The 55317-nt window shown below is 72.3% G+C and carries 58 protein-coding genes and 1 riboswitch (2 of these 59 cut by a window edge); of the genes, 25 read left to right on the top strand and 33 right to left on the bottom strand.

Going from position 1 to position 55317, the window contains the following annotated elements:
* On the top strand, positions 1-110 hold the 3' portion of the coding sequence (locus tag ACQP1S_RS14855) for a hypothetical protein (RefSeq protein WP_141723008.1). 448 nt of this gene lie to the left of the window's left edge; the window shows 110 of its 558 coding nt (coding positions 449-558); the start codon falls outside the window, past its left edge; it ends in the stop codon at positions 108-110.
* Positions 111-173: 63 nt separating this feature from the next.
* Here the strand turns inward: ACQP1S_RS14855 and ACQP1S_RS14850 are convergent, their stop codons facing one another.
* Complete coding sequence (locus ACQP1S_RS14850; RefSeq protein WP_432907119.1) at positions 174-806, bottom strand: SGNH/GDSL hydrolase family protein; 633 nt, start codon at positions 804-806, stop codon at positions 174-176.
* Positions 807-1098: 292 nt separating this feature from the next.
* On the opposite strand from ACQP1S_RS14850, the gene ACQP1S_RS14845 reads away from it, so the two are divergent.
* On the top strand, positions 1099-1830 hold the full coding sequence (locus ACQP1S_RS14845; protein WP_432907118.1) for a GAF and ANTAR domain-containing protein: 732 nt from the start codon (positions 1099-1101) through the stop codon (positions 1828-1830).
* A 10-nt stretch (positions 1831-1840) separates the two neighbouring features.
* On the opposite strand, the gene ACQP1S_RS14840 is transcribed toward ACQP1S_RS14845, so the two are convergent.
* The 3 genes from ACQP1S_RS14840 to ACQP1S_RS14830 all read right to left on the bottom strand — a co-directional run bounded on the left by ACQP1S_RS14840 (position 1841) and on the right by ACQP1S_RS14830 (position 4245).
* The gene (locus tag ACQP1S_RS14840; protein WP_432907117.1) at positions 1841-2551 is read right to left on the bottom strand and encodes a GAF and ANTAR domain-containing protein; all 711 of its coding nucleotides are present in this window, start codon (positions 2549-2551) and stop codon (positions 1841-1843) included.
* A gap of 198 nt (positions 2552-2749) precedes the next feature.
* A complete protein-coding gene (locus ACQP1S_RS14835; RefSeq protein WP_432907115.1) occupies positions 2750-3286 on the bottom strand; it encodes an RNA 2'-phosphotransferase in 537 nt (178 codons plus the stop codon).
* Between the two features lie 110 nt (positions 3287-3396).
* On the bottom strand, positions 3397-4245 hold the full coding sequence (locus tag ACQP1S_RS14830) for an SDR family oxidoreductase (RefSeq protein WP_432907113.1): 849 nt from the start codon (positions 4243-4245) through the stop codon (positions 3397-3399).
* A 119-nt stretch (positions 4246-4364) separates the two neighbouring features.
* Between ACQP1S_RS14830 and ACQP1S_RS14825 the strand changes: the two genes are divergently transcribed.
* The 4 genes from ACQP1S_RS14825 (at position 4365) to ACQP1S_RS14810 (ending at position 7713) form a co-directional block, all read left to right on the top strand.
* Positions 4365-4772 carry a winged helix-turn-helix transcriptional regulator gene (locus ACQP1S_RS14825; protein WP_432907111.1) on the top strand — a complete coding sequence of 136 codons (408 nt, stop codon included), beginning with the start codon at positions 4365-4367 and terminating at the stop codon, positions 4770-4772.
* Between the two features lie 67 nt (positions 4773-4839).
* Positions 4840-4951, top strand: a riboswitch (SAM riboswitch).
* A 277-nt stretch (positions 4952-5228) separates the two neighbouring features.
* Entirely contained in the window at positions 5229-6128 is a 900-nt protein-coding gene (locus ACQP1S_RS14820; RefSeq protein WP_432907109.1) for an ABC transporter substrate-binding protein, read from the top strand.
* Positions 6129-6169: 41 nt separating this feature from the next.
* A complete protein-coding gene (locus tag ACQP1S_RS14815) occupies positions 6170-6967 on the top strand; it encodes an amino acid ABC transporter permease (protein WP_091239757.1) in 798 nt (265 codons plus the stop codon).
* Positions 6964-7713 carry an amino acid ABC transporter ATP-binding protein gene (locus ACQP1S_RS14810; RefSeq protein ID WP_432907106.1) on the top strand — a complete coding sequence of 250 codons (750 nt, stop codon included), beginning with the start codon at positions 6964-6966 and terminating at the stop codon, positions 7711-7713. The genes ACQP1S_RS14815 and ACQP1S_RS14810 overlap by 4 nt, the downstream gene beginning before the upstream one ends.
* Positions 7714-7793: 80 nt before the next feature.
* On the opposite strand, the gene tatC is transcribed toward ACQP1S_RS14810, so the two are convergent.
* The 5 genes from tatC to ACQP1S_RS14785 form a co-directional block, all read right to left on the bottom strand.
* Positions 7794-8747, bottom strand: coding sequence for a twin-arginine translocase subunit TatC (gene tatC, locus ACQP1S_RS14805; RefSeq protein WP_432907104.1), 954 nt, complete (start codon positions 8745-8747; stop codon positions 7794-7796).
* 18 nt (positions 8748-8765) lie between these two features.
* Positions 8766-9101 (bottom strand): Sec-independent protein translocase subunit TatA, encoded by a 336-nt coding sequence (tatA, locus tag ACQP1S_RS14800; RefSeq protein ID WP_091239746.1) that lies wholly within the window; start codon positions 9099-9101, stop codon positions 8766-8768.
* Positions 9102-9313: 212 nt separating this feature from the next.
* Positions 9314-9562: a hypothetical protein gene (locus ACQP1S_RS14795; protein WP_432907102.1), complete on the bottom strand. Its 249-nt coding sequence runs from the start codon at positions 9560-9562 to the stop codon at positions 9314-9316.
* A gap of 10 nt (positions 9563-9572) precedes the next feature.
* Entirely contained in the window at positions 9573-10583 is a 1011-nt protein-coding gene (locus tag ACQP1S_RS14790) for a helix-turn-helix transcriptional regulator (protein ID WP_363673236.1), read from the bottom strand.
* Positions 10580-11578 carry a helix-turn-helix transcriptional regulator gene (locus ACQP1S_RS14785; protein WP_091239736.1) on the bottom strand — a complete coding sequence of 333 codons (999 nt, stop codon included), beginning with the start codon at positions 11576-11578 and terminating at the stop codon, positions 10580-10582. Before ACQP1S_RS14785 ends, ACQP1S_RS14790 begins: the two co-directional genes overlap by 4 nt.
* A 229-nt stretch (positions 11579-11807) precedes the next feature.
* Here ACQP1S_RS14785 and ACQP1S_RS14780 point away from each other — a divergent pair, with 229 nt between their 5' ends.
* Both ACQP1S_RS14780 and ACQP1S_RS14775 read left to right on the top strand, forming a co-directional pair.
* Positions 11808-12935: a cation diffusion facilitator family transporter gene (locus tag ACQP1S_RS14780; RefSeq protein ID WP_432907099.1), complete on the top strand. Its 1128-nt coding sequence runs from the start codon at positions 11808-11810 to the stop codon at positions 12933-12935.
* Between the two features lie 51 nt (positions 12936-12986).
* Positions 12987-14072: a DUF3866 family protein gene (locus tag ACQP1S_RS14775; RefSeq protein ID WP_432907097.1), complete on the top strand. Its 1086-nt coding sequence runs from the start codon at positions 12987-12989 to the stop codon at positions 14070-14072.
* Between the two features lie 52 nt (positions 14073-14124).
* Here ACQP1S_RS14775 and ACQP1S_RS14770 read toward each other — a convergent pair whose 3' ends face one another.
* From ACQP1S_RS14770 to rfbA, 5 genes are all read right to left on the bottom strand, one after another.
* Positions 14125-14667 (bottom strand): carboxymuconolactone decarboxylase family protein, encoded by a 543-nt coding sequence (locus ACQP1S_RS14770; protein WP_091240868.1) that lies wholly within the window; start codon positions 14665-14667, stop codon positions 14125-14127.
* A 203-nt stretch (positions 14668-14870) separates the two neighbouring features.
* Complete coding sequence (locus tag ACQP1S_RS14765) at positions 14871-15068, bottom strand: hypothetical protein (protein ID WP_357890247.1); 198 nt, start codon at positions 15066-15068, stop codon at positions 14871-14873.
* Between the two features lie 58 nt (positions 15069-15126).
* On the bottom strand, positions 15127-16485 hold the full coding sequence (gene pafA / locus ACQP1S_RS14760; protein ID WP_432907094.1) for a Pup--protein ligase: 1359 nt from the start codon (positions 16483-16485) through the stop codon (positions 15127-15129).
* Between the two features lie 68 nt (positions 16486-16553).
* On the bottom strand, positions 16554-17177 hold the full coding sequence (gene rfbC, locus ACQP1S_RS14755) for a dTDP-4-dehydrorhamnose 3,5-epimerase (RefSeq protein ID WP_432907092.1): 624 nt from the start codon (positions 17175-17177) through the stop codon (positions 16554-16556).
* Positions 17174-18091 carry a glucose-1-phosphate thymidylyltransferase RfbA gene (gene rfbA / locus ACQP1S_RS14750; protein ID WP_432907090.1) on the bottom strand — a complete coding sequence of 306 codons (918 nt, stop codon included), beginning with the start codon at positions 18089-18091 and terminating at the stop codon, positions 17174-17176. Before rfbA ends, rfbC begins: the two co-directional genes overlap by 4 nt.
* 88 nt (positions 18092-18179) lie before the next feature.
* Between rfbA and rfbB the strand changes: the two genes are divergently transcribed.
* The 6 genes from rfbB to ACQP1S_RS14720 are packed head-to-tail and all read left to right on the top strand — an operon-like array spanning position 18180 to position 23502.
* Complete coding sequence (gene rfbB / locus ACQP1S_RS14745) at positions 18180-19181, top strand: dTDP-glucose 4,6-dehydratase (protein WP_432907088.1); 1002 nt, start codon at positions 18180-18182, stop codon at positions 19179-19181.
* Positions 19178-20065: a dTDP-4-dehydrorhamnose reductase gene (gene rfbD / locus ACQP1S_RS14740; protein ID WP_432907086.1), complete on the top strand. Its 888-nt coding sequence runs from the start codon at positions 19178-19180 to the stop codon at positions 20063-20065. The genes rfbB and rfbD overlap by 4 nt, the downstream gene beginning before the upstream one ends.
* Positions 20062-20469 carry a DUF2304 domain-containing protein gene (locus ACQP1S_RS14735; protein ID WP_357890266.1) on the top strand — a complete coding sequence of 136 codons (408 nt, stop codon included), beginning with the start codon at positions 20062-20064 and terminating at the stop codon, positions 20467-20469. The genes rfbD and ACQP1S_RS14735 overlap by 4 nt, the downstream gene beginning before the upstream one ends.
* Complete coding sequence (locus ACQP1S_RS14730) at positions 20462-21163, top strand: glycosyltransferase family 2 protein (RefSeq protein ID WP_091239707.1); 702 nt, start codon at positions 20462-20464, stop codon at positions 21161-21163. The genes ACQP1S_RS14735 and ACQP1S_RS14730 overlap by 8 nt, the downstream gene beginning before the upstream one ends.
* On the top strand, positions 21163-22473 hold the full coding sequence (locus tag ACQP1S_RS14725; RefSeq protein WP_432907083.1) for a polysaccharide biosynthesis protein: 1311 nt from the start codon (positions 21163-21165) through the stop codon (positions 22471-22473). Before ACQP1S_RS14730 ends, ACQP1S_RS14725 begins: the two co-directional genes overlap by 1 nt.
* Entirely contained in the window at positions 22474-23502 is a 1029-nt protein-coding gene (locus tag ACQP1S_RS14720; RefSeq protein ID WP_432907081.1) for a glycosyltransferase family 2 protein, read from the top strand.
* 345 nt (positions 23503-23847) lie between these two features.
* Here ACQP1S_RS14720 and prcA read toward each other — a convergent pair whose 3' ends face one another.
* From prcA to arc, 7 genes are all read right to left on the bottom strand, one after another.
* Positions 23848-24681 (bottom strand): proteasome subunit alpha, encoded by an 834-nt coding sequence (prcA, locus tag ACQP1S_RS14715; RefSeq protein WP_432907079.1) that lies wholly within the window; start codon positions 24679-24681, stop codon positions 23848-23850.
* A 61-nt stretch (positions 24682-24742) separates the two neighbouring features.
* Positions 24743-25582 (bottom strand): proteasome subunit beta, encoded by an 840-nt coding sequence (gene prcB, locus ACQP1S_RS14710; RefSeq protein ID WP_176738840.1) that lies wholly within the window; start codon positions 25580-25582, stop codon positions 24743-24745.
* The gene (locus tag ACQP1S_RS14705) at positions 25501-26187 is read right to left on the bottom strand and encodes an endonuclease VII domain-containing protein (protein ID WP_432907077.1); all 687 of its coding nucleotides are present in this window, start codon (positions 26185-26187) and stop codon (positions 25501-25503) included. The genes prcB and ACQP1S_RS14705 overlap by 82 nt, the downstream gene beginning before the upstream one ends.
* Before the next feature lie 22 nt (positions 26188-26209).
* Positions 26210-26422, bottom strand: a complete 213-nt coding sequence (locus ACQP1S_RS14700; protein WP_328346538.1) for a ubiquitin-like protein Pup — start codon at positions 26420-26422, stop codon at positions 26210-26212.
* A gap of 109 nt (positions 26423-26531) precedes the next feature.
* Complete coding sequence (gene dop, locus ACQP1S_RS14695) at positions 26532-28049, bottom strand: depupylase/deamidase Dop (RefSeq protein ID WP_091239687.1); 1518 nt, start codon at positions 28047-28049, stop codon at positions 26532-26534.
* Positions 28050-28107: 58 nt separating this feature from the next.
* Positions 28108-30177, bottom strand: coding sequence for a hypothetical protein (locus ACQP1S_RS14690; RefSeq protein WP_432907075.1), 2070 nt, complete (start codon positions 30175-30177; stop codon positions 28108-28110).
* Between the two features lie 151 nt (positions 30178-30328).
* Positions 30329-32110, bottom strand: coding sequence for a proteasome ATPase (gene arc, locus ACQP1S_RS14685; protein WP_091239684.1), 1782 nt, complete (start codon positions 32108-32110; stop codon positions 30329-30331).
* Between the two features lie 177 nt (positions 32111-32287).
* On the opposite strand from arc, the gene ACQP1S_RS14680 reads away from it, so the two are divergent.
* A complete protein-coding gene (locus ACQP1S_RS14680) occupies positions 32288-32584 on the top strand; it encodes a ferredoxin (protein WP_091239680.1) in 297 nt (98 codons plus the stop codon).
* A 266-nt stretch (positions 32585-32850) separates the two neighbouring features.
* On the opposite strand, the gene ACQP1S_RS14675 is transcribed toward ACQP1S_RS14680, so the two are convergent.
* The 3 genes from ACQP1S_RS14675 to ACQP1S_RS14665 all read right to left on the bottom strand — a co-directional run bounded on the left by ACQP1S_RS14675 (position 32851) and on the right by ACQP1S_RS14665 (position 35675).
* Positions 32851-33423, bottom strand: a complete 573-nt coding sequence (locus ACQP1S_RS14675) for a hypothetical protein (RefSeq protein ID WP_091239677.1) — start codon at positions 33421-33423, stop codon at positions 32851-32853.
* Positions 33424-33504: 81 nt separating this feature from the next.
* The gene (locus tag ACQP1S_RS14670; RefSeq protein ID WP_432908039.1) at positions 33505-34446 is read right to left on the bottom strand and encodes a tRNA (adenine-N1)-methyltransferase; all 942 of its coding nucleotides are present in this window, start codon (positions 34444-34446) and stop codon (positions 33505-33507) included.
* A 74-nt stretch (positions 34447-34520) separates the two neighbouring features.
* A complete protein-coding gene (locus ACQP1S_RS14665; protein ID WP_432907073.1) occupies positions 34521-35675 on the bottom strand; it encodes a site-2 protease family protein in 1155 nt (384 codons plus the stop codon).
* An 82-nt stretch (positions 35676-35757) separates the two neighbouring features.
* Between ACQP1S_RS14665 and ACQP1S_RS14660 the strand changes: the two genes are divergently transcribed.
* The 5 genes from ACQP1S_RS14660 (at position 35758) to ACQP1S_RS14640 (ending at position 42393) form a co-directional block, all read left to right on the top strand.
* Positions 35758-36669 (top strand): RecB family exonuclease, encoded by a 912-nt coding sequence (locus ACQP1S_RS14660; protein WP_432907071.1) that lies wholly within the window; start codon positions 35758-35760, stop codon positions 36667-36669.
* A gap of 107 nt (positions 36670-36776) precedes the next feature.
* Positions 36777-37970 carry a sensor histidine kinase gene (locus tag ACQP1S_RS14655; RefSeq protein ID WP_432907070.1) on the top strand — a complete coding sequence of 398 codons (1194 nt, stop codon included), beginning with the start codon at positions 36777-36779 and terminating at the stop codon, positions 37968-37970.
* A 149-nt stretch (positions 37971-38119) separates the two neighbouring features.
* Positions 38120-38725: a response regulator transcription factor gene (locus tag ACQP1S_RS14650; RefSeq protein ID WP_245722344.1), complete on the top strand. Its 606-nt coding sequence runs from the start codon at positions 38120-38122 to the stop codon at positions 38723-38725.
* A 348-nt stretch (positions 38726-39073) separates the two neighbouring features.
* Positions 39074-39841: an ABC transporter ATP-binding protein gene (locus ACQP1S_RS14645; RefSeq protein WP_091239666.1), complete on the top strand. Its 768-nt coding sequence runs from the start codon at positions 39074-39076 to the stop codon at positions 39839-39841.
* The gene (locus tag ACQP1S_RS14640; protein ID WP_432907069.1) at positions 39841-42393 is read left to right on the top strand and encodes an ABC transporter permease; all 2553 of its coding nucleotides are present in this window, start codon (positions 39841-39843) and stop codon (positions 42391-42393) included. The genes ACQP1S_RS14645 and ACQP1S_RS14640 overlap by 1 nt, the downstream gene beginning before the upstream one ends.
* 102 nt (positions 42394-42495) lie before the next feature.
* Here the strand turns inward: ACQP1S_RS14640 and ACQP1S_RS14635 are convergent, their stop codons facing one another.
* Positions 42496-43143, bottom strand: coding sequence for an HAD family hydrolase (locus ACQP1S_RS14635; protein ID WP_432907067.1), 648 nt, complete (start codon positions 43141-43143; stop codon positions 42496-42498).
* A gap of 118 nt (positions 43144-43261) precedes the next feature.
* Positions 43262-44029 carry a neutral zinc metallopeptidase gene (locus ACQP1S_RS14630; protein WP_432907065.1) on the bottom strand — a complete coding sequence of 256 codons (768 nt, stop codon included), beginning with the start codon at positions 44027-44029 and terminating at the stop codon, positions 43262-43264.
* A gap of 468 nt (positions 44030-44497) precedes the next feature.
* Here ACQP1S_RS14630 and ACQP1S_RS14625 point away from each other — a divergent pair, with 468 nt between their 5' ends.
* The 5 genes from ACQP1S_RS14625 to ACQP1S_RS14605 all read left to right on the top strand — a co-directional run bounded on the left by ACQP1S_RS14625 (position 44498) and on the right by ACQP1S_RS14605 (position 49390).
* Positions 44498-44899 carry a YciI family protein gene (locus ACQP1S_RS14625; protein ID WP_091239655.1) on the top strand — a complete coding sequence of 134 codons (402 nt, stop codon included), beginning with the start codon at positions 44498-44500 and terminating at the stop codon, positions 44897-44899.
* Positions 44900-44909: 10 nt separating this feature from the next.
* Complete coding sequence (locus ACQP1S_RS14620; protein WP_432907063.1) at positions 44910-46172, top strand: RNA polymerase sigma factor; 1263 nt, start codon at positions 44910-44912, stop codon at positions 46170-46172.
* Between the two features lie 77 nt (positions 46173-46249).
* A complete protein-coding gene (locus tag ACQP1S_RS14615) occupies positions 46250-47386 on the top strand; it encodes a M20 family metallopeptidase (protein WP_432907061.1) in 1137 nt (378 codons plus the stop codon).
* 74 nt (positions 47387-47460) lie between these two features.
* The gene (locus ACQP1S_RS14610) at positions 47461-48612 is read left to right on the top strand and encodes a carboxylate-amine ligase (protein WP_091239644.1); all 1152 of its coding nucleotides are present in this window, start codon (positions 47461-47463) and stop codon (positions 48610-48612) included.
* Positions 48613-48790: 178 nt separating this feature from the next.
* On the top strand, positions 48791-49390 hold the full coding sequence (locus ACQP1S_RS14605; protein WP_432908035.1) for a nitroreductase family protein: 600 nt from the start codon (positions 48791-48793) through the stop codon (positions 49388-49390).
* Here the strand turns inward: ACQP1S_RS14605 and ACQP1S_RS14600 are convergent.
* The 7 genes from ACQP1S_RS14600 to ACQP1S_RS14570 form a co-directional block, all read right to left on the bottom strand.
* On the bottom strand, positions 49374-50918 hold the full coding sequence (locus ACQP1S_RS14600) for an NAD(P)-binding domain-containing protein (RefSeq protein ID WP_432907060.1): 1545 nt from the start codon (positions 50916-50918) through the stop codon (positions 49374-49376). The genes ACQP1S_RS14605 and ACQP1S_RS14600 overlap by 17 nt on opposite strands.
* 193 nt (positions 50919-51111) lie before the next feature.
* Positions 51112-51249, bottom strand: a complete 138-nt coding sequence (locus tag ACQP1S_RS14595) for a hypothetical protein (RefSeq protein WP_176738838.1) — start codon at positions 51247-51249, stop codon at positions 51112-51114.
* Between the two features lie 251 nt (positions 51250-51500).
* Positions 51501-51698: a DUF397 domain-containing protein gene (locus tag ACQP1S_RS14590; RefSeq protein ID WP_432907058.1), complete on the bottom strand. Its 198-nt coding sequence runs from the start codon at positions 51696-51698 to the stop codon at positions 51501-51503.
* A complete protein-coding gene (locus ACQP1S_RS14585; RefSeq protein WP_432907057.1) occupies positions 51695-52237 on the bottom strand; it encodes a DUF5753 domain-containing protein in 543 nt (180 codons plus the stop codon). Before ACQP1S_RS14585 ends, ACQP1S_RS14590 begins: the two co-directional genes overlap by 4 nt.
* A gap of 111 nt (positions 52238-52348) precedes the next feature.
* A complete protein-coding gene (locus ACQP1S_RS14580) occupies positions 52349-52546 on the bottom strand; it encodes a DUF397 domain-containing protein (RefSeq protein ID WP_432907055.1) in 198 nt (65 codons plus the stop codon).
* Positions 52543-53442: a helix-turn-helix domain-containing protein gene (locus tag ACQP1S_RS14575; RefSeq protein ID WP_432907053.1), complete on the bottom strand. Its 900-nt coding sequence runs from the start codon at positions 53440-53442 to the stop codon at positions 52543-52545. Before ACQP1S_RS14575 ends, ACQP1S_RS14580 begins: the two co-directional genes overlap by 4 nt.
* A gap of 423 nt (positions 53443-53865) precedes the next feature.
* Positions 53866-55317 carry the 3' portion of an LLM class flavin-dependent oxidoreductase gene (locus ACQP1S_RS14570; protein WP_432907051.1) on the bottom strand. Its footprint extends 255 nt past the window's final position, so the window shows 1452 of its 1707 coding nt (coding positions 256-1707); its start codon lies beyond the right edge, outside the window; it ends in the stop codon at positions 53866-53868.

Here is a 55317-nt window from a genome sequence, read left to right as displayed (position 1 = left end):
CCGACCAGCAGGGCAACCGGTGGCGACGCCGGGGCGGGACGGAACCCGAGCTGGACCTGGGCGTCGAGCCGTCCCGCCGCCGGCTGCGGCTGCCCTGGCGGCGTGGCTGAGCGGCCGGTGGGCTGACCGCGACAGCGGGCCCGGAGGCGGGCCCGGGTCCCGCCCGGCAGGGGTCAGGTGGCCGGGGTGACCGCCGCCAGCCACTGCTGGGCCAGCACCGCGTGACCGGCCGGGGTCAGGTGCACCCCGTCGTCGGTCCACACCCGGTCGTCGACCTCGGGGTGGTGGAACACCGTGTCCACCGCGACCAACGTCGCGTCGAACTCGGCGGCCAGCTTGCGCACCACGTCGACCTTCGGGTCCAGGTCCTCGCGCCAGCGTCGCTGGAGGTCGTCGACCGGGATGAGGAACGGTTCCATCAGCACCAGCCGGACGTCGGGCAGCGCCTCCCGGGTGGTGGCCAGCAGATGCCGGTAGTCGGTGGCGAACTCCTCCACCGTGGTGACCTCGCCGCTGCTGTAGCGCCGCCAGGTGTCGTTGATCCCGATCAGCACCGACACGACCTGCGGGGCCAGCGCCAGGCAGTCGTCCGCCCAGCGGGCCCGCAGGTCGCGTACCCGGTCACCGCCGACGCCCCGGTTGCGGAAGGTCACCCGGTGGCCCGGATGCCGCGCGGTGAACCAGGCGGCGGCCATCATCGCCCAGCCCGCCCCCAGGTCGGCCTCGTCGGCGCGGTCCCGTCCGGCGTCGGTGATGCTGTCGCCGATGAACAGCACTCGGCCACCGCGCGATATCTCCACCGTCATCCGTCCGCTCCCCTGTCGTCGTCGGACGCCATCATCCCCCGGTGTTCGGCCCGGACACCACCCGGAAACCGACGGGGTGATGGTGTCTGTCGCATGTCGTCGCCGACCGACCCGCTACAGTGATGGTCGCATTCGGCGTCCCACGAGATGTCGCGAGCGAGCGTCAAGCAGCGGCGCGGTCCCCGGTCCGTCCCGACGGAGCTTCACCTGCGGCTCAACGGCACGGACCGATCGTCACGCGCCGCCGGCTCCGTCGGTGGGTACGCGCCGGTTCGCAAGGACGACAGACGCCATGCCGCAGTCACCGCTCGACCTCACCGAGGCTGTCCTCCGGTTGGGTTCCATCCGTCACGACGAGATGGACCTCGACGCGGTCCTGAGCCGGATCACCGAGGTCGCCCGGGACAGCATCCCGGGCGCGGCAGAGGTCTCGGTGACCCTGGTGCACGGCACCGAGGCGAGCACTGCGGCCCACACCGGTGACCTCGCGCGCCAACTCGACCAGTGGCAGTACGAACAGGGTCGCGGCCCGTGCCTGGACGCGGCCACCACCGGCACCATGCTGATCGTGACGGACATGCCCGAGGAGCGGCGCTGGCCGGAGTGGGCAACCCGGGCCCACGCCGTGGGGGTGCGTTCGTCGATGTCGATCGGCCTGCCGATCCAGGAGGCGGTGGTCGGCGCGCTCAACCTCTACGCCACCCGCCCGGACGCCTTCGGCCAGGTGGCCGAGCCGGCCCGGACGCTCGCCGGACACGCCGCGGTCGCCCTGGCCAACGCCCACCTGTACGACAGCACCGCCACGCTGGCCGGGCAGATGCAGGAGGCGATGCGCAACCGGGCCGTGATCGAGCAGGCCAAGGGCATCATCATGGGCCAACGCCGGTGCACCGCCGACGAGGCCTTCGCGATGCTGGCCCGGGTCTCCCAGAACTCCAACCGCAAGCTGCGGGACGTGGCGGAAGCCCTGGTGCAGCAGGTCGTCCGACCGGTGCCCGGTCAACCCACCACCGCCGACCGCTGAGACACGGGGTTCAGCGGCTGCCGGCGGTGGCCCGGCCGACGAGGGCGGCGGCGACGTCCCGCAGCCTGCGGTGGGTGTCCTGGGAGAGCCGGGCGAGAATGCCGAAGGCCTCGTCGGCCGTACACCGGCGTTGGCCCATGATGATGCCCTTGGCCTGCTCGATCACGGCCCGGTTCTCCATCGCCGCCCGCATCTGCTCGGCCAGTGCGGCGGTGCCGGCGTAGAGATGGGCGTTGGCCAGGGCCACTGCGGCGTACGCGGCGAAGGTCTGGGCCAGCTCGACCGTTTCGGCGTCGAAGGCGCGCGGGGTGGTCCCGTAGAGGTTGAGCGCGCCGACCACCGCCTCCTGGATCGGCAGGCCGCTGGCGAGCGTGCTGCCGACACCCGCGTCGACGGCCCGGGCGGCCCAAGCCGGCCAGCGTTCCTCGGTGGCGGTGTCGGGCACGACGAGGGTGTCGCCGGTGATGGCGGCGTCCAGGCACGGCCCGTGACCCTGCCGGTACTGCCACTCGTCGAGCAGCAGCGCGACGTCGCCGGTGACGGCGACGCTCTGCGGAACGCCGCCGCGCAGCAGGGTCACCGACACCTCGGACACCCCCCGCAGGCTGTGTTGGGCCAGGTCGGCGATCAGCTGCAACACCTCGTCCACGCCGACCTCGTCGAGCCGGACCCGGCCGAGTTCGGCCAGCGCGTCGTGCGGCTTCAGCGGAAGTGCTGCCATCGCGCGGCTCCTTCCCGGCGGGCGTCCCTCCGGCTGCCGGGCGGGGGACGCGGGATGGCGTCAACGGTGTCGCCCTCGACCTCGGCGGTGGGTCGGCACTCCATCCGCTCGCAGGGCCGCCCCGAGTGGCACGACAACCGCACCATACCCGCCGCCGGCGCCCACCGCCCGGCGCCGCGACCGCCGACACCGGGTGGATCAGGTCAGATAGGCCGGTGGCACCGCGTCGGTGAGCCACACGCCGTTGGCGCTGCGATAGAAGGCGTGCCCGTCGCGGGCCATCGCCGCCGCGTCGACGATCAGCACCACCACCGCGCCACCCCGGCGGGCCCCGACCCGCCGGGCGGTCGCCATATCCGGCGACAGGTGCACGTGGTGCCGGCCGCCCCGGTGCAGCCCGGTGGCCCGGATCGAGTCGAGCGCGGCGGCCCCGGTGCCGTGGAAGAGCCGGGGCGGCGGCGCTTCGGCGACCAACCCCAGGTCGACCGGGTACGAGTGGCCCTGGTTGGCCCTGATCCGCTCGACCCCGTCGGCGTCCCGGGTCACCGCGAAGCGCTGTTTGTCGTTGCCGGTGACCACGACGTCGAGGTCGGCCCGGTCGATCCGCAGGGCTGCCAGCAGGTCGACCACGGACACCCAGCCGCCCGGGTCGGGGGTGAGGCCGAACCGGGCGGGCTGGTGGCGCAGGGCGAGCGAGATCCGCTTGCTGACCCGCACCAGCGTCTGATGATCCATGTCGAGCATTGTCGGGTGGGTGGCGGCGATGCTCCACCGGTTATCCCGCGCGGCCCGCCCCGGGTGTCGCCGGGGCGGGCCGGTCGGAGCCGGGAGGCGGGCGGGTCGGGTCAGCGGGCGGCGCGGATCGCCTCGGCGAGGCTGGTGGGGCGGCGACCGAGCAGCTTCTCCAGGTCCTCCACGGGCACGTACAGCGCGCCCTGGGCGATGCCCCGGTCGGCGTCGGCCAGGGTGGCGGCGTACGGCTCGGGCAGCCCGGCCGAGACGAGCAGGTCGGTGTACGCCGGCACCGGCAGGTCGGTGTAGCGGACGTCCTGTCCACTCTGCCGGGACACCTCGGCGGCCAACTCGGCCATGGTGAACGCCTCGCCGCCCAGCTCGTAGGCCCGACCGGCGTGTCCCTCGGTGGTGAGCACCTCGGCGGCGGCCTCGGCGTAGTCGGCCCGGGTCGCGGCGCTGACCCGGCCGTCACCGGCCGATCCGGCGACCCCGTGGGCCAGGTAGCCGGCGAGTTGGCCGGTGTAGTTCTCCAGGTACCAGCTGTTGCGCAGCAGCACGTACGGCAGGCCCGAAGCGCGCAGCTCCTCCTCGGTGGCCCGGTGCTCGGCGGCGAGCAGCAGGTCGGAGGTGTCGGCGTGGGCGATGCTGGTGTAGACGACCAGCCCGACGCCGGCCTCGCGGGCGGCCTCGATCACGTGGTGGTGCTGGGGCACCCGCTGGCCGACCTCGCTGCCGGAGACGAACATCAGCTGCTCGGCGTCGGCGAACGCGGACCGCAGCGAGTCGGGATCGGCGTAGTCGGCCGGCCGGACCTCGACCCCCCGGTCGGCGAGGTCGGCGAGTCGGCTGGTGTCCCGCCCCAGCGCCACGATCTTCCCGGCGGGTACGCCCCGGCGCAGCAGAGACTCGACGATCAGGCGGCCCAGGTGGCCGGTGGCTCCGGTGACGACGACAGACATGGCGCTCTCCTTCGGGTGGCTACTTCAGTCGTACTGGCAAACATCCAGGTGAACCGCAATACTTCCCATCGGAGAGTAGGCACCTTAAGGTTTGTGACGCACTGATGGAGAGTAACGGGATGCGACCCGACCCGTTCCAGCGCAACTGCGGCAGCCGGCAGGTCATCGACCGGATCGGCGACCGGTGGAGCGTGCTGGTCGTGCTGACCCTCGCCGACGGTGACCGGCGCTACGGCGAGTTGGCCGAACACATCGACGGGATCAGCCAGAAGATGCTCACCCAGACCCTGCGCGGACTGGAGCGCGACGGCCTGGTCACCCGGACGGTGCACGCCAGCGTGCCGCCCCGGGTCGACTACGCCCTCACCGACCTGGGCCGCAGCCTGCTCGACCTGGTCTCCGGCCTGGAGTCCTGGGCCACCACCCACCTGGCCGAGGTGCAGGCGGCCCGGGTCCGCTACGACGCCGACCTCCCCCGTCGATCGCCCACCGGCACCGCGCGTCCCACCCGCCCCAGCCGGCGGTAAGGAGCGGACGTGAGGGCTGTCATAACGGGTGGACGAGCGCCCGGTCCCGGCTGCTAGCCTTCGGGCAGGTCATGAGCGCCAGCGTCAAGCCCCGGCTCGCTGGCCGGCAACCCTCCGCCACGGTGGGGTGCTCCGGGTGAGGACCCGGCACCGGTGGACCACCGGTGCAAGCGTGGCCTGGTTTCCCCAGGTCAACTCCGACTCCGGGAGAACCCATGTCTGCCCCCGCACCCGCCCCGCCCACCGACGGCGTCGCCCCCGGGTCCCGGGCCGGCGTGCGGACCTGCGGCGTCCGGCTGGTCAGACGGCGACACGTCGACCTGATGCGGGTCCACAGCGACTCCTGTCGCCCCCGGTAGTCGACCCCCTCCTCCCGTACCACCTCAGCGGCGTGCCCGGCGGGCACCCCGTCGGCGACGCGCGCCCGCCGTCGCCCGATCAACCCTGGAGACACCCGTGCGATTCCTTCCTGCCCTGCCCACGACCCGGCGGCCCCGACCCGCGCTGACCAGGGCCGCCGCGCTCGGCGTCACCGCCCTGCTCGCCGTCACCGGGCTGACCGCCTGCGGCGGCGAGTCCGCCGACCCGGCCGACAATCCGTACGACCTGCTCCAGCCGGGTGTGCTGCGCGCCGGCACGCTCACCGACGCACCACCGAACGTCTATCTCAAGGACGGCGCGTTCACCGGCTTCGACAACGACCTGCTCGTCGCGGCCGCCGGCAAGGTGGGGCTGAAGGTCGAGTTCGTCGGCACCGACTTCTCGGCGCTGCTCTCGCAGGTCAACAACCGCAAGTTCGACATCGGCAGCTCCTCGATCACCGTCACCGAGGCCCGGAAGAAGACCGTCGACTTCGGCAACGGCTACGACTTCGGCTACTTCGGCCTCGACGTGCCGGCCGGCTCCCCACTCACCGGCTTCGACCAGCTCGGCGGCAAGCGGGTGGTGGTCGTACAGGGCACCGTGCAGGACGACTACGCCACCGGAAAGAGCCTCGATCCGGTGCGGGTGCCCGACTACAACGGGGCGATCAACCAGCTCAAGGCCGGCACGGCCGACGCCTGGATCGCCCCCGCCGAGATCGGCGAGAAGTCGGCCGCCGACAGCAACGGCAAGATCACGGTGGCGGCCAAGGAGTTGAGCCCGGCCCCCACCGCGTACGCCTTCGCCAAGGGCAACGACGCGCTGCGCGAGGCGCTGAACAAGGGCCTCGACGAGGTCATCGCCGACGGCACCTGGACCCGGCTCCAGCAGCAGTACTACCCGGGTCGCCCGATCCCGGCCGGCTTCACGCCCGGCGGCGGCACCGTCGCCGCCCCGGGCGCGGCGACGCCGTCCGGGTCGGCCACCTCCTGACGGTACGACCAGACCAGCGAGCGGGGCGGTAGGAGAACTCGATGGATCCGTTGAGCACCCTGTGGGAGACCTTCTTCGACTGGGAATCCATGCGTGCGGCGCTGCCCGAGATGCTGACCGTCGGGCTGCCCAACACGCTGATCCTGGCGGTCTCCGCCGCCCTGCTCGGCTCGGTGCTCGGCATGGCGCTGGCCGTGGCGGGCATCTCCCGTACCCGATGGTTGCGCTGGCCGGCCCGGGTCTACACCGACGTCTTCCGGGGGCTGCCGGCCGCCGCCACCATCCTGCTGATCGGCGTCGGCCTGGCACCGCTCGGAATGCAGGTCTGGGGCCCCAACCCCTACCCGCTGGGCATCCTGGCGCTGTCGCTGATCGCCGCCGCGTACATCGGGGAGATCTTCCGTTCCGGTATCCAGAGCGTGGAGGCGGCGCAACTGGAGGGGGCCCGGGCGCTGGGCTTCTCCTGGGGTGAGGCGATGCGCCTGGTCATCGTCCCCCAGGGCGTACGCCGGGTGCTGCCGGCCTGGGTCAACCAGCTGATCGCCCTGATCAAGGACTCCAGCCTGGTCTACTTCCTCGGCCTGTTGGCCAGCCAGCGGGAACTGTTCCGGATCGGTCAGGACTACGCGGCCAACACCGGCAACCAGTCGGCGCTGCTGCTGGCCGGCCTGTGCTACCTGGTGCTGACCGTGCCGCTGACCCACGCCGTCAACGCCATCGACCGCCGGCTGCGCCAGGGCCGGACGGTCACCATCGACCCCGACGACGACGGCGGGCTGGCCCTGGCCGGCGAAACCGCCCTACCGCAACCGCGTTCCCCCCGGGAGGATCCCCGATGACCGCCGGCACCGCGACCACCAGCCCGGTCAGCCTCGCCGTCCGCGACGTACACCTGGCCTTCGGGGCGAACCGGGTGCTGCGCGGCGTCGACCTGGACGTCGCCCGGGGCGCGACGGCCTGCGTCATCGGCCCGTCCGGCTCCGGCAAGTCCACCCTGCTGCGCACCGTCAACCGGCTGATCGAGCCGGACGCCGGTGACGTCCTGCTCGACGGGCGCAGTGTGCTGCGCGACGACCCGGACGCCCTGCGGCAGCGGGTCGGCATGGTGTTCCAGCAGTTCAACCTGTTCCCGCACATGACCGTGCTGCGCAACATCACCCTGGCGCTGCGCCGGCTCAAGAAGCTGCCCGAGGACGAGGCGGTCGCGCTGGCCCGGACGCAGTTGGCGCTGGTCGGCCTCGCCGCCAAGGCCGACTCGCGACCCGCCCACCTCTCCGGCGGGCAGCAGCAGCGGGTCGCCATCGCCCGGGCGTTGGCCCTGCAACCAGAGGTGATGCTCTTCGACGAGGCCACCTCGGCGCTCGACCCGGAGCTGGTCAAGGGGGTCCTCGGGGTGATGGCCGAGCTGTCCGCCGGGGGCATGACGATGGTGGTGGTCACCCACGAGATGGGCTTCGCCCGCTCGGTCGCCGACACCGTCGCGTTCATGGACCACGGGGTGGTGCTGGAGGCCGGCGCGCCGGAGGCGGTCTTCGAGACGCCGCAGCACCCCCGGCTACGCAGGTTCCTGTCCCAGGTGCTCTGACCGCCCTGACCGGGGCGGGACGGACGACGCCGCTCCCGGCAGGGCGGGAGCGGCGTCGGGTGGTGCGGAGTCCCGGACGATCAGGTCATGTCGTCGAAACGGCGGTCGATCGGTCTGGGCGGGGCCACCGGCTCGGAGACACCCACCGGCTCGGACAACTCCAGCTCCGGGGTGGCCACCACCGGGTCGTCGTCCAGCTCCAGCGGCGACACCTCGTCGTCACTCAACCCCGCGTAGGACGCTTTGCGCCGGCCCTTGCGCCGGTCGTTGATGAAGGCCACCCCGACCGCGGCGAAGTAGAGCGCGGAGAGGCAGAGCGCCAGCGCGGTCATCCCGAACGGGTCGGGAGTGGGCGTCACCACGGCGGAGAAGGCGAAGAACACGAAGATCGCCACCCGCCACCAGCTCAGCAGCTTGCGGGCACTGGCCAGCCCGACGAAGTTGAGCATCAGCACCAGCAGCGGGAACTCGAACGCCACCCCGAACAGCAGGATCAGGTTGGTGATGAACGAGATGTAGCGGGTGATGTCCAGCGTGGTGGTGATGTCCCCGCCGCCGGAGACGTTGAGCAGGAACTCCAGGCCCTTGGAGGTGACGAAGTAGGCCAGCACCGCGCCGGCGGCGAACAGCGGCGCAGCGAGCGCGGTGAAGATGTACGCGTAGCGCCGCTCGTGCCGGTGCAGGCCGGGGGCGATGAACGCCCAGACCTGATAGAGCCAGACCGGGGCGGCGGCGATCAGGCCGACCCAGAGCCCCACCTTCAGTTGGAGCAGGAACAGGTCGGCCGGGCCCAGCTGGACGAAGTTGCAGGTGCCGTTGGCCAGTCGGGCCTTGGGCAGGTCGCAGTAGGGCTGCTGGAGCAGGTGCAGCACCGGGCCGGCCAGCCAGATGCCCAACCCGAACCCCACCACGATCGCCAGCGAGGCGCGGAACAGTCTGTTCCGCAGCTCGCGGACATGCTCCATCAGGCTCATGGAACCGTCGGCGGCCCGTTCGAAGGTGCTGGGGCCGCGCTTACGGAGTGCGAAGGCCACGGTGATCGGGCCCTTCGATCAGTTGTCGCGGACGCGCTGCACCGGGTCGACCGGCGGGGCGACCGGCTGCTGCGGAGCCTGCTGCGGGGCGTACTGCGGCTGGGCCTGCTGCTGCGGCGCGTACGGCTGCTGCTGCACGGGCTGCTGCTGGGGCGGCAGCGGCTGGTAGCCGGACTGCGCGTCGGCCTTCTCGGCCAGGTCGCGGTCGTCGTCGGCCAGGCTCTTGGTCTCCGCCTTGATGATCCGCAACGAACGGCCGAGCGAGCGGGCCGCGTCGGGGAGCCGCTTCGCGCCGAAGAGCAGGATCAGCACGACCACGAGTACGGCGATGTGCCACGGCTTGAGGGCACCCATGGGAAGCTCCAGTCGCTCTGTGTCGAAGGGTGGTTGCCGCCCATCGTACGTGCGTGACGGGCTGTTGCCACCCGCCGGGCCACCGCTGATGCGGCCCGGCCGGTGAAGTCTTGACCACCGCTGAGTGTCCCGTCAACCACCTGTACGGGTGCAGAGCTGCGTGAACGGACGCCGGGCGGGCAGCGGACGCGCGGCCCACCGACCGGTGTCGATCACTTCCCGCGCTTGGCCTTGATCAGTTCCAGCCGTTGCTGGGTCGTCTCGCTCTGCCGCTGGAGCGCCTCGGCCCGTTCCTGCAACGCCTCGGCGCTGTGTCGCAGCGCCTCCGCGTCGGCCTGGCGACGCTGCAACGCCACCGCCGCGCGACGCAACCGGGGCAGCCGCACCAGCACCGGACGGACCGCCAGGGCCAACACGACCAGCGCGAACAGCAGCACCGCGAGAACGATCCACTTCACCACGGCGGTCAGCCTACCGGGCGGTCACCGGGCCCGCCGGACCGGCCGAGAGCACCGGGGTGGCGTACGCCTCCAGTGCGGCGGTGGCCTGGGCACGCACCTGGGCGGCCAACTCGACCGGGGCGACCACCGTGACGTCCGGGCCCAGTCCGAGCACGAAGCGGCGGGCCCAGCCGAGATCGGTCACCCGCAGCGACACCACCCACCGGTCGCCGTCGACCTCGACCCGCTCACACGGGTAGTACTCGGTGATCCACCGCTCCCCCCGGCCGATCCGCAACGTGATCAGCGGCAGGTCCGGGGAGGGACGGAACACCCCCTGGCGCAGGTCGTGCGGTCGGGCCTGCGGCGGCACCACGGCCGGTTCGTCCAGCTCGACCACCGCGTCGATCCGGTCGGCCCGGAACAACCGGACCGCCTCGGCGCGGCGGCACCACGCCTCGACGTACGCCCGGCCGTCGACCATCAGCATCCGCAGCGGGTCGATGGTGCGCTCGGTGCTCTCGTCCCGGGCGGCGGTGTAGTAGGTGATCCGCAGCGCCCGCCGCCGCTCCACCGCGGCCCGCAACTCCTGCACCCGCCGACCCTCGCCGGGCAGCCGGACGGCCACCGGCGCGCCGACCAGGTCACCGGCCGCGTTCTCGATCTTGGCCAGGGCCCGCTCGACGGCGTCCCGGTTGGCCACGCCCGGCGTCTCGGCGAGCATTCGCAACGCCACCACCAGGGCCAACGCCTCATCCGGGGTGAGCCGCAGCGGCCGGTCGATGCCGGCGTCGTAGGTGATGGTCACCCGATCGCCGTCGAAGGCCATGTCGATCAGGTCACCCGGGCCGTAGCCGGGCAGGCCGCAGACCCAGAGCAGCTCCAGGTCCTCGCGCAGCTGCCGCTCGGTGACGCCCAGGTCACCGGCGGCCTCGGCGACCTCGATGCCCGGTCGGGCCAGCAGATAGGGCACCAGGTTCAGCAGCCGGGCCAGCCGGTCGGCGGAGGTGCGGGAGCCGCTGCGGGCGGCGGGGCGGGTCATCGGGCACCCCCGGCCACGGCCAGCTCGTCGTGCCGGGCGGCGATCTCCTTGAGCCGTTGGATCACCGCGTCGCGTACCTCGGGTGGGTCCAGGACCCGGACGTCCGGGCCGTAGCCGACGAGCTGACCGGCCAGCGACTCCGGATCGGCGTACGGCAGCACCAGGCGGTCGCCGTCCGGACCGGGCACGCTCTGGATCGCCCACCGGCGCAGGCCGGCGGCCCGACCGGGGGTGGCCAGCACGGTGGCCCGGCCGGTCCGCTCGACCGGCCCGGACCAGGTGGCCACGTGCGAGATCAGGTCGAGTCCGGGGGGTGGTTCGTAGCCGCCCGGCGCACCGGTGACCCGGACCGTGCCGACCACCCGGGAGAGCCGGAAGCAGCGGGTCGCCGCCCGGTCCCGGTCGTGGCCGACGACGTACCAGCGGCCCCGCCAGCAGACCACGCCCCACGGCTGCAACCGGCGTCGGGTCGGCGCGTCCCGGTCCGGCACCCGGTAGTCGAAGGTGACCTCGCGGCGGTCCCGGGCGGCGGCGGTGAGCGGGGCGAACGACGGGTCGACGGTGACCATCGGCTCCAACCCCAGGGTGGCCTGCGGATCGACGTCCACCCCCGCCGCGCGCAGCTTGGCCAGCCCTGAGGAGGCGGCGGCGGCCAGCCCGGCGTGCTGCCAGAGCCGGGCGGCGATGCCCACCGCCGCGGCCTCGTCCGGCGCGAGCGGAATGTCGGGCAGGGCGTACTCACGGTGCGCGATCCGGTAGCCGGGCTCGGCGTCGAAGACGCTGGCCGTTCCGGTCTCCAGCGGCACGCCCAGCTCGCGCAACTCCGCCTTGTCCCGCTCGAACTTGCGCTGGAACGCCTCGTGTTCCTTGGCGTCGTCCGGATCGTGCTCATAGCCGGGCACGGTCGCGGCGATCTGCGCGGCGGTCAGGAACCGTCGGGTGGACAGCAGACAGATCACCAGGTTGACCAGGCGTTCGGTACGACTCCGCGACACGGGTGAACGCTAGCAGCCCGGCCCCGAAACCCGTGCACCCACACCGCAGCGCAATGCCACCCGCCCCCACCCCCCTGAACACGATCCCCCACCGCCGCCCCACCCTTCTGCGGTGATCAAGAGGCTTGCGTCATCCGTAGAGATCAACTTGGCGTAAAGCTCTTGATCAACGGGGCATACCCGCCAGCCTCTCCGGGCGGAGGCGGGCCCGCGGATTTACCGTGACCGCATGTCGGAAGCCGCAGTCAAAAACGAGAGCGTCGGCACCGTCGTGGTGGCGGGAGCGGCCAACCTCGCCATCGCGGTGGCCAAACTGGTCGCCGGAATCGTCTCCGGTTCGGCGGCGATGCTCTCCGAGGCCGCCCACTCGGTGGCCGACACCACCACCGAGGTGCTGCTCTTTCTGGCGCTGCGTCGGGGCGCCCGGCCCGCCGACGTCCGGCACCCCTTCGGGTACGGCAAGGAGAGCTACGTCTGGGCGTTCATCGCCGCGCTGTTCACCTTCGTGGCGGGGGCCGGCTTCGCCATCACCCACGGCGTGACCACCATCCTCGTCCACGAACACAGCGGCAACTACCTGATCTCGTACGTCGTGCTGGCGATCTCCTTCGCCATCGAGTCGGTGTCCCTGGCCCGCGCGGTACGCCAGGTGCGCAGCGAGTCCCGCCGCTGGCGGACCACCCCCCGCCGGTTCCTGCGGCTGACCGCCGACACCACCGTCAAGGCGGTGTTCCTGGAGGACAGCGCCGCCCTGATCGGTCTGCTCATCGCCGGCGTCGGCCTGGGCCTGTCCGAGTGGACCGGCGACGAACTGTGGGACGGCCTCGCCTCGATCCTGATCGGCCTGCTGCTGCTCGTCGTCGCCGCCATCCTGGCCAGGAGCAACCTCTCGCTCCTGGTCGGCCGGGCGGTGCCCGAGCGCCTGCACCAGGAGATCGAGCGGGAGCTGGCCGCCCTGCCGACGGTCGACCGGATCGACACCCTGCTGACCATGCAGCTCGGCCCGGACGACATCCTGGTCGCCGCCAAGGTCGACTTCCGGGACGAGGCGACCGGGGGCGACATCGAGGCCGACGCCGACGAGGCCGAACGCCGGCTCACCGCCCGCTACCCGGAGATCGGGTACGTCTTCCTCGACCCCACCCGGTCGCTGCCCAGCGCCGCCGGCCGACGTGCCCGGCGTACCCAGGAGGAGTCGGGGCCGGTGGCCGACGCCCGGATCAGCAGGGAGCGACCCGGTGCGACGCCCACCATCCCGCCTGACCCGGAACGATCTGGCCCGCAACGGCCCGACCCGGCCGCCGACGCCGGCCCCGGCAGCGGGCCGCCCGACCCGGGGGCGGACGGGCGGGGTTGAGCGACGGCCCCGCACGCGGTCGCCCGGCCGGCCGGCGATAGCGTGCCGGGCATGGTGCGATGGCGGTCCGGGACGGTCACGGCGGTGCGACGACGGTGGGCCGGCGCGGTGGAGATCGATGTCGCCCTGCCCGACGGGGCCACCATGCGCGCCCTGGCCTACCCGGAGCTGGTGGGCGACCCCGAGCCCGGCGACCGGGTGCTGCTCAACGCCGGCGCGCTGCTGATGGGCCTCGGCACCGGCGGGTACGCCCTGGTGGTCGCCCTGCCCGACCGGCTGCCCGCCGACCCGCCGCAGTCCGGGGACACCCGCGACGCCGGTCACCTGGTCAAGGCCCGCTACACCCCACTCCAGCCGATCATGCTGGGCGTCGACGAGGAGGCGTCGCCGCACCACGCGCTGCTCGCCACCGTCGACAGCCTGGACGGGATGCCGGTGGTCACCGCCGACCTGCACTCCGCCCTGCCGGCGATCCTCGCCGGCATCCACGCCGACGCCCCGCAGACCCGGGTGGCCTACCTGCTCACCGACGGCGGCGCCCTGCCGGCCTGGTTCTCCCGCACCCTCGACGGGCTGCGGGACGCGCTGGTCGGCACGGTCAGCGTCGGTCAGGCGTTCGGCGGGGACCTGGAGGCGGCCACCCTGCACACCGGCCTGCTGGCCGCCCGGCACGTGCTCCGCGCCGACGTGGCGATCGTCGCGCAGGGCCCCGGCAACCTGGGTACCGGCACCCGGTGGGGGTTCTCCGGCGTCGCCGTCGGCGAGGCGGTCAACGCGGTGGCCGTGCTGGGCGGCCGCCCGGTCGGTTCGCTGCGGATCTCCGACGCCGACGCCCGCCCCCGGCACCAGGGCGTGTCCCACCACAGCCTCACCGCGTACGGCCGGGTGGCGCTGGCCCCGGCGGAGCTGGTGGTGCCGGACGGCCTCGCGGCGGAACTGGCGGCCCGGGTGGATGCCGCGCTGGCCCCGCTGGCCGCCCGGCACACCCTGGTCCGGGTCGACACCGACGGCCTGGACGCCGCGCTGCGCGCCCTGCCGGTGGGACTGTCCACGATGGGCCGTGGCCTGGACGCCGACCACGCCTACTTCCTCGCGGCGGCCGCCGCCGGACGGCACGCCGCCGCCCTGGTCGGCTGACGGCTACCGCCCGGCGGCCGGTCGGCCCGCTGCCGGCAGACGTGTCGGCAGGTCAGGCCGTGTAGCCGTGCGCCACGATCCGCGCGGCGGTCGCCTCGTAACCCTCCCCCTCGGGGGCGAAGGTGCCCAGGCCGTCGACGTACCGGTTGAACATGCAGAACGCGGCGGCGATCAGCACCGTGTCGTGAATCTCCAGGTCGGTGCCGCCCTCGGCGCGGGCCGCCTCGACCAGCTCGGTGGTGACCTGCCGGCCACCGGCCTGCACCGCCGCCGCGATCCGCAGCAGGGCGCGCAGCTTCGCGCTGATCGGCGCGGTGTCCGGGTCGGCCCGCACCTGGTCGACCAGGGTCATCCCGGTGGGCAGCTGGGCGGCGGCGAAGGCCGAGTGGGAAGCGCAGCAGAACCGGCACTCGTTGAGCCCGGAGACGTAGGCGGCGATCAGCTCCCGCTCCCCCGGCGTCAGGGTCGGGTGCGGGGCCCGCAACAACACCTCGGCCAGCGCGTTCAGCGGCTTCGCGGTCTCCGGCCGGTAGCGCATCGGCCCGGTGATCCCCGGGAAAGCCTTCTCGTCGAGACCCAGATCGATGTGCGCCACCGGCACCCCTGTCGTCGTCGGCCGCCCGACGGGCCGCCGTCGCACCAGGGTGCCAGTTCCGGCCGACCGGCTCATCTTCTGGCTTGCGCAACCGGATCAGCCGCCGACCGGCGCGGCCCGGGCAAGAGCCGCCGACCGGCGCGGCCCGGGCAAGAGCCGCCGACCGGCGCGGCCCGGCGGGTAAGGGCGCGGCCGGGAAGGACTCAGCCGACCAGGAGGATCAACGCGAGCCAGCCCACCACGATGACGACCAGCGCGACGGTCAGCACCCAGGTCGGCACGGTGTACTCGCCCCGACGGTTGCGGGCGACCTCGTCGCGGATCTTCGCCCGGCGGCGGTCGATCCAGTTGAGCCGCTCGGTGTCACCGCGCTCGCGGTCGGCAGGTTCGGAAGTGTTCATCGCCCCGCCAGCGTACCGGTGGGGTCGGCGGCCGGTGCCGGCCGCCGACCCCACCGGGTCACATGCTGGCGATCAACCGCTCCACCCGCTCGTCGTACGCCCGGAACGGGTCCTTGCAGAGCACGGTGCGCTGCGCCTGGTCGTTGAGCTTCAGGTGCACCCAGTCGACGGTGAAGTCCCGCCGCTTCTCCTGGGCGTGCCGGATGAACTCGCCGCGCAGCCGGGCCCGGGTGGTCTGCGGCGGCGTCTCCTTGGCCTCGAAGATCTCCGGGTCGGTGGCCACCCGGTCCACCTGGCCGCGCCGCTCCAACAGCCCGTACAGCCCTCGACCCCGGCGCAGGTCGTGGTAGGCCAGGTCCATCTGCGCCACCCGGGGGTGCGACAGCGGCAGGTCGTGCTTGCGCTGGTAACGCTCGATCAACCGGAGCTTGCTCACCCAGTCGATCTCCCGGGCCACCAGGTCGAGGTTGCCGTCCTCCACCGCGTTCAGCACCCGGCCCCACAGCTCCACCACCCGCTTGGCGGTCTGGTCGCCGCCCCGGCGCTCCACGAACTCGGTGGCCCGCGCCAGGTACTCCTGCTGGATCTCCAGGGCGCTGACCTCCTTGCCGGAGGCGAGCCGCACCTTGCGCCGGCCGGTGATGTCGTGTGACACCTCCCGGATGGCCCGGATCGGGTTCTCCAACGACAGGTCGCGCATCACCACGCCGGCCTCGATCATCCGCAGCACGATGTCGGCCGAGCCGACCTTGAGCAGCGTGGTGACCTCGTTCATGTTGGAGTCACCGACGATGACGTGCAGCCGCCGGTAGCGCTCGGCGTCCGCGTGCGGCTCGTCGCGGGTGTTGATGATCGGCCGGCTGCGGGTGGTCGCCGAGGAGACGCCCTCCCAGATGTGCTCGGCCCGCTGGGACAGGCAGTAGACCGCCCCGCGCGGGGTCTGCAACACCTTGCCCGCCCCGCAGATCAGTTGCCGGGTGACCAGGAACGGAATGAGCACGTCGGCCAGTCGGCCGAACTCACCGTGCCGGGACACCAGGTAGTTCTCGTGGCAGCCGTACGAGTTGCCGGCCGAGTCGGTGTTGTTCTTGAACAGGTAGATCTCACCCGCGATGCCCTCGTCGTGCAGCCGCTTCTCCGCATCGACGAGCAGGCCCTCCAGGATCCGTTCGCCGGCCCGGTCGTGAGCGACCAGGTCGGTGACCGAGTCGCACTCCGGAGTGGCGTACTCCGGGTGCGACCCGACGTCCAGGTAGAGCCGGGCCCCGTTGCGCAGGAACACGTTGCTCGACCGTCCCCAGGACACCACCCGGCGGAACAGATACCGGGCGACCTCGTCAGGGGACAGCCGCCGCTGCCCGCGGTAGGTACAGGTGACGCCGTACTCGGTCTCGAGGCCGAAGATTCGCCGCTCCATGATGTGACACTAGCCGCCCGGAGGGTCGGTTCGTCACTGTCACAGCACAGGTAGTGTGGTCCGGTCGCTCAAATCCCGTCCGAGTACGACATTCCGTCCGGCCCCAGCCCGGCCACGAAGGCCCGGCAGGAGGCGTAGTCCGGCAGCAGTCCCGCCGCACGGGCCTGCGCGAACGTCGGCGCCGCCGCGTCCCGGGACGACAACTGCGGCACCTCGGCCGGCCACTCGATGCCCAACTCCGGATCGAGCGGGTGCACGGCGTGTTCCCCGGTCGGGTTGTAGGTGGTCGAGCAGAGGTAGCTCAGGGTCGCGTCGTCGCTCAACGCGCAGAAGCCGTGCCCCAGCCCTTCCGCCAGATAGACCGCCCGCCGGTCGGTGTCGTCCAGCCGGACGCCCTCCCAACGGCCGAAGGTCGGCGAACCGGTCCGCAGGTCCACCACCACGTCGAGCACCGCGCCGCGGACGCAGGTGACGTACTTGGCCTGGCCGGGCGGGACGTCGGCGAAGTGGATGCCCCGCACCACGCCCCGGCCGGAGATCGACAGGTTGGCCTGCGCCAGCCGCAGCGGGTGGCCCACCGCCTCGGCGAGCTGGTCGAACCGGTACCACTCCATGAACAGGCCGCGCGGGTCACCGTGCTGCTGCGGGGTGACCTCCCAGGCGCCCTCGATGCTCAGCGGGCGAATCTTCACCGCACCCCCTCCGTTGACGACTGTGCCGCGCGCAGCACCGCCTCGTCCTGCTTGTCGGCCAGCAGGCCCAGCAGGTAGTCACCGTAACCGCTCTTGGTCAGCGGCTCGGCCAGCGCGCGGAGCTGGGCGTCGTCGAGCAGGCCGGCCCGCCAGCAGACCTCCTCGACGCAGCCGATCTTCATCCCCTGCCGCTCCTCGATCACCCGGACGAACTCGCCGGCCTGCATCATCGAGGTGAAGGTGCCGGTGTCCAGCCAGGCGGTGCCCCGGTCCAGCACGGTCACCGACAGCTCCCCGGCCCGCCGGTACGCCTCGTTGACCGCGGTGATCTCCAACTCGCCCCGGGCGCTCGGGGTGAGGTTGCCGGCGATCTCGACCACCCGGTTGTCGTAGAAGTACAGGCCGGGCACCGCATAGCGGGACTTCGGCCGGGCCGGCTTCTCCTCGATCGACAGCACCCGGCCGTCGGCGTCGAAGTCGACCACCCCGTACGCCTCCGGGTTGGCCACCGGGTACGCGAAGACCCGCCCGCCGACCAGGTCGCCGTTGTCGGCCAACTGCCGGCCGAGGCCGACGCCGTGGAAGATGTTGTCACCCAGCACCAGCGCCACCGAGTCGTCGCCGATGAAGTCCGCACCGAGGACGAACGCCTGCGCGATGCCCTCCGGCCGGGCCTGCGCGACGTACTCCAGCTGCAGCCCCCATTGGCTGCCGTCGCCGAGCAGCCGCTGGAACTGGCTCTGGTCCTCCGGCGTGGTGATCACGAGGATCTCCCGCACCCCGGACATCACCAGCGTCGACAGCGGGTAGTAGACCATCGGCTTGTCGAAGATCGGCATCAGCTGCTTGGACACCGCACGGGTGATCGGCCACAGCCGGGACCCGGTGCCACCAGCGAGAAGGATTCCACGCACCGGGGGAGCCTACCGGGACCGGCGCGAACCGGACACCGGGGTCACGGTCCCCGGGCCGGCGGGCCGATGCGCGTACACTTCCGTCCCCGTGAGGATTCTCGTCACCGGCGGAGCCGGATTCATCGGGTCGGAGTACGTACGGATGCTGCTGGGTGTGCCCGGCGGCGACGCTTCCGGCGTGCCCGCGGTCGAACCCGCCACGGTGACCGTGCTGGACAAGCTGACCTACTCCGGCAACCTGGACAATCTCGCCCCGGTGCGCGAGGACCCCCGGCTCCGGTTCGTCCGGGGCGACATCTGCGACCCGGCGACGGTCGACGAGGTCGTCGCCGACCAGGACGTGATCGTGCACTTCGCCGCCGAGTCGCACGTCGACCGGTCGATCGCCGGCGCCGCCCCGTTCGTCACCACCAACGTGCTCGGCACCCAGACCCTGCTGGACGCCGCGCTGCGCCACGGCACCGGCCGGTTCGTGCACGTCTCCACCGACGAGGTGTACGGCTCGATCGACTCCGGCTCCTGGACGGAGGGCTGGCCGCTCGCCCCGAACTCGCCGTACTCGGCCTCGAAGGCCGGCTCCGACCTGCTGGCGCTGGCCTACCACCGGACCCACGGCATGGACGTGGTGGTCACCCGCTGCTCCAACAACTACGGGCCGTACCAGTTCCCGGAGAAGGTCGTCCCGCTGTTCGTCACCAACCTGCTCGACGGTGGCACCGTGCCGCTCTACGGCGACGGCGGCAACGTCCGGGACTGGCTGCACGTGCACGACCACTGCCGGGGCATCGCGATGGTGGCGCACGCCGGCCGCGCCGGTGAGGTCTACCACATCGGCGGCGGCACCGAGCTGAGCAACAAGGAGCTGACCGGCCGGCTGCTGCAGGCGTGCGACGCCGGCTGGGACCGGGTCGTCCCGGTCACCGACCGCAAGGGCCACGACCGCCGCTACTCGCTGGACATCAGCAAGATCAACAGCGAGCTGGGGTACGCCCCGAGCATCGGCCTCGACCGGGGCCTGGCCCAGACCGTCGCCTGGTACCGGGACAACCGGGCCTGGTGGGAGCCGCTGAAGACGGCGCCGGCCGCATGACCCGGGTACTCGTCACCGGCGCGGGCGGCATGCTCGGCCGGGACCTGCTCGCCGTGCTGGCCGCCCGGAGCGACCTCAAGGTGACCGCCGCCACCCGCACCGACCTCGACATCACCGACGCCGAGGCGGTCCGGGCCGCCGTCGCCGGGCACGACGTGGTGCTCAACGCCGCCGCGTGGACCGACGTCGACGGCGCCGAACGCGACGAGGCGGCGGCGACCGCGATCAACGGCGACGGGGTGGCCCACCTGGCCCGCGCCTGTGCCGGGCACGGCGCGCGGCTGCTGCACGTCTCCACCGACTACGTCTTCGCCGGTGACGCGGACACCCCGTACGCCGAGGACGCCCCCACCGACCCGATCAACGCGTACGGCCGCAGCAAGCTCGCCGGGGAGCGGGCCGTGGCCCGGTTCCTCCCCGAAACCGGCTACCTGGTGCGGACCGCCTGGCTCTACGGGGCACACGGCCGCAACTTCGTCACCACCATGATCGGCCTGGCCGCCACCCGCGAGCACCTCGACGTGGTCGACGACCAGCAGGGCCAACCCACCTGGTCGTACGCGCTGGCCACCCGGCTGGTGGCGCTCGCCGACGCGGCCCTGGCCGGACGGGCCCCCGCCGGGATCTACCACGGCACCTGCACCGGCCGGACCACCTGGTACGGCCTGGCCCGGGCCGCCTTCACCCTGGCCGGACTCGACCCCGACCGGGTCCGACCCACCACCAGTGACCGGTTTCCGCGTCCTGCCACGCGACCGGCGTACAGTGTGCTAGGGCACGACCGGTGGGCCGAGGCCGGCCTGCCCCCGCTGCCGGACTGGCGCGACGCGCTGTCCGACGCCTTCGACTCCCCCACTGCACCCGCCCCGTGGAAGGTCGCATGAAGCTCACCCTCGTCACCGGTCTGACCGGCCTGATCCTGCTCGCCACCATCGTCGAGCTGCTGCGCCGTCGGCAGCTCCGCGAGAAGTACGGCATGCTCTGGCTCGGCGTCCTGGTCATCGTGATCCCGTTGTCGCTGTTCCCCCGGCTGCTCGACAACGTGGCCGGCTTCTTCGGCGTGGTCTCCGGCGTCAGCCTCGTGCTCTTCCTCGGCATCGTCTTCCTGCTGCTGGTCTGCGTGCACCTGAGCTGGGAGGTCAGCGCCCTGGAAGAGGAGACCCGGACCCTGGCCGAGGACTTCGCCCTGCTCCGCGCCCAGATCGACGCGGAGCGCACCGCCCGCCTCACCGAAGCCGCCCGGACCACCGCAGCCGGCCGAGACGAACTGGTGTCCCACGATGGTTAACGGCAAGCGCGTCCTGATCATCATCCCGGCCCTCAACGAGTCCGGGTCGATCGCCGACGTGGTCGGCGAGGTGCGTGGTGAACTGCCCGGCGTCGACGTGCTGGTGGTCGACGACGGCTCCACCGACCGCACCGCCGCGGTGGCCGCCGCCGCCGGCGCCCGGGTGGCGAAGCTGCCGTACAACCTCGGGGTGGGCGGGGCGATGCGGCTCGGCTACCGGTACGCCCGCGACAACGACTACGACGTGGCGATCCAGATCGACGCCGACGGCCAGCACGACCCGCGCTACGTGCCCAAGCTGGTCGACCTGCTCGACGACAACGACCTGGTCATCGGTGCCCGGTTCGCCGGCGAGGGCGACTACTCCGTACGCGGTCCCCGGCGCTGGGCGATGGTCATGCTGTCCGGGGTGCTCTCCCGGGTCGCCAAGACCAAACTGACCGACACCACCTCCGGTTTCCGGGCCGCCAACCGGCGGGTCATCGAGATGTTCGCCCGCTGGTACCCGGCGGAGTACCTCGGCGACACGGTGGAGACGCTGGTGCACACCGCCCGGCGCGGCTACCGGATCCGTCAGGTGCCGGTGGCCATGCGCAAGCGGATGGCCGGCACCCCCAGCCACTCCCCCGCCAAGGCGATGATCTACCTGGGCCGGGCCTTCGCGGTGCTCACCCTGGCGCTCATCCGCCGGTGATGCGGCGACTGCTCCACCTCGTCCCGCCCGGCACCCTCGCCGTCGGAGGCGGGCTCGCCCTGCTCGGGCTCGCCTCCTACGTGCACCTCGCGGTGGCCGGGCACGCCCTCGACCTCGCCGACTACTCCTCGCTGTCGCTGCTCTGGTCGATCGTGTTCATCCTCGGCATCGGCGTCTTCATCCCCGTCGAGCAGGAGGTGGCCCGGGTCGTCGCCGCCCGCCGCAGCCAGGGGCTGCCCCCCGGGCCGGTGCTGGCCCGGGGAGCCACCGTCGCCGCCGCCGTCCTGGCGTTGCTGGTCGTGGTCACCCTCGCCGGCTACCGGACGCTCACCGACCGGATCTTCGCCGGCGACGCCACGATGGTCGCCGTGCTGATCGGCGCGCTGGTCTCGATGGCCGTCGCCTACACCACCCGGGGCGTGCTGTCCGGCCTGCAGCTCTTCCCCTGGTACGGCACCCAGCTCGGGGTCGACGGCGGGTTGCGCATCGCGCTGGTCGCCGGGCTCGGCGTCAGCGGCGTCACCGACCCGGTCTGGTACGGCGCGGTGCTGGTCGTCGCCCCGCTGCTGTCGGTGCTGGTGACCCTTCCCCCGGTGCTGCGGGCCGTCGGCGGCGGCGTCCCCGTCGCCTGGGGAACCCTGCTGCGCGGCCTCGGCCTGCTCACCGTCTCCAGCCTGCTCTCCCAGGTCGTGGTCAACATCGGCGTGATCAACGCCCGGTTGATCGACCCGGCCGCCGAGGCCACCTCCGGTGCGCTGCTCTCCGCCCTGGTGCTGGTGCGCATCCCGCTGTTCGTCTTCGGCTCGATGCAGGCGTCGCTGTTGCCCGGCCTGGCCACCACCGCGGCCACCGGCGACGTCACCGGCTTCCACGGCCTGCTGCGCCGGGCGCTCGGGGTGGTCACCGCCCTCGGCGTCACCGGCGCAGTCGGCGCGGTGGCCCTCGGCCCGTGGCTGGTCCGCCGGCTCTTCGACGCCCCCGGTGTGCTCGGCCACGGCGACTTCGCCTGGCTGGCCGTCGGCACCCTCGCCTACCTGTGGGCGATGGTGCTCGGCCAGGCCCTGCTCGCCCTGGACCGGCACCGCGCCCAGGCGGTCTCCTGGATGATCGGGGTGGCCGCCCTGCTCGCCGTCACGGTCGTGCCGGCCCCGGTCGCGCTCCGCGTCGAGCTGGCCTACGCCGTCGGCTCCGTCGTGGTGGCCGCCACCATGGCCGTCCTGCTGCTGCGCCGGGGCACCCGCCCCACCACCCCCACCCCCTCCCGGCCGCTCGACGACGTGGTGGCCACCGGCGTCTCCGGAGGTCTGTAGATGACCCGCCCCCAGGTGTCCGCGGTGATGCTCGCCTACGGTGCCGAGCCCTATCTGGTCGACGCCGCCCGCGCCGTCCTGGCCAGCACCGACGTCGAGATCGAGCTGATCGTGGTCGACAACGGCTGCACCGGTGACGGCATCGACGTGGTCAAGGGCTTCGCCGGGGTGCGGGTGGTCCGGCCGGAGGAGAACACCGGCTATTCCGGCGGCTGCCGGGTCGGTGCCGCCGAGGCCACCGGCGAGTGGCTGGCCTTCGTCAACTCCGACGCCATCGTCGCCCCCGACGCGCTGGCCCGGACGGTGGCGGTGGCCGGTGAGCCGGGCGTGGGCGCGGTGATGGCCTCGATCCGGCTCGCCGAGAACCCCGACCTGATCAACACGTCCGGCAACCCGCTGCACTACATCGGGCTCTCCTGGGCCGGTGGCAACGGCCAGCCCGCCAGCGCGCACGCCCGGCGGACCACGGTGCCGTCGATCAGCGGCTGCTGCTTCGTGATCAACCGGGCGCTCTGGCGGGAGCTGGACGGCTTCGCCGCCGAGTACTTCGCCTACCACGAGGACACCGAGATCAGCCTGCGGCTGTGGCAGCGCGGGCTGCGCCAGGAGTACGTCCCGGGCGCGGTGGTGGTGCACCACTACGAGTTCTCCCGCAACAAGCTCAAGCACTACCTGTTGGAGCGCAACCGGCTGATCTCGCTGCTCACCGCGTACGAGACGCGGACCCTGGTGGTGCTGACGCCGATGCTGCTGCTCACCGAGGCGGCGATGCTGGTCGCTGCGCTGCTCGGCGGCTGGGGGCGGGAGAAGGCGCGCGGCTGGGGTTGGCTGTGGACCCACCGGGCCTGGGTGCGGGCCCGGCGGCGGCAGCTCCAGCAGGAGCGGATGGTCCCGGACGGGGTCATCGCCGAGCTGATGACCGCGAAGGTCGACCCGTCGAACGTCGAGTCGCCACCCGGGATGGGCATCTTCAACGTCATCGCCGCCGGCTACTGGGCCCTGGCCAAGCCGCTGCTGCGCCGGTCCTGACCAATCCCCGGCCCTCCACCGCCTGGGCCTCGCCCCTCCGGGCTCCCACCGTCGCCGGACTGCCGTCATCTCCGGGTGCTCGTCGCCGCCGGACGTCGAACGGAGTCCGGCGGATCTTGGACCTGGCCCCTGGACGGATCTTGGAAGGAAGCGGCCCTCAGAAGGGCCGAAACGCTCCAAGATCCGCCTTCCACCCCGCCAGAGTCGGCACGGGGTGGCTTGTCGGCACGGGGTGGCTTGTCGGCACGGGGTGGCTTGTCGGCACGGGGTGGCTTGTCGGCACGGGTGACGGAACGCCGCAGGGGCCGAAGGGTACTCCTTCGGCCCTGCGGCGTTCCGGTGTCACTATGCTTCCGGCTTCTCCTGGGGCTGGCCCTCCAGGTCGGCCGAGCCGGCCGAGGTGGTGGGCTTGTGCGCCTCCTCGGTCGGCACCGTCGGGGTCTCGGCCCGGCCGTCGGCCGGTGCGACATCTCCCCCCGGGTCACCCTCCAGCAGCGCGGTCAGCGCCGCCCCGGTGATCCGCCGGAAGGTCCGCCCGATCCGGCCCCGGTCCAGGACCGCCACCTCGAGCTGGTTGGCGGCGATGGTCCGGGCCGCGCCGCCCTCCCCGCCGACGCTGCTCAGCGCCTTCATGGCCACCCTGACCGCCTCGCTGAGCGACATGTCGGGCCGGTGGTCGGCCTTGAGCACCCCGGTGATCGCCTCGGCCTGGCCGCCCATCGCCATCCGGCCGGGCTCGTCGTTGACCGACCCGTCGTAGGTCAGCCGGTACAGCTCGTCCTCCTCGACGGTGGCACCGACCTGCGCCACGCAGATCTCCACCTCGAACGGCTTGGACTGCTCGGTGAAGATCGCGCCCAGGGTCTGCGCGAACGCATTGGCCAGGGCCCGGCCGGTCACGTCGCGCCGGTCGTAGCTCAGGCCGTTCAGGTCGGCCATCCGCACCCCGGCGCGGCGCAGGTTCTCGAACTCGTTGTACCGGCCGACGGCGGCGAAGCCGATCCGGTCGTAGATCTCACTGACCTTGTGCAGGGCGCTGGAGAGGTTCTCCGCGACGAAGAGCACCCCGCCGGTATAACTCAGGACCACCGCGCTGCGACCCCGGGCGATGCCCTTGCGGGCCAGCTCGGAGCGGTCGCGCATGATCTGCTCGGGCGAGGCGTAGAACTGCATGGCCACGGCGGCGGTTCTCCTTCTGGCGCTGTGCTGACGACTGCTGGCTGGTGGACGTGGCGGCGGGTCAGCCGCCCGGGTTCTCCGCCCGCCCGGCGACGACGCCTTCGGCGATGGCCGCCGTCTCGGCCTCGGTGAGCCGGTGGGTGCCCTCGGCGGTCGCCGTCATCACCACCGGGTAGATCCGGCGGATCAGGTCCGGGCCGCCGGTGGCGGTGTCGTCGTCGGCGGCGTCGTAGAGCGCCTCGACGGCGAGCCGGGTCGCATCGTCGATGGACACGCCGGTGCGGTACCGCTTCTTGAGCGCGGACTTGGCGAAGAGCGAGCCGGAGCCGATCGCGTCGTAGCCGGTCTCCTCGTAGGGGCCACCGGTGACGTCGAAGCTGAAGATCCGCCCGGCGCGGGCCGGATCCCGGGCGGCCAGGTCGAAGCCGGCGAAGAGCGGGACGACCGCGAGCCCCTGCATGGCCGCGCCGAGGTTGCCCCGGATCATCGAGGCGAGCCGGTTGGCCTTGCCGTCGAGGGAGAGCATCGCGCCCTCGATCTTCTCGTAGTGCTCCAGCTCCACCTGGAACAGTCGCATCAGCTCGATGCCGATGCCCGCCGTGCCGGCGATGCCGACCAGCGAGTACGCGTCGGCCGGGTGCACCTTCTCGATGTCCCGCTGCGCGATCAGGTTGCCCATGGTGGCCCGTCGGTCGCCGGCCAGCACCACACCACCGGCGGCCGAGATGGCCACGATGGTGGTGGCGTGCGGCGCCAGGTCGGCGGCCATGCCCGGTGGCAACGGCCGGCGGCCGGGCAGCATCTCCGGGGCCACCCGACTCAGGAAGGTCGTGAAGGAGGACGTCCCCGCGTTGGTGAACACATCTGGTAGACGCCCGGATGGATCAAAGCCCGCTGCCACGTGGTTCCTCTCAGGTACGTGATCGCCCTGGCCAGCCTCGTGCGACTGTCACGGAACTGGCCAAGACCACCGTTGCAGTTGAAGCAGAGTATCCCGCGCACCCATCCGGTGCGGTGATCGTGGTCCAGATGTTGAGGATCTTCCGCGCCGCAGACGGCGCAGACGCCGCCCTGCTCGGTGAGCAGCTCCTGGAACTCCTGCTCGCCGATCCCGTAGCGGCGGCGCAGGTGGTACTCGCGACTGCCGCCGTACAACCGGAGCTTGCTCTCCTTGCCCTTCTCGTGGTGGCAGGGCTTGCAGTATCGGCCGTAGCCGCCACGCCCCGACCGGTTACGGGGAAAGTCGTCGAGCGCTTTCGTCTCACCACACGTCGAGCAGCGACGGTGGCCATCCGGAACCACAGGTAGTTGGCGAACCTCCCGGCCGTGCTTCTCCCTCGTCCGCTTGGCATAGCTCGCCTTGGAGCGCAGGTTGAAGCAAGGCTTGCAATAGCTGCCCCGGCCATCTGGCCGACGGCTGTTCGCGCAGAACCCATCGAGCAGCTTCCACTCGTCGCAGTCTCGGCAACGACGGTGTCCGGCTCGATCATCGAGCGGATCAGGCATGTCCGATTTAACCACCTATGCCCTATTCGCCCCCTTTTTGTACATAGCCACGCACAAATTCCTCGGCGTTCTCCTCCAGGACCGAGTCGATCTCGTCGAGGAGGTCGTCGACGTCCTCGGTGATCTCGGCGTGCCGCTCGGCGACCTCCGGGTTGGCCTCGGTGGTGACGTCGTCGATCTCCTCGGCCTGGTGCGACTTGCCCGACTGGGTCTGGCCGCCCTCTTGTGAAGCCATCTCGCTGCCTCCTCCACGATCCTCTGCGATGAACTTACCTCGCGGAGACGACGAAAAGCCCGCCGCGCGCCGGCATCCGACGCACGACGGGCCACCGTCACCGGTCGGGTCAGCCGGCGGTCAGGGTCTCCAGCAGATCCTTGGCGGTGTCACACCTGTCGAACAGCGCGCCGACATGCTGACGGGTGCCCCGCTCCGGCTCCATCATCGGCACCCGGACCAGCGACTCCCGACCCACGTCGAAGATCACCGAATCCCAGCTCGCCGCGACCACCTCGGAGGCGTACTGGGCCAGGCAGCGGCCCCGGAAGTAGGCCCGGGTGTCCTCCGGCGGCTCGGTCATCGCCCGACGGGTCTGCTCGCCGTCCAGCAGGGTCTTCATCGACCCCCGGGTCACCAACCGGTGGTAGAGGCCCTTCTCCGGCCGTACGTCGGAGTACTGCAGGTCGACCAGTTGGAGCTTGTGCGAGCCCCAGCCCAGCTTCTCCCGCTCCCGGTAACCCTCCAGCAGCCGCAGCTTGGCCACCCAGTCCAGCTCGTCGGCGCAGAGGAACACGTCGCGGCCCAGCCGGTCCAGCACCCGCTCCCAACGCTCCAGCACGTCCAGGGTCTGCGCGTCGGCGTCCGCGCCGTACCGCTCGTCCACGAAGGAACGCACCCGCTCGTAGTAGGCCCACTGGAGGTCCAGGGCGGTCAGCCGGCGACCGTCGCGCAACCGCATCCGGTGGGTCAGGGACGGGTCGTGGCTGACCGCGCGCAGCTCGGCTACCGGGTCGGCGATGCCCAGGTCGGCGCCGAGCGCCTTCTCCTCGATCATGGTGAGGATCAGCGCGGTGGTGCCCACCTTGAGGTAGGTGGAGATCTCCGACAGGTTGGCGTCGCCGATGATGACGTGCAACCGGCGGTACTTGTCGGCGTCGGCGTGCGGCTCGTCGCGGGTGTTGATGATCGGCCGCTTGAGGGTGGTCTCCAGGCCGACCTCGACCTCGAAGAAATCCGCCCGCTGGGAGATCTGGAAGCCGCTCTGGCCGCCGTCCTGCCCGATGCCGACCCGGCCGGCGCCGCAGACGATCTGCCGGGTGACGAAGAACGGCGTCAGGTACGCCACGATGTCGGCGAACGGGGTCTGCCGCCGCATCAGGTAGTTCTCGTGCGCGCCGTAGCTGGCGCCCTTGTTGTCGGTGTTGTTCTTGTAGAGGTGGATCGGCTGGGTGCCGGGAATGGAGGCCGCCCGTCGGGCCGCCTCGGCCATCACCCGCTCCCCCGCTTTGTCCCACCGCACCACGTCGAGGGGGTTGGTCACCTCGGGGGTGGAGTATTCCGGGTGGGCGTGGTCGACGTAGAGCCGGGCACCGTTGGTGAGTATCACGTTGGCCAGGCCGAGGTCCTCGTCGGCGAGCGCCTCCGCCGGGTCGTAGGCGGCCCCGGAATAGGTGAACCCCCGGGCGTCGCGCAGCGGCGACTCCTCCTCGTAGTCCCAGCGGGCCCGGCCGCCACGGTTGAGTTCCGGACGCGCGCCGTACGCGTTGACCACCTGGGACGAGGTGACCATCGGGTTTGCTCCGGCCTGGCCGGGCACGGAGATCCCGTACTCGACCTCGGTGCCCATGATCCTTCTGACGCTCATCGACCTACCCGCTCCGCTCGCCTCACCCGGTCCGCCGTCACGTCGAGCGTAGTCCGCCTTACCGGGGAAGGGGGCATGCCGCTTCGGCCGGGTCGGGTGTCGGGGTCTCCGGAGTCAACGGGGGCGGCTCGTCGGAGGGGGCCACCTCGCACTCGGGGACCGTCAACGGCACCCAGCTGAGCCGGTGCCGCAGGGCGGGTTCGTCGCGCAGCATCCGGTGCACCCGGCGCTCACCCTTGGGATCGGAGGTGATGAACCGGACCGGGCCGGCCACCCGCCGGACGATGATGTCGGTGCGGTCCGGTTCGAGGAACGGCAGGCTGTAGATGCCCGGGTCGGTGGCCGCGGTGGTGCCGTGCAACGCCGACAGGCAGAGTGAGATCAGGTAGGACCGTACCGGCCCCCGGTCGATGACCAGGGTGGTGGTGCCCGGGACCTCGGGATAGCGCTGCTGGGCGTCGGCGCACACCCACGCCACTCTGGACGGCAGGGTGAGGTCCTGGTGGACCCAGCGCTGCGCCCAGGTCTGCTCGTCGACCACCAGCAGGCTGCGGTGCCAACCGGTGACCCCGCAGAGCGCCACCGCGACCGTCATGGTGAGCGCGGCGGCGAGCACCCCCGCCGTCGTGCTGGCGACCCCCCGCCAGCTCAGGGCGGGCCGGGGCACCGGCAGCAGCCGGACCACCGCGGCGGTGCCGACGATGAGCAACGCGGTGGCCAGGTGGGTGCCCTTGACGAAGTAGTAGCCCGGGGTCACCCCGGCGTCGGTGTTGATCTGCGCGATGGTCAGGGGCAGGGCCGCGCCGACCACACAGACCAGCAGCCAACGCCGCCAGGCCGGATCGGCGCGGGCGATCTGGACGAGCAGGGCCACCCCGACGATGCCACCGAGCCAGATCAGCGCCCGCCACCCCTCGACCGCCTGGGACGAGCCGATGACCAGCGCCTCGGTCTGCCCGGCCCGCAGCACGCCGAGTAACGGGGCGATCAGGGCGAGGGCCGCGCCGGCCAGGCCGACCGTCAGCACGGTGAACCACCGGCGCAGCGCCTCCCGCCAGTGGGTGAGCACCCAGCAGAGGACCAGGACGGCGGCGGCCGGCAGGAAGAGGTAGTAGCTGAACCCGACGGCGGCGAGCAGGGTGCACAGCAGCACGACCTGCTCCCGGGTGCCGGGGACCGGCCGGGCGACCAGCGTGGCGATCACCACGGTCAGCGTCAGCCCGAGCACCTCGGTGGGGTAGCCGGCGTGCAGCAGGCGGGGCAGTTGGGTGCCGAGCACCAGCGCGCCGACGACGACCGTCAGCACCGTACGGTGCAGCAGGTGGATCGGGCCGGAGAGCCGCTGGGCGGCCCAGACCAGCACGAGGGTGAACAGCCCGAACCCGGCGATGGTCCAACCGAAGTAGTGGGCGACGAGGTCGTCGGCGCGCGGCCCGGTGGGGGTCAGGAAGCCGTCGAGCAGGGCGGTGATCAGGTGCCAGCCCTGCGGGTAGTAGATGAGCTGGGCGGTGATCTGCTCCCGGGCGGCGGCCGGGTCGACGAAGGTGTAGCCGTCGAGGCGGCTCATGGCATCGAACAGCGCCAGGTGCCGCCAGTTGTCCTCGCCCGTCCCGAGCACGGTGAGCCGGTCGGCGAGGTCGGTGGCGCGCTGCCAGGGCTGCCGCAGGTAGAGCACCATGGCGGCGGCACCGGCCAGCGGGAACAGGTCGGCCCAGCCGGGCCGGGGCAGCCGGGGGCGGCGGCGCAGCGTGGCGGCGGCGAGGACGAGCGCGGTGAGGGCGACCCCGGTGAGCGGCACCGGCCGCATCCCCCAGGGCCAGATCGGGAAGATCAGGCCACCGATGGCGGCCAGGCCGAGCAGCAGGCCGAGGGCGAGCATCAGCCGGTCGAGCAGGGTTCGACCACCACGCAGCACGCTCGCCGTGGCGATCAGCACGACCGGGGGCAGGAGCCAGTCCCGGTGCAGGGCGTGCCCGGCGAGGGGTACGGCCCACGCGGCCGCGAGGGCGACCAGCAGGAGGGGAATCCACCGCCAGCGGCGGGCCGGCCGGCCCGTCGGGACGGTGGGGGGCGTCTGATCCACCGCCGGGGACAGCGGCGGATCGGCGACGGAGAGCTCGGGCGGCACGCGGTTCCTCGGAGTCGACTACGCGGTGGGGGAAGTCTAACCACGTGTCCGGCGTCCCACCCGTCCGACGCGGGGTGGTCCGGTTAACAGTGGGTGACGCACACGAGCGGGCCCGCGACGCGACGCGTCGCGGGCCCGTCCGATCAACCGGTCAGAGGTACTGGCCGGTGTTGCTGGCGGTTTCGATGGCGCGGCCGGCCTCGGTGCCCTTGCCGCCGGAGACGAGCGTACGGATGTAGACGATCCGCTCGCCCTTCTTGCCGGAGATCCGGGCCCAGTCGTCCGGGTTGGTGGTGTTGGGCAGGTCCTCGTTCTCCCGGAACTCGTCGACGCAGGCGTCGAGCAGGTGCTGCAACCGCAGCCCCTTGCGCCCGGAGGTGAGGAACTCCTTGATCGCCATCTTCTTGCCCCGGTCGACGATGTTCTGGATCATCGCGCCGGAGTTGAAGTCCTTGAAGTAGAGGACTTCCTTGTCACCGTTGGCGTAGGTCACCTCGAGGAAGCGGTTCTCCTCGGTCTCCGAGTACATCCGCAGGACGACCGCGTCGATCATGGCCGCCACGGTGGCCTGTGGCGCGCCGCCGTGTTCGGCCAGGTCGTCCGGGTGCAGGGGCAGCCCGGCGAGGATGTACTTGGAGAAGATGTCCTTGGCCGCCTCGGCGTCCGGACGCTCGATCTTGATCTTCACGTCGAGCCGGCCGGGGCGCAGGATGGCCGGATCGATCATGTCCTCCCGGTTGGAGGCGCCGATCACGATCACGTTCTCCAGGCCTTCGACACCGTCGATCTCGCTGAGCAGCTGCGGGACGATGGTGTTCTCCACGTCGGAGGAGACGCCGGAGCCACGGGTCCGGAAGATCGAGTCCATCTCGTCGAAGAACACGATGACCGGGGTGCCCTCCCCGGCCTTCTCCCGAGCCCGCTGGAAGATCAGCCGGATGTGCCGCTCGGTCTCGCCGACGTACTTGTTGAGCAGCTCCGGACCCTTGATGTTGAGGAAGAAGCTGGTGTGCCGGTCCTTGCCCAGCCGCTCGGCGATCTTCTTGGCCAGCGAGTTGGCCACCGCCTTGGCGATGAGCGTCTTGCCACAGCCCGGCGGACCGTAGAGCAGGATGCCCTTCGGCGGCCGGAGCTGGTGCTCCCGGAACAGGTCGGCGTGCAGGAAGGGCAGCTCCACCGCATCGCGGATCTGCTCGATCTGCGACTGGAGGCCGCCGATGTCGGTGTAGTCGACGTCGGGCACCTCCTCCAGCACCAACTCCTCGACCTCGCTCTTCGGGATCCGCTCGTACGCGTACGCCGAGCGGGGCTCGATCATGAGCGAGTCGCCGGCCCTGATCGACGTGCCGATCAGGGTGTCGGCCAGGTGGACGATGCGCTCCTCGTCGGAGTGCGATACCACCAGCGCCCGGTCACCCGGGCTGCCCTCGGGACCCGCGAGGATCTCCTTGAGCATCACCACCTCGCCGACCCGCTCGTAGCCGAACGCGTCGACGATGTTGAGCGCATCGTTGAGCAGGACCTCCTGGCCACGCCGCAACTCCTCGGCGTCCAGTGAGGGTGAGACGGCTACCCGGAGCTTGCGTCCGCCGGTGAAGATGTCCACCGTGCCGTCGTCGTGTCGCGCGAGGAAGACGCCGTAGCCGGACGGCGGCTGTGCCAGCCGGTCGATCTCCTCCTTGAGCGTCACGATCTGCGCGCGAGCCTCCTTGAGGGTGCTCACGAGCCGGTCGTTGTTCTCGGTGAGCCGCGCCAACTGTGCCTGGGTGGCCGCCAGCCGCTCTTCGAGCTGCCGGACGTGTCGGGGGCTTTCGGTCAACTTGCGCCGCACCAGAGCGAGTTCCTCTTGAAGGAACGCGACCTGCGTGGAGAGATCGTGGGCCTCCTTCTCCCACCGTGCGGCGCGCGAGTCCGCGTCGTCGCTGCGTGCCACGTCCCACCTCCCCGGGGGGCTTGAACGTTCTGCCCTAACACTAGCCGCTATGAGGCCGATTCGGTCCCACGCAACGCCCTCGTCACTGAACCTTGATCGCCAAGGTACGCCTGAGGGGTGGGTCCGGCTGTTCGGGTACCGTCGTGGGGTGGGCCGGGAGAACATGGGGGGTGCCGGGTGACCGACGTCGCGACCGACCAGTTGCAGGTCTGGGTGGACCAGGATCTCTGTACGGGTGACGGGCTCTGCGTGCAGTACGCGCCGGAGGTCTTCGAGTTCGACATCGACGGCCTGGCGTACGTCAAGGGCACCGACGGCGAGCTGCGGCTCGCCCCCGGCAGCCGGGTCGACGTGCCGGAACACCTGCGGCTGGAAGTGATCGACTCCGCGAAGGAGTGCCCCGGCGACTGCATCCACGTGGTGCGCGGCAGCGACGGCGTCGAGGTCGCCGGCCCCGAGGCGACGGACGACTGACCGCCCCGGGCCACCGCGACCACCGGGCCGGCCATCCGCCGGCAGGGCTGATCACCCCCGGGCGCTCCCGGGGCTGACCGGGCGGGCGGACCAGCCCCGGCGGCCGGGCACCGCCGGCAGCGACAGTCCGAAAGCCGACCCACCGCGGCACAGGACGGCACGACAGGAGAAGCCCCTCCGGGAGCCGGCGCTCCGGCACCGGCCCGTCCCGTGACGGATCGACGGGCGTGGGCGACGGCCGCCACCGTCCACGCCCCGTCGGCGGGTCAGAGCAGCGGGCGGCCGACCACCGAGGCGACCAGCCGGGCGAACTCCTCCAGCCGGGCGATCTGACCGGCCCCGCCGTCGTCGAGGGTCTTGCCGAAGCGCAGCGCGTCGTGCCGGGGCGCACCGACCATCTCGTCACCGGGCGGGGCCTCGTCCAGCGAGGTGAGCAGCAGGTAGACGTCGATGCTGTCGACCCGTACCTCGCCGTTGTCGGCCCGGGTCAGCCGGCGTCGGCACCCGACCTCGGTGACCGTGGAGACCGGCACCACCCGCAGCGACGAGGTCATCGAGCCGGGCGGACCCTCCCCCGGCGGCACGTCCTCGCCGTGCCAGAGCACCAGCCGGCTGCCGTCACAGACGACGACCTCCTGCCACACCCCGTTGACCTCGTTGACGAAGCGTTCCAGGGTGAAGCCGAGCACCGAGGCACCGCGCAGCACCCCGCCGAGCGCCTCCAGGGCGATGTCCGGGTCGCGCAGGTAGGCGCGCGCCGCCGACTCCAGATCCTGGTACGGCGACCAGTCCGGGAACACGGCCGGCAGTTCACCGCCGCCGAAACCCGGCCGACTCATGCCCACTCCCCCAGGTCGCACCGTCGGCCCGCACCGGCCGTCGGGTTCTGCCCGTTCACGCCCAGCTGCTCCGATCCGCCGTCACGGCCGGTCCACCTCGTCGGCCCCGACGGACGACGTGGTGGCGGCCTGCGCTGCCGCCTCCCGGGCCGCCGCCGCCTCGCGCAGCGCCTGCTTGCGCTCGGCGTAGGCCTCGGCGCCCTTGCTGGGCTTGCGGCGGCGCGGCGGCGCGGTGACGCCCGGAGCGAGCTTACGCGCGGACACCAGGAACGCGGTGTGCGCGATCATCCGGTGGTCGGGTCGGACGGCGAGCCCCTCGGCGTGCCAGTCCCGCACCATCGACTCCCAGGCCCGCGGCTCGGTCCAGCCGCCCCGCTCGCGCAGCGCCTCGACCAGCTCGGACAGCTGCGGGGTGGTCGCCACGTAGCCGATGAACACGCCACCGGGCAGCAGCGCCCGCTCGACCATGTCGAGGGTCTCCCACGGGGTGAGCATGTCCAGGATGATCCGGTCGAACCCGTTCTCCGGGCAGTCGGCGACGTCGCCGACGTGCAGCCGCCAGGCGGGGTGCGGCGCGCCGAAGAACGCCTCCACGTTGCGCCGGGCGATCTGCGCGAAGTCGTCGCGCATCTCGTAGGAGTGCAGCTCGCCGCCGGTGCCGACGGCACGCAGCAGCGAACAGCTCAGCGCCCCGGAGCCGGCGCCGGCCTCCAGCACCTTGGCACCGGGGAAGATGTCACCCATCGCGACGATCTGCGCCGAGTCCTTCGGATAGATCACCTGGGCGCCGCGCGGCATCGACAGCACGTAGTCCGACAGCAGCGGACGCAGGGCCAGGAACGCCGTCCCGCCGCCGGCGGTGCTGACCACGCTGCCGTCGGGCTGCCCGATCAGCGCGTCGTGCGCCAGGATGCCCCGGTGGGTGTGGAACTCCTTGCCGGGCTCCAGGGTGACGGTGTGCATCCTCCCCTTGGGGTCGGTCAGCTGCACCCGGTCACCGGGGCGGAACGGCCCCCGGTGCACCGGGGGGAGCTCCGCGGTGGCGGTGGGCGTCGGGGTGCCGTTGCGGGCCGGGAGTACGGGGGGATGTGCTGCGGTCACCTGTTCATCTTCCGTGTGGGTTCGAGGACCTGGGCGAGATCCGCGATGTGCAGAACGCCGACCACATCTTCGCCTGCCGTCACCACGTACCGCGCGCCCGGGTGGGCCTGGACGGCCGCCATCAGCCGCTCGCCGTCGAGACCGAGCGGCAGGGTCGGCAGCGCGGCCAGCGGTCGGGCCACCGCGTCCACCCCCAGCCAGGGTCGACGATCCACCGGTACGGCGTCCGCCGCCGCCGGGTCGACCAGGGCGACCGGCCGGCCGGCACCGTCGACCACCAGGACGGCGGACCCGGGCGGGCCCTGCGCGGCGTGCCGGCGCTGCGCCTCGGCCAGCGGCGTGCCGGTGGGTACGGCGAAGACCGGGCGGGCCAGCCGGCCCAGGTCGGCCAGCGGCACCCGGCGACTGATCCGGGCGTACCGGATCGACTGGCCGGCGCCCCGCCACAGGGTGACCGCGACCAGCAGCATCAGCGGTAACGCCAGCGGCACCAGGACCCGCTGCACGGTGAGCAGCACGACCAGCCCGGCGGTGCCCACCGCGACGGCCCGACCGACCCAACCGGCGACCTCGGTGGCCCGGTGCCGGTCCCGGGTGAGCCGCCACAGCACGGCGCGCAGCGCCCGGCCGCCGTCCAGGGGCAGGCCGGGCAGCACGTTGAACACGGCCACGATGACGTTGCTCAACGCCAGTTGCAGCGCGAGCTGGTGGGCCAGGGTGTGGTCGGGGGTGGCCAGCGTGGCGGCCACCGCGATCCCGCCGAGCAGCGCCGAGACGGCCGGGCCGGCCAGGGCGACCAGCAGCTCCACCCGGGGGTTGGGGGCGTCCCGGTCCATCTCGGTGTAGCCACCGAGCAGTTCCAGGGTGATCCCGCGCACACCGATGCCGTACCGCCGGGCGGTCAGCGCGTGCCCCAGTTCGTGCAGCAGGACCGACCCGAGCAGCGACACCACGAAGCCGAGACCGATCAGGTAACCGCCGAGCGGGGACAGCCCGAGGCGGTCCCGGGCGAACTCGGCGTAGGTGACGGTCACCAGCAGGGTCAGCAGCAGCATCGACATGTTGAGGTGCAGCGGCACCCCGAACACCCGGCCGACGGTCAGGCCGGTACGCCGGCGGGGCCGGCGCGGCGCACGGGGACGGGACTCCACCGCCACGATGCTACGCGCCGATTCGATCATGCCCGGTGCGGCGAGCGCGGCCCTGTCACACCCGTGTCCTAACCTTCGGGGCATGACGGCGGAACCGGTGATCGACCAGCAGCATCCTCCGGCGGCGCTGCCCGCCACGGTCCGGGCTTCGCTGTCGCCGTCACGGGCCGCCGACTTCAAGACCTGCCCGCTGCTCTACCGGTTCCGCAGCATCGACCGGCTGCCCGAGCGGCCCAGCGTCGAGCAGGCCCGGGGCACCCTGGTGCACGCGGTGCTGGAGCGGTTGTTCGACCTGCCGGCGGGTGGGCGCACCCCCGATGCCGCCGGTGACCTGGTCGTCCCGCAGTGGGACCGGCTGGTCACCGAGCAGCCCGAGCTGGCCGGCCTGTTCGACCCGGGCGACGAGACCGGCACCGCCGAGTTCCTCCGGTCGGCGGCGGCGCTGTTGGATGGCTACTTCGCGGTGGAGGACCCGCGTCGGCTGGAGCCCGCCGAGCGGGAGAGCCTGATCTCCGCGGTGGTCGACGACGAGTTGCTCATCCGGGGTTATCTCGACCGGCTCGACGTGGCCCCCGACGGGGCGCTGCGGGTGGTCGACTACAAGACCGGCGGGGCGCCGAGGGAGGCGTTCGAGGCGCGGGCGCTGTTCCAGCTGAAGTTCTACGCGCTGGTGCTGTGGCGCACCCGGGGGGTGGTGCCCCGGGTGCTGCGCCTGCTCTATCTCAAGGACGCCGAGGTCTGCGACTACTCCCCCGACGCCGAGGAGCTGCTGCGGTTCGAGCGCACCGTGGTGGCGCTCTGGCAGGCCATCGAGCAGGCCACCGCACGGCAGGATTTCCGACCCCGGCCGAGTCGGCTCTGCGACTGGTGCAACCACCAGGCGCACTGCCCGACCTTCGGCGGCACCCCGCCGCCGTTCCCGCAGCGGGCCGGGGCGGCCGATCCGTTGCGCGACGCCCGGTCCCGGCCGGCCACCCCGGGCGCCGACGAGTAGCGCCCGCCGGACCGCCCGGTGGGCGGAGAGGCGCTCATCCGCGAGGAGGAGGCGAGGTTCACCGTCGGCGACGACCGGACGGCCCGGTGGGCGGCTAGCGTCGCGGTATGACCGAGGGAGGCGAGCGGTGGTGGGTGCGCCGGCCGTTGGCCGGTGACGCCCTCTTCGCCGTCGCGCTGGTGGTGCTGGAGGTCGCTTTCACCCTGCTCACCCCGCGCGAGTTCTGGCCCCGACAGCTGCCGTTCGTGCTGGGCTGGAGCGTGCTGTGCGCGGTGCCGGTGGTGCTGCGTCGGGTCGCCCCGTGGCCGGCGGTGGGAGCGGCGTTGGCCACCCTGGCCGTGCCGGCGCTGCTCGGGCACGCCCCGACCACGCAGAGCCTGACGTTCCTGGTGCTGACCTACTCGATGGCGGTCGACCGGCAGGTGCTCCCGGCGGTCGCCGCCACGGTGCTGCTCTGGGCGCCGGTGGCGGCGCTCAACGTGCTCACCCCGCTGGACACCGGGCTCGACGTCGGCCCGGCGTACCTGGTGCTCAACAACCTGCTCACCGCGTTGCTCGCCTACGCGGTGGGTCGGGCGGTGCGGGCCCGGCGCACCTCGCTGCGGGCGCTGCGGGAACGGGCCCGGGTGGCCGAGGAGAACCAACGGTCGCTGGCCGAGCAGGCGGTGGCCGACGAGCGGCGGCGGATCGCCCGGGAGTTGCACGACGTGGTCGCCCACCACGTCAGCGTGATGGGGGTGCTGGCCACCGGGGCACGGCGGGTGCTGCGCCGGGACCTGGCCGCCGCCGACGAGGCGATCGCCACGATCGAGGACACCAGCCGAGTCACCCTGCGGGAGCTGCGGCGGCTGCTCGACGTGCTGCGTACCGACGCGGAGCCGGCCGCCGACCTCACCCCGCAGCCCGGTCTGGCCGGCATCGCCGCGCTGGCCGAACAGGTACGCGAGGCGGGGTTGCCGGTCATCCTGGAGGTCGCGGACCCGGTGCCGGCGGTCGAGGAGGGCATCTCGCTGACCGTGTACCGGATCGTGCAGGAGGCGTTGACCAACGCGCTCAAGCACGCCGGGCGGGCCACCGCGACGGTCCGGCTGGGGGTGGCGGACGGCTGTCTGACCGTGGTGGTCACCGACACCGGGCGGGGTCCCGGCCCGGCGCCCGACCGGATCGGGCACGGGTTGGTCGGTATGCGGGAACGGGTCGGCCTCTACGGTGGGATCCTGCACACCGGGCCACGCCCCGGTGGCGGCTTCCGGGTGTACGCGCGAATCCCGGTGGAACCGGTCGGGGTGGTCCCGACATGACGGCAGAACGGGGAGAGCAGATGGGCCAGACGCACGGCAGCCCCCCTTCCTTCACGGGGGACGGGACGCGGGGCCCCTCGCGCACACCGGGGCGGCCGGTGCGGATTCTGCTCGCCGACGATCAGCCGTTGCTGCGTACCGGGTTCCGGATGGTGTTGGGCACCGAGGACGACCTGGACATCGTGGCCGAGGCCGGGGACGGTCAGGAGGCGGTGGAGCTGTCCCGCCGGCTGCTGCCCGACGTGGTGCTGATGGACATCCGGATGCCCCGGATGGACGGGGTGGCCGCGACCCGGGCGATCGTCGACGCCCGGCTGCCGGTCCGGGTGCTCATCCTCACCACCTTCGACCTCGACGAGTACGTGGTGGGGGCGTTGCGGGCCGGGGCGAGCGGTTTCCTGGCCAAGGACGTGCCGGCGGAGGACCTGGTCACCGCCATCCGGACGGTGGCCGCCGGGGAGGCGGTGGTGGCGCCGCGCATCCTCAAGCGGCTGCTGGACCGGTTCGCCACCGTGTTGCCGGACCCGGCAGCGACCCCACCGAAGGCGTTGGGCACGTTGACCGAGCGGGAGCGTGAGGTGCTCGTCCAGGTGGCCCGGGGGCTGTCCAATGCGGAGATCGCCGCCGCGCTGTCGGTCAGCGAGACGACAATCAAGACCCATGTCGGGCACGTGCTGACCAAGCTGCGGCTGCGGGACCGGGTGCAGGCGGTGGTGCTGGCGTACGAGTCGGGGCTGGTCCGCCCCAAGGCGTAGCCAACTGACGGCGGGTCCCCCTCAGGGCGTACCCAGGGTGAGGCCGGGAGGCCGACGGCAGCGTTGCCTCGCTCACCTACCGTGACGAAAGACGACGTGGCGCGGTTGACCATGACACGGCGTCAGGTTCTAGCATCGACACCGCCGTGGGCGGCGGCACGAACAGTGACCGGTCGTCGACTCAGGGGCAACCCTGAGCCGGTCTCCGGGCCGACCCGCAGCGGGAAATCCGCCTCGGGTCACCCCGTGGTCGGACGGATCTCCGCCGACCGGCACCGAGGATGAGATCGACCCCACCGACCAGCGGGGGCGGTGGGGCAACACAGCCAGACGGAAGAGGTAGATGACGTGACCGCGACGGTAGGCCGGCACTCGCAGGCCGCGGCCCGGGCGAACGACGTGTGGAAGGTGTACGGCACCGGTGAGGCGCAGGTCGCCGCGCTACGCGGGGTCAGCGCCGAGTTCGAGCGGGGCAGATTCACCGCGATCATGGGCCCGTCGGGCTCGGGCAAGTCGACGTTGATGCACTGCCTGGCCGGGTTGGACTCGGTGAGCAAGGGCACCGTGCAGATCGGCGACACCACGGTGACCGGGCTGGGTGACTCGGGCCTGACGAAGCTGCGCCGGGACAAGGTGGGCTTCATCTTCCAGCAGTTCAACCTGCTGCCCACGCTCACCGCCCAGGAGAACATCCTGCTGCCGATGTCGATCGCCGGCCGCAAGCCCGACCCGGCCTGGTACGACACGGTGATCGACACGGTGGGCCTGCGGGACCGGCTGGGGCACCGGCCCTCGCAGCTCTCCGGGGGTCAGCAGCAGCGGGTCGCCTGCGCGCGGGCGCTGGTCGCCCGGCCCGAGGTGATCTTCGCCGACGAGCCGACCGGCAACCTGGACTCCCGTTCCGGTGCGGAGGTGCTCAACTTCCTGCGCAACTCGGTACGTGAGCACGGGCAGACCATCGTGATGGTCACCCACGACCCGACCGCCGCCGCGTACGCCGATCGGGTGGTCTTCCTCGCCGACGGGCAGATCGTCTCGGAGCTGATCGAGCCGACCGCCGACACGGTGCTGGACACCATGAAGAAGCTGGACACCCCGGTCGAGGTGGCCGGCTGATGTTGCGGGCCACCCTCAAGAGTCTGCTGGCGCGCAAGGTGCGCCTGCTGCTGTCCGGCCTGGCCGTGGTGCTGGGCGTCATGTTCGTCTCGGGGGCGTTCGTGCTCACCGACACCCTGGGCCGGTCGTTCGACGCGGTCTTCGCCGACGCCTACGAGGGCATCGACGTCAACGTCGCCGGCAAGCCCAAGGTGGCGCTCAGCGAGATGCAGGGTGAGCCGGTGCCGACCACGGTGCCGGCGGCGACGGTGCAGCGGGTCGACGCGGTCGCCGGGGTCGCCGAGGCCACCGGCGTGGTCACCACCGACGGGGCCCAGCTGATCGGCAGCAACGGCAAGGTGGTCACCTCGTTCGGGCCGCCGCAGCTCGGGTCGAACTGGCAGGGCGAGAGTGACCTGGTGAAGCTGCGGGAGGGCCGGGCACCCGGAGCGGACGACGAGATCGTCGTCAACGCGGCGCTGGCGCAGGCGGGGAAGGTGAAGGTCGGCGACCGGGTCGGGGTGCAGACCCCGCTGGCGCCGAAGCAGACCTTCACCCTGGTGGGGGTCTTCGGTTACAGCGGTGACCGGGACTCGATCGGCGGGGTCAACGAGATCGCCTTCACCACGCCGGTGGCGCAGCGGTTGCTGCTCGGCGAGCGGGACGTCTTCACCAACATCACGGTCCGGGCGGCCGACGGGGTCAGCGACACCAGGTTGCGTGACGACGTGGCCCGGACGCTCGGCGACGGCTTCGAGGTCAAGACCGGCGCGCAACTGTCGGCGGACGCCTCGGCGAGCCTGAAGGAGGGCCTGTCCTTCTTCAACAAGATCCTGCTCGGTTTCGCCGCCGTCGCGCTGCTGGTGGGCACCTTCCTCATCCTCAACACCTTCTCGATCATCGTGGCCCAGCGGACCCGGGAGCTGGCGTTGATGCGGGCGATCGGCGCCAGCGGCCGGCAGATCATCGGTTCGGTGGTGCTGGAGGCGGTGGCGATCGGCCTGATCGCCTCGGTGCTGGGGCTGGGCGCCGGCATCGGCATCGGCGCGCTGCTGGCGTACGTCTTCGGCAACCTGGCCGGTGGGCTGACGCTGGCCGGGATCGGGGTGCCGGCCTCGGCGGTGATCGGTTCGTTCGCGGTCGGCCTGGTGATCACGGTGGTGGCGGCCCTGCTGCCGGCGCTGCGGGCGGCGCGCATCCCGCCCATCGCGGCGATGCAGGACGTGGCCAATCCGGATCGGCCGTTGACCAGGGTGACCGTGACCGGTGGGGTGATCACCGGGATCGGCGCGGTGCTGTTGTTCCTCGGGCTCAGCGGCACCGCCGGGGGCAGCGCGCTGGCCGTCATCCTGGGTGGGGTGCTGTTCGCCTTCATCGGGGTGGCGCTGCTGACCCCGCTGATCAGTCGACCGGTGGTGTCCCTGCTGGGGGCGATCTTCGCCTGGTCGGTGCCGGGCAAGTTGGGCCGGCTCAACTCCGGCCGCAACCCGCGCCGGACGGCGATCACCGCGGCGGCGCTGATGGTCGGCATCGCCCTGGTGACCGGGGTGACGGTGATCCTGGATTCGGCGAAGGGCAGCATCGGCGCGCTGGCCCGGGACAACATCAAGGCCGAGCTGGTGATCTCGGGGGCGTCGACCGGTCCGCGTCCGGCGAGCTTCGACCCGGCGGTGCTGGAGAAGGCGGCGGCGCTGCCGGGTGTGCAGCTGGCCGACGGCGAGTACGGCGACATGGGCATGGTCGACGGCAAGGTCACCTGGTTGGCCGCGTCGAGCGACGTGACCGCGTTGCAGCGGATCTTCGGGGCCAAGGCCACCGCCGGTGACATCAGCCGGCTCGGCCCGGACCAGATGTTGTTCAGCTCGGACACCGCCAAGTCCCGCAACGTGTCGGTCGGCTCGACGGTGACCGTGCAGGCCTCCCGGGGCGAGCCGCGCACCTACACGGTCAGTGGCATCTACGAGAGTTCCGAGCTGACCAGCCCGGTGCAGTTGCCGCCGCAGGCGGTGAAGGACTTCGCCATCCCCAAGCCCAACCAGGGGTTCATCCAGCTGGCGCCGGGGGCGCGGGTGGCGGACGTACAGCCGCAGTTGGAGACGCTGCTGGCCGACAGCCCCGAGGTGTCGGTGGCCGACCGGGACGCGTTCATCGCGCAGCAGACCGGCTCGTTGGACAGCCTGCTCACGATGATCCAGATCCTGTTGGCGCTGGCCATCGTGATCGCGGTGCTCGGCATCGTCAACACGCTGGCCCTGTCGGTGCTGGAGCGGACCCGCGAGTTGGGTCTGCTGCGGGCGATCGGGCTGCGCCGGGCGCAGACCATGCGGATGATCACCGTCGAGGCGGTGGTGATCTCGATCTTCGGGGCGTTGCTCGGGATCGTCGTCGGTGTCGGCCTGGGCGCGGCGGTGGTCCGGGCGCTCAAGGACGAGGGCATCACCGACCTGATCCTGCCGTGGGGCCAGATGGGGTTGTTCCTGCTGCTGGCGGCCATCATCGGCGTGGTGGCGGCGGTGCTCCCGGCGGTGCGGGCGGCCCGGATCAACGTGCTGGGCGCCATCGCGCACGACTGATCCCGCACACCGCGAGGGGGTTCCGCCGGTCGGCGGAGCCCCCTTCGTCGTGGCTGCCCGGACCGTCCACACCGCCGGTCACGGCCGGTCGGTCGCGGCGACTCAGGCGGGTGGCTCGCCGAGCAGCGCCGCCAACAGCTCCAGGTCCGCCGAGGTCAGGCTCTCCACCTGGTGTACGCCGTCGGTCGGCGGCAGCGGCACCTCCGCCGGTACGGCCAGCACCGCCGCACCGGCGGCGAGCGCGCTGGCCACCCCGGTCGGCGAGTCCTCGATCGCCACGCACCGGCCGATCGGCACGCCCAGCAGCCGGGCGGCGGTCAGGTAGGGCTCGGGGTGCGGTTTGGCCGAGTCCACCTCGTCCCCGCAGACCACGGCGTCGAAGCTGTCCCGGCCGAGGGTGTCCAGCGCCACCTCGACCAGGGGCCGGCCGCTGGAGGTGACCAGCGCGGTGGGGATGCCGGCGGCGCGGACCGCCCGCAGCAGCGTCAACGCGCCCGGCCGCCAGCGCAGCCCGGTGCGGAACAGCTCCAGGATCCGCGCGTTGATCCACTCGGCGCTGGCCTGTGGGTCCCGCCCGGGTTGACCGAGGTCGTCGTGGAGGATGCGCATCGACGCGGCCATCGCGGTGCCGATCATCGCGCGCCGGGCCGGGTCGGTCAGCGTGCCACCGTACTCGGCGGCCAACTCGTGCAGGGCGACGTCCCAGAGCTTCTCGCTGTCGACCAGGGTGCCGTCCATGTCGAAGAGCACGGCGGCGGGGTGTGGGCTGCTCAGTGGGTCCTCCTGGCGGTCACGGGTGGTCTCCGGGCGATCCTGCCAGCCCGGCCCGGACCGCCCGTCGCCGTACCGCCCGGACGTGACCTGATCCTCAGCCCAGGTTGCAGGCGTCCAGGGACTTCTCGTAGCCGCGGAAGAACCAGTCGGTGCGCTGTTCGGCGGTGCCGTGCGACCCCTCGGCGAACCACGGCTGGTCGGGGTCGTCGCCGACGGCGAGCAGTCCTTCGCGGAACTCGTCCAGGTCGCCGGCGTCGAGTTTCAGGGTGCCGTCGCGGACCGAGCCGCCGAGGTACGCCCCGGCCATGCAGTCGGCCTGCAACTCCTGCTGGATGGTGAAGTCGGCACGGATGCCGAGCCGGATCTGGATGCCGTGGGCGTACTCGTGGCCCAGCAGATAGAACACGAACGCGTCACCGACCTGCCGGAACGCCGCCACCGACCAGTTGACGTCGTAGGCGATGAAGTCGCCCTGGGAGCAGTAGACCGCGTTGTTGCGGGGCAGCGCCTGACCGCCGCAGGAGATCTCGCCCTCCCGCTGGTAGGGCAGAATCTGACGGATCGGCCGGAACTGTTGACCGGAGGCCCGGAACTGGGCGGCCCAGTACCGCTCGGCGATCGTGACGGCGTCGGCGATGTCGCTCTTGAACTCGGCCACGCTGGTGGTGCCGTCGGCGCGGGTGGTCTCCGCCTCGGGCGAGGCCGGGGCCGCGGGGCGCGACGACTGCTGCGGTGCCGGTTCCCGGGGTGCCTGTGGGCCGCTCTCCCCCACCCCGCCGGCCGCGCAGCCGACCGCCACCACCAGCGCCGTCAACGCGGCGACCAGCGGTCCGTGCGAGCGGCGTTGCGAGCCTGCCGTCACCGTGTGCCTCCCAGGCGTCCCGGTCCTGCGGTCGGTGGTACCCCGGCCGTGGAACGATCATGCCCGGCCGGCGTCCCGTTGACCATGGGCAAGCCGGGTCGACCCGGGTCGGACGCTCAGTGGTGCTCCTGGCCCCGACGGATCGGGTCACCCTGGGCGAAGGGTCGCTCCCCTCGTACCGATGCTGTCTGGCCTGGGCGTCCCGCCCGGCGGCGTGGTCCTCGGCCCCGGCGGCGCGGGCCCGGTCGCGCCAGGCGACCCAGCCGACCGTGCCCACCGTCACCAGTGCCGCCGCCCCGAGCACCACCCACATCGTCCTCATGGGACCACGACAGGTGGTCGCCGCCCACCGGACGGTCCCCTGCCCGGCCGGCGCGATTAGCCTCGGTGCTGTTGTCCGGATCGGTCCGGCGGCCCCGACGTCTCTGCTGTCCGGCCGGGCCACGGCCGGCGAGAGGAGGCGAGACCATGAAATACCTGATCATGTTGTACGGCTCGCAGCACGACTACGACGCGATGGCCGGCCGCCCCGGTGCGCGGCCACCGATGTCGCCCGAGCAGGTCGCCGCGATGCACGCCCACATGGCGGCGGTGCACCAGGAACTGGCCGAGTCCGGCGAGCTGGTCGACGGGCAGGGGCTGACCGCGCCGGTGCACGCCCGCCGGGTGCGGCTGCGGCAGGGCACGCCGGTGGTCACCGACGGGCCGTACCCGGAGACGCAGGAGGTGCTGGCCGGGTTCACCGTCGTCGACTGTGTCAGCTTCGACCGGGCCACCGAGATCGCCGCCCGGTTCGTCGACCCGGACGCCGAGGGCGGGTACGTCGACGTGCGGCCGGTCGCCGACGGCATCGACGACCTGGACGGCTGACCCGGTCGCCATGGGCCCGCCCACCGTCGAGGACCTGCTGCGCGTGCTCGCGCCGCAGGTCCTCGGCGCGGTCGTCCGCCGGTACGGCCACTTCGACACCGCCGAGGACGCCGTCCAGGAGGCGCTGCTGGCCGCCGCGACGCGCTGGCCGGTCGAAGGGCTGCCGGAGCACCCCCGGGGCTGGTTGATCACCGTGGCCGCCCGCCGCCTGACCGACCTGCTCCGCAGCGAGCAGGCCCGCCGCCGCCGGGAGGGCGACGAGGGCCGGGCACTACCGGCCGACCGGTGGCTCGCCCCGGCGGCCGACCACCGGGACCCGGGCGACGACAGCCTGGTCCTGCTGTTCCTCTGCTGTCACCCGGCGCTGCCGCCGGCCGCCCAGATCGCGTTGACCCTGCGGGCCGTCGGCGGGCTGAGCACCGGTGAGGTGGCGCGGGCGTTCCTGGTGCCCGAGGCCACCATGACCCGGCGGATCACCCGCGCCAAGCAGCGCATCCGGGACAGCGGGCTGCCGTTCGCGTTGCCCGACGCCGCCGCGCGCCGGGCCCGGCTCGACGCGGTCCGGCAGGTGCTCTACCTGATCTTCAACGAGGGGTACGCCAGCACCACCGGCCCGCACCTGCGCCGGGTGGACCTGTCCACCGAGGCGATCCGGCTGGCCCGGATGCTGCACCGGCTGCTCCCGGACGACCCGGAGGTGACCGGGTTGCTGGCGTTGATGCTGCTCACCGACGCCCGCGGCCCGGCCCGGGTCGGTCCGGAGGGTGAGCTGGTGCCGATGGCGGAGCAGGATCGTCACCTGTGGCGGGCCGGTCAGATCACCGAGGGGGTGGCCCTGATCAGCGCGGTGCTGCCGCGCGGGGAGGTCGGGCCGTACCAGCTCCAGGCGGCGATCGCGGCGGTGCACGACGAGGCACCGAGCGCCGGGGAGACCGACTGGGCGCAGATCGTGGCCCTCTACGAGGTGCTGATGCGGATCTCGGACAACCCGGTGGTGGCGCTCAACCACGCGGTGGCGGTGGCGATGGCCCGGGGTCCCGTCGACGGGCTGCGCCTGCTCGACGCGCTGGCCGCCGATCCCCGGATCGGCGACGACCCCCGACGGCACGCCGCCCGCGCCCACCTGCTGGAGCGCTGCGGCAGGGTCGCCGAGGCCCGGACCGCGTACGCGCACGCGGCCCGCCGGTCGATGAGCCTCCCCCGCCAGCGTTACCTGTACGGCCGGGCGGCCCGGCTGGCCGACGCCGTGGACGGTGAGCACGCCAACGGATGACCGTCGTCGGGCGGCGCTGCGATGGTGGATGGGTCGCCTGGCCAGGCCCGTCACTGTCCGCGAAGTTGGAGGGCTCGATGGACCATCCGCGCGATCTGCTCGATGCCGCGACGAAACTCCGCCCCGACATGGTGGAGCGGCTGGGCACCCTGGTCTCCGCCGAGTCGGCCCCGGGCGACCTGCCACACCTGGAGTCCTGCGCCGACCTGCTCGCCCGCTGGGGGGAGGAGGTGCTCGGCCGGCCCGCCGAACGGGTCGTCGTCGACGGCCTGCCGCACCTGCTGTGGCCGGCGGCCCGGCAACGGGTGCTGCTGCTCGGCCACTTCGACACGGTCTTCCCGATCGGCACCGTCCGGTCCCGGCCCTTCACCGTTCGCGGGGACATCGCGACGGGTCCCGGGGTGTGCGACATGAAGGCCGGGATCGTGCAGATGTTCACCGCGCTGGGCCTGCTGGCGGACACCTCCGCGGTCGGCGTGCTGCTCACCTGCGACGAGGAGACCGGTTCCGGCACGTCCCGGCCGCTGATCGAGCGCCAGGCGCGGCGCTCGGACGCGGTGCTGGTCTGCGAGGCGGCCACCCCGCAGGGGGAGGTGAAGGTGGCCCGCAAGGGTGGCTCGGTGTACCGGGTCATCGTGCAGGGCCGGGCCGCCCATGCCGGGGTGGAACCCCAGCGGGGGGTGAACGCCACCGTCGAGGTCGCCCACCAGATCCTCACGCTGCGCGCCCTCGGCACGGGGCACAGCTCCGGCACGTCGGTCACCCCGACGCTGCTGGCGGCCGGCACCACCACCAACACGGTGCCGGAGCTGGCCAGCCTGGCGGTCGACGTGCGGGCGTGGACCAGCGCCGAACTCGAACGCGTCGACCGGGCCATCCACGAACTGGTGCCGTTCCTGCCCGAGGCGACACTGGCGGTGGAGGGCAACATCGGCCGTCACCCGATGACCCCGGAACTGGCCCGGCCGCTGCTGGAGATGGCCCGGTCGGTCGCCGGCCAGCTCGGCATGCCGACCCTGGGCGGGGCACATGCGGCGGGCGCGTCCGACGGCAACTTCACCGCCGCGTTGGGGGTGCCGACGCTGGACGGGCTGGGCGCGGTGGGTGGTGGGGCGCACGCCCGGGACGAGTACGTCCAGCTCGACCGGATGCCGGAGCGAACGGCCCTGCTGGCCGGACTGGTCGACCAGCTGTCCACGGTGGAGTGGCGTTGATGACGGCGCGGCCGAACGGGCCGTAGGCTGCTCCCTGTCGGCGAGCGACCGACGGCGAGGGGTCGGACGCGCGCATGACTACGGCACAGCGGTCGGGGTCGTCCATTCCCCTGCTCGGCGTCGAGGAGGAGTTCCTCGTGGTCGACGCCGAGCGGGGCGAGGTCATGCCGGCGGCCGCCACGGTGGTCGACCTGGCCCGTCCGGCGCTCGGCGGCCGGGTGGGTGGCGAGATCACCGAGCTCCAGATCGAGACCCGCACCGACCCCTGCCACGCCGTGGCGGACATCGACGCGCAACTCGTCGAGGCCCGGGCGGCGCTGCAGGCGGCGGCGGGCCGGGCCGGGCTGCGGGTGATCGCCACCGGCTCCCCGGTACGTGGCCGGGCCGTGCCGCCGCCGATCACCAAGGGGCCGCGCCAGGACCGGGGCAACGCCACCTACCGGGGGTTGCACGACGACCTGGCGATCTGTGCGGTGCACGTACACGTGGAGCAGCCGGACCGGGACCGGGCCGTGCTGGTCGGCAACCACCTGCGCCCGCACCTGCCGGTGTTGCTGGCGCTCACCGCCAACTCGCCCTACTGGCGTGAACGCGACACCGGCTACGCGAGTTGGCGCAGCCTCACCTGGCAGCGCTGGCCGGTGGCCGGCCCGCCGCCCTACCTGACCTCGGCCCAGCAGTACGACGCCCACATCGACCTGCTGCTCGACGCGGGCGCGCTGGTCGACTCCGGGACGATCTTCTGGGACCTGCGGCTGTCGGCGCACCACCCCACCCTGGAGGTGCGGGTCGCCGACATGCCGATCACCGCGGCCGAGTCCGCCGGGTTCGCCGCCCTGGTCCGGGCCCTGGCGATGGTCGCCACGGCGGCCGTCGACCGGGGCGACGAGGGACCCCGCACCGACCCCGACCTCATGCGGCTGGCGTACTGGCGGGCCGCCCGGGACGGGATGGGCGGCCACGGCGTCGAGGTGGGCACCGGCCTGCTGCTGCCCGCCGGGGTCCTCGCGGCGCGGCTGGTGGAGCTGGCCCGGCCGGCGCTGGAGGAGACCGGCGACGGCCCCCGGATCGCCCGGTGGCTGGCCGGGCTGGCCGCCGACGGCGACGGGGCGACCCGGCAGCGGGCGGCGGCGGCAGCCCGTGGCCGGCTCACCGACGTGGTCGCCGCCCTCGTCACCGCGACCGCTCCGGACGTGCCCGATGGGCAAGAAAGCACACTGGCGTAACGACGAACCACCCCGCCTCGGAAATGCTGGGAGCAGCCGACCCGCGGGTTACGCGTCCACTGTGGAACGCCGCCGCGTGGTGCCCGGCGGCCCGGTTCTCCCAGGGAGGCGACAGATGGCCGACACGGTCCTGCTACCCACGGTCCCGATCCGACACGAACGCCGACCGGCGGCGGACATGGTGCGTGCGGCGGAGGCGTTCGCCGACCGGATGGCCGGCCGCCGTTCGGTACGCGACTTCGCCCCCGACCCGATACCCGAGGGGGTGATCGAGGCGGCGGTCCGGGCCGCGTCGACCGCCCCCAGCGGGGCCAACGTGCAGCCGTGGCGGTTCGTCGTGCTGACCGACCCGGCCCGCAGGCGCCGGCTACGGGAGGCGGCCGAGGCCGAGGAACGCGACTTCTACCAGCGTCGCGCGCCGCAGGAGTGGCTGGGGGCGATCGCCCAGCTCGGCACCGACTGGGAGAAGCCGTTCCTGGAGACCGCGCCCGCCGTCATCGTCGTGTTCGAGGTGCACCAGGGGCCGCACAGCCCCAAGCCCTACTACGTCAAGGAGTCCGTGGGCATCGCGGTCGGCCTGCTGATCTCCGCGTTGCACCACGCGGGACTGGTCACGCTGACCCACACGCCCAGCCCGATGCGGTTCCTCAACGAGGTGTGCGAGCGCCCGCCGGAGGAACGCGCCAACCTGGTGCTGCCGGTCGGGTACCCGGCGCCGGACGCCCGGGTCCCCGACCTGGCCCGCAAACCGCTCGACGAGGTCATGATCCGCCAGTGAGGTCCCCGGTCAGGAACTCGACCAGCGGCTCGACGTGCCGGTCCGGCCGCCGCCACTCGGCCAGCAGATCCTCCAGCAGGTGCTGCTCGGCCACCAGCTCCCCGTGGCGGTACCGCCGGATCACCGGGTGGATGAAGGCACTCTCCCGGGCCCGGTCCGGCGTCGGGTGCCGGTCGATGGCGAAGACGTCGCCGTAGTCGTCGCGGCCCCAGCGCAGGGCGAGGGTGTAGTAGTGGGACTCCTCGGCGAACCGCGCGACGGCGTAGTCCTCCGGCAGGTCCTCGTAGTGCCGGAAGTCGCCGGTGGCGTCGTCGCGGACGAACACGTCACAGAGGTACTCGAACTGGGTCCACAGCGCCGAGCTCCAGTTGACCCGGTCGAGCATCACCTTGGTCAGCGACGCCGGCTCGCCCGGTGCGGTGGCGACGGGCATCGGCACGTCGTCGTAGCGCTCCCGCAGCATCCGGGTGAAGGTACGCAGGTTGTACCGGAAACCGTCGATGAACGGCGACGAGGCGTGCTTCACGTCCCGCGCCTGGGCGATGGTGCCGGCGAAGTACAGGTCGTCGACGTTGCTCGACTGCCAGTCGGGGCGCAGACCGGGCATCCGGCCGTCCCGCACCATCTCCGGAGCACAGGAGGCGTCGAACAGGGAGGTGTCCATCCGGAAGCCGGTGCAGCGCAGCACCTCGTGGTAATCCAGCTCGGCGGTCTCCCCCTGGGCGTGGGTGTAGGTGATGGAGACCCGGAACCGCCCGTCGACCGGCCGGATCTCGTCGATGGTGCAGTCGAGCACCGAGTGCAGCGTCTTGAACTGGTAGCTGTCGAGGATCGCGCCGTACTGGCCCCGGACGTCACCGGGGTGCTTGGTGTTCCAGGCCAGCCGCAGCGGCTGCCGGCTGGCCAGGTGCACCATCGACGCCTTGCCGAGGATGGCCGAGGCGGTCTCGAACGCGGAGTTGCCCTTACCGATTATCAGGACCCGCTTGCCCGCGTACCTGGCCGGGTCGACGTCCATCTCCTCGTACCCGGTGGCGTGCTCGATGCCCTTGATCTCCGGCACGAACGGCCGGCCCCAGCCGGTCGCCACGATCAGGCTGCGCGCCCGTACGACCCCGCGGTCGGTGCGGACGACGAACCCGTCGTCGTCGCGGCTGATCTGCTCCACGGTGGTGCCGTAGCGGACCCGGAGCTGGTGGACCCGTTGGAACTCGGCGAGATAACTCACCAGGTCGTCGGCGGCCGGCAGGTACTCCTCGCTGAACTTCGGAAACAGCAGCTCCGGATCGTCGTTGAGCAGCGAGTTCCAGTCCCACCGCAACCGGATCTCGGGATCGGTGCTGTCGGTGTGCACCTTGTTGAGCGAGATCAGGCGACGGTGGCGCGGGAACCGCCGGAAGAAGCCGCCCGGCTCCGCACCACGTTCGAGCGTCAGGTAGTCGGCGCCCTGCTGCTGGAGGTAGTAACTCAGCTGGAGGCCGGCGGGCCCGGCTCCGACGATGACGTACGTGTGCGCGGTGTCGACCATCGGGCAACCCTTCGACGCGGAGACGGTTCCCCCGACGATGAAGTGGACCACGAGATGTGTCAATGCCGACGACGACAGCGCGTCCCACGCCGCTGGTTCGGGCGACTGGTTCGCCATGGGGCCGATACAGCGGTGTCCGGGCGGGTTGGACACCGCAGTATCGGCCCCACTGAGTCGATCAGCAGGCCCCGGGTCAGTCGTCACGCTGTCGGCCAGAGCGGCGGCCGGCGCGGGCCACCACGACGGCGGCGGCGAGGCTGAGCGCTGCGGCGCCCAGTTGCAGCAGGCCGTCGAGCAGGTCGACGAGGTCGGCGAGGGGGATGGTGTCCACGATGGCCTCCGGGGGTCGATCCCCGCCGTCCGCGCGGTGCGGAGGCGCCCCCGGGCCCGGTGGCGACGACCACGGGCACCGTCACGATTATGGCACCACGTGCCGAACGCCGGCACCCCTGCGCCGCCCAGGACCCGCGAACATGGCACACCGCCCAAGGCTCCTCGGACTGCTGCGCGGTGGCGTCGAGGTGAGCCACGACGGCGCTGTCGACGGTGCGGGGCATCCCCGACGATGACCAGCCGCGCCGGTCAGGAACGCGGGACCTCGGGCAGCCTGAGCACCTGAGTGAAGCTGGCCCAGGAGGCAGCGGCGAAGGCGAGGGTGGGGCCGCTGCGGTCCTTGGAGTCGCGGACGCCCACCTCGGCGCCGACGAACCGCACCTCGACGCAGTTGGCGTTGTCGGAGCTGCGGGACGACTTGAACCAGTCACGCTGCGGAAGGGTCACATCATCTCCTTGGCGATCCGGCGGATCAGCTCGACCGAGTCGTCCGAGCCTAACGCCAGTTCCCGGGTCTCGGCGAAGGTGACCACGTAGTCGGTCACCCGGACGGACTGGTCGATGATGTCGACGGAGGTCAGGTTCTCCATCTCGATCTGCTCGGGGCGCTCGGTGGCCAGCCGGACGAGATGGTCGAGCTGGGCACGCATCACCGCCGGGCCGCCGACCTGCTGCCGCAGCGCGCCCTCGCTGAGCACCGCGCTGATCCGCAGCGGGTGCGCGCCGTCGAGCCGGGCCTGCCGGGCCATCCGGACGGAGACTCGCCGGTCCACCTCGGTCAGTCGGATCGTGGTGGTGCCGCCCCGGATCACCGCGCGGGCGTACGCCTCGGTCTGCAACAGGCCGTGGATCGCCTCCGGGTGGAAGCTGCGGATGTGGTCGGCCCCGGCCTCGTAGCCGAGGAAGCGGAGGAACTCCGCCGGGAAGAGCTGCGAGTACTCATGCCACCAGCCGCGTCGGGCCGCTCCGGCCCGCAACTCCTGCAACTCGGCCGCCTCGACGATCTGGGCCAGCCGGCGTCAGGTAGCCGGCCCCGCCCGGGCTCGGTCAACTCGCCGGCTGACGTCCCGACTGGCTGGGCCTACGGCAAATCCCGGTCAGCGGCGCGGAGCCGCACCCGACCTGATCGCCCGGGTGAAACCGGCCCAGGCACCACCGGTGAAGGCGAGGGTGGGACCGTGACGATCCTTGGAATCGCGGACGGCCACCTCACCCCCGCCGAGCCGCACCTCGACGCAGGCCGCGTTGTCAGAGCTGCGGGACGACTTGAACCAGTCACGGCTTGGGGTGATCACGTCATCTCCTCGGCGATCCGCCGGATCAGGGCCAGCGAGTCCTCCGAGTTTAGCGCCCGCTCCTGCGCCTCGGCGAAGGTCACGACGTAGTCGGCGACCCGGCTGGACTGGTCGATGATGTCGCTGGAGGTCAGCACCTCCTGCCAGACCAGCTCGGGCAGCCGGGCTGACGGGAAGGACAGGATCTGAAACGGCCCACCGAGCGCGGGATGTGCCCCGGCACTGAAGGGCATGACCCGAATGCCGATATGTTCGGGCCTCTTCGTCATCAAGGTGGCGAGGTGTTCGAGTTGTGCCCGCATCACCGCCGGCCCGCCGACCTGCTGACGCAACGCACCCTCGGCGATCACCGTGCTCAAACGAAGCTGCGGCGCGGTCGTCAGCCGGCCCTGCCGGGCCATCCGGACGCCAACCCGCCGTTCCATCTCGGTCAACCGGACATAGGTGTTGCCGCCCCGGATGACTGCACGGGCGTACTCCTCGGTCTGCAACAGCCCGTGTAGCAACTCGTTGTGATAGCTGCGGATCTGTTCCGCGCCGGCCTCGTAGCCGAGGAAGCGGAGGAACTCGGCCGGAAAGAGCTGGGAGTACTGGTGCCACCAGGCCCGCCGCATGGCAGCGACCCGCAACTCCTCCAGCTCGGCAGCCTCGGCCGGGTCGAGCTCGTAGATCTTGACGAGTTGGGCCAGCCGATCCGCCGGTAGCTTGACCCGACCAGCCTCGACCCCGGAGACGTACGCCTGGGTGATGCCGCTCGCCCGGCCGGCGGCCACCGCCGTCATGCCCAACTCCTCCCGGCGCTCGCGTAGCCGGATGCCCAGCTCCCACGCCTGCACGGTCGGCGACGACAACATGGCCCTCGGCCCCTTACGCGCTCCTGCCGGCTTAGCACTCATGACGACTCCTCAGCGACCTTCGATAGGACCACCTGCGAACCTTACGCATAGGACACGCAGAAGAATACCCCCTTGATATAAGGGGAAGCTTGTCCGATGCTGTGAGCAAGGCGTTACTCAACAGAGCAGTCCTACGACCTGCTCGGGGTCGTCCAGGTCACCGTCGACCGCCGCTACCCGGAGAAGCTCCCCGCCAACCTGCGGCCGTGGGCGCTGGCCACCCTCACCACCGGCGGGTACGGCTTCGGCCGGTTCTACGCCTCGTACAGCACCCTGGACGAGGACGGCGAGCCCGACCGGGCCCTCGCCGACGAGCACATCGACTGGTCCGGCTCCGAGGTGCTCGCCCCCGCGACACCGGCCTGAGGCGGCTGGTCGACCGAGCGGGTCGACCAGCCGCCGGGCGAGGGTGGGCGTACCCGGTCAGAGCTGCCCGGGGTAGAAGCCGTACCGGGCCAACGGTTCGACGAGGTTCTGTTCCTCGTAGGACAGATGGGACAGCAGGGTGTCGGTGAGCACGTCCACCGCCCGTTGCAGCTCGGTGAGCCGACCCGGGTCCTCGATCAGCGCGACCAGGGCCCGGTCGACGCCCTCGACGACGTCGTGAATCACCACGTGTTCCTGCGCCAGCCGGTCGATCACCGGCACCAGCCCCGGATCGGCCCGCCGCAGGTGCGGGAAGATCGCGTCGTCCTCCAGCCCATGATGCTGGGTCACCAGCGTGCAGTACGCGGCGCAGTACGCCCCCAGCGTCCAGTTGTTCTGCCGCATGGTCATCCGGTTGAGCACGCCCCGGGCGTCCCCGGCGGAGACCACCCCCCGCCGGACCTGGTCGAGCAGGTCGCGGATCTCGCTCAGCTCCCGACGCAGGTGGTCGTGGACGTCGACGAGGTGCCCGCCGGCGGCCTGGGCCTGCGGGGAGTAGACGTGCCCCTGCGGGGCGGGCGGGGCGACCGGCCGGGTCGACTCGTCCCAGAGCCGGTGGTCGCTGTGCCGTACCTGCGGGGCGGGCGTGGGGGTGACCGCGAGCCCGGCGACACCCCCGGCCCGGACGACCTCCCCCGGCTGCGCACCGGCCGGACGGCCGGAGCCCGCCGCCGACCCGCCCTCGCCCGACCCGGCCGGCGTCACTGAGCCCGACCCGGCCGGAGCGTCCTCGGCCGACCCGGCCGGTGCGCCTTCGCCCGCCGGCCCCGATGAACCGGCCGACCCGGCCGACCCGGGCGCGGTCGACCCGGCCCGCTCGGCGGCGACCAGTTCGCGGACGGCGGGGGCGACCTCCTGGGCGAACAGCTGGATGCTGGTGGGGTCGTCGGTGCCGAGGATGAAACCCGAGGTGCCGTGCGTCAGCACCAGGTCGGCCAGCTCCCGCGCCCACTGCTGCGGCGGCCCGTCGAGGAAACCCGCACCGGCACGGGTGAACCGGCCGGAGACGTTCAGCAGCCGCCGCACCTCGGCGGGGTCCCGCCCGGCCGCCGACGCGCCCTCGTCGACGAGCGCGTTGAGGTCTGCCAGCTCCGCCGACCCCTTCGGCAGGTACGAAAGCGACGGCAGCCAGCCGTCCGCCGTCCGCCCCACCAACCGCAACAACCTCGGCTTGTACGCGCCGACCCAGATCCCCACCGGGTGCGCCGGGGCGGGACCGCGCTTCGCGCCGAGCACCCGGTAGTGCTCGCCGTCGACCCGTACCCCGCCGCGCCGGTCGGCGGCCCACACCTCCCGGATGATCCGGATCGCCTCGTCCAGCGCGTCCACGGCCTGCCCGGGGGCGAGCCGTCGACCCCCGTTGGCCTCGATGGCGTCCCAGAACGCGCCCGTGCCGAGGCCGAGTTCGACCCGGCCGCCGCTGAGCAGGTCCAGGCTGGCGACGCTACG

It is taken from the genome of Micromonospora matsumotoense (assembly GCF_050951065.1).
Classification (GTDB): Bacteria; Actinomycetota; Actinomycetes; order Mycobacteriales; family Micromonosporaceae; genus Micromonospora; species Micromonospora matsumotoensis.
This window is presented reverse-complemented; position numbering and strand designations above follow the sequence as displayed.

What these genes read in the sequence shown, in the direction of transcription:
- ACQP1S_RS14850 (WP_432907119.1), bottom strand. Translation starts at nt 806, where the DNA reads ATGACGGTGGAGATATCGCGCGGTGGCCGAGTGCTGTTCATCGGCGAC.
- ACQP1S_RS14845 (WP_432907118.1), top strand. Translation starts at nt 1,099, where the DNA reads ATGCCGCAGTCACCGCTCGACCTCACCGAGGCTGTCCTCCGGTTGGGT.
- ACQP1S_RS14840 (WP_432907117.1), bottom strand. Translation starts at nt 2,551, where the DNA reads ATGGCAGCACTTCCGCTGAAGCCGCACGACGCGCTGGCCGAACTCGGC.
- ACQP1S_RS14835 (WP_432907115.1), bottom strand. Translation starts at nt 3,286, where the DNA reads ATGGATCATCAGACGCTGGTGCGGGTCAGCAAGCGGATCTCGCTCGCC.
- ACQP1S_RS14830 (WP_432907113.1), bottom strand. Translation starts at nt 4,245, where the DNA reads ATGTCTGTCGTCGTCACCGGAGCCACCGGCCACCTGGGCCGCCTGATC.
- ACQP1S_RS14825 (WP_432907111.1), top strand. Translation starts at nt 4,365, where the DNA reads ATGCGACCCGACCCGTTCCAGCGCAACTGCGGCAGCCGGCAGGTCATC.
- ACQP1S_RS14815 (WP_091239757.1), top strand. Translation starts at nt 6,170, where the DNA reads ATGGATCCGTTGAGCACCCTGTGGGAGACCTTCTTCGACTGGGAATCC.
- ACQP1S_RS14810 (WP_432907106.1), top strand. Translation starts at nt 6,964, where the DNA reads ATGACCGCCGGCACCGCGACCACCAGCCCGGTCAGCCTCGCCGTCCGC.
- tatA (WP_091239746.1), bottom strand. Translation starts at nt 9,101, where the DNA reads ATGGGTGCCCTCAAGCCGTGGCACATCGCCGTACTCGTGGTCGTGCTG.
- ACQP1S_RS14790 (WP_363673236.1), bottom strand. Translation starts at nt 10,583, where the DNA reads ATGACCCGCCCCGCCGCCCGCAGCGGCTCCCGCACCTCCGCCGACCGG.
- ACQP1S_RS14780 (WP_432907099.1), top strand. Translation starts at nt 11,808, where the DNA reads ATGTCGGAAGCCGCAGTCAAAAACGAGAGCGTCGGCACCGTCGTGGTG.
- ACQP1S_RS14775 (WP_432907097.1), top strand. Translation starts at nt 12,987, where the DNA reads ATGGTGCGATGGCGGTCCGGGACGGTCACGGCGGTGCGACGACGGTGG.
- ACQP1S_RS14765 (WP_357890247.1), bottom strand. Translation starts at nt 15,068, where the DNA reads ATGAACACTTCCGAACCTGCCGACCGCGAGCGCGGTGACACCGAGCGG.
- pafA (WP_432907094.1), bottom strand. Translation starts at nt 16,485, where the DNA reads ATGGAGCGGCGAATCTTCGGCCTCGAGACCGAGTACGGCGTCACCTGT.
- rfbD (WP_432907086.1), top strand. Translation starts at nt 19,178, where the DNA reads ATGACCCGGGTACTCGTCACCGGCGCGGGCGGCATGCTCGGCCGGGAC.
- ACQP1S_RS14735 (WP_357890266.1), top strand. Translation starts at nt 20,062, where the DNA reads ATGAAGCTCACCCTCGTCACCGGTCTGACCGGCCTGATCCTGCTCGCC.
- ACQP1S_RS14730 (WP_091239707.1), top strand. Translation starts at nt 20,462, where the DNA reads ATGGTTAACGGCAAGCGCGTCCTGATCATCATCCCGGCCCTCAACGAG.
- ACQP1S_RS14725 (WP_432907083.1), top strand. Translation starts at nt 21,163, where the DNA reads ATGCGGCGACTGCTCCACCTCGTCCCGCCCGGCACCCTCGCCGTCGGA.
- ACQP1S_RS14720 (WP_432907081.1), top strand. Translation starts at nt 22,474, where the DNA reads ATGACCCGCCCCCAGGTGTCCGCGGTGATGCTCGCCTACGGTGCCGAG.
- ACQP1S_RS14705 (WP_432907077.1), bottom strand. Translation starts at nt 26,187, where the DNA reads ATGCCTGATCCGCTCGATGATCGAGCCGGACACCGTCGTTGCCGAGAC.
- ACQP1S_RS14700 (WP_328346538.1), bottom strand. Translation starts at nt 26,422, where the DNA reads ATGGCTTCACAAGAGGGCGGCCAGACCCAGTCGGGCAAGTCGCACCAG.
- dop (WP_091239687.1), bottom strand. Translation starts at nt 28,049, where the DNA reads ATGAGCGTCAGAAGGATCATGGGCACCGAGGTCGAGTACGGGATCTCC.
- ACQP1S_RS14675 (WP_091239677.1), bottom strand. Translation starts at nt 33,423, where the DNA reads ATGAGTCGGCCGGGTTTCGGCGGCGGTGAACTGCCGGCCGTGTTCCCG.
- ACQP1S_RS14660 (WP_432907071.1), top strand. Translation starts at nt 35,758, where the DNA reads ATGACGGCGGAACCGGTGATCGACCAGCAGCATCCTCCGGCGGCGCTG.
- ACQP1S_RS14655 (WP_432907070.1), top strand. Translation starts at nt 36,777, where the DNA reads ATGACCGAGGGAGGCGAGCGGTGGTGGGTGCGCCGGCCGTTGGCCGGT.
- ACQP1S_RS14650 (WP_245722344.1), top strand. Translation starts at nt 38,120, where the DNA reads ATGGTGTTGGGCACCGAGGACGACCTGGACATCGTGGCCGAGGCCGGG.
- ACQP1S_RS14640 (WP_432907069.1), top strand. Translation starts at nt 39,841, where the DNA reads ATGTTGCGGGCCACCCTCAAGAGTCTGCTGGCGCGCAAGGTGCGCCTG.
- ACQP1S_RS14625 (WP_091239655.1), top strand. Translation starts at nt 44,498, where the DNA reads ATGAAATACCTGATCATGTTGTACGGCTCGCAGCACGACTACGACGCG.
- ACQP1S_RS14620 (WP_432907063.1), top strand. Translation starts at nt 44,910, where the DNA reads ATGGGCCCGCCCACCGTCGAGGACCTGCTGCGCGTGCTCGCGCCGCAG.
- ACQP1S_RS14615 (WP_432907061.1), top strand. Translation starts at nt 46,250, where the DNA reads ATGGACCATCCGCGCGATCTGCTCGATGCCGCGACGAAACTCCGCCCC.
- ACQP1S_RS14610 (WP_091239644.1), top strand. Translation starts at nt 47,461, where the DNA reads ATGACTACGGCACAGCGGTCGGGGTCGTCCATTCCCCTGCTCGGCGTC.
- ACQP1S_RS14605 (WP_432908035.1), top strand. Translation starts at nt 48,791, where the DNA reads ATGGTGCGTGCGGCGGAGGCGTTCGCCGACCGGATGGCCGGCCGCCGT.
- ACQP1S_RS14600 (WP_432907060.1), bottom strand. Translation starts at nt 50,918, where the DNA reads ATGGTCGACACCGCGCACACGTACGTCATCGTCGGAGCCGGGCCCGCC.
- ACQP1S_RS14575 (WP_432907053.1), bottom strand. Translation starts at nt 53,442, where the DNA reads ATGAGTGCTAAGCCGGCAGGAGCGCGTAAGGGGCCGAGGGCCATGTTG.